Origin of the sequence: Streptomyces sp. NPDC052773 (genome assembly GCF_044547145.1) — a bacterium.
GTDB lineage: Bacteria > Actinomycetota > Actinomycetes > Streptomycetales > Streptomycetaceae > Streptomyces.
In genome coordinates, this window is sequence record NZ_JBITZX010000009.1 from 230687 (window position 1) to 287362 (window position 56676).

The 56676-nt window shown below is 72.8% G+C and carries 48 protein-coding genes and 1 pseudogene (1 of these 49 running past the window's edge); 14 read left to right on the plus strand and 35 right to left on the minus strand.

Going from position 1 to position 56676, the window contains the following annotated elements; genetic code table 11:
- A protein-coding gene (locus ACIG0D_RS21635) for an urease subunit alpha (RefSeq protein ID WP_399803140.1) crosses the window boundary here: on the minus strand, positions 1-1202 show its 5' portion. Its footprint begins 511 nt before the window's first position; 1202 of the gene's 1713 nt are visible here — the first part of the coding sequence; the start codon lies at positions 1200-1202; the stop codon falls past the left edge of the window.
- Positions 1199-1894 carry an urease subunit gamma gene (gene ureA, locus ACIG0D_RS21640; protein ID WP_399803143.1) on the minus strand — a complete coding sequence of 232 codons (696 nt, stop codon included), beginning with the start codon at positions 1892-1894 and terminating at the stop codon, positions 1199-1201. The genes ACIG0D_RS21635 and ureA overlap by 4 nt, the downstream gene beginning before the upstream one ends.
- Positions 1895-2041: 147 nt before the next feature.
- Between ureA and ACIG0D_RS21645 the strand changes: the two genes are divergently transcribed.
- Entirely contained in the window at positions 2042-3499 is a 1458-nt protein-coding gene (locus ACIG0D_RS21645) for a cytosine permease (protein WP_399803146.1), read from the plus strand.
- Here ACIG0D_RS21645 and ACIG0D_RS21650 read toward each other — a convergent pair.
- Together ACIG0D_RS21650 and ACIG0D_RS21655 are read right to left on the minus strand one after the other, a co-directional pair.
- A complete protein-coding gene (locus ACIG0D_RS21650; RefSeq protein ID WP_399803149.1) occupies positions 3496-4584 on the minus strand; it encodes a branched-chain amino acid aminotransferase in 1089 nt (362 codons plus the stop codon). The genes ACIG0D_RS21645 and ACIG0D_RS21650 overlap by 4 nt on opposite strands.
- A gap of 263 nt (positions 4585-4847) precedes the next feature.
- Positions 4848-5891, minus strand: coding sequence for a 3-isopropylmalate dehydrogenase (locus ACIG0D_RS21655; RefSeq protein WP_399803151.1), 1044 nt, complete (start codon positions 5889-5891; stop codon positions 4848-4850).
- Between the two features lie 132 nt (positions 5892-6023).
- Here ACIG0D_RS21655 and ACIG0D_RS21660 point away from each other — a divergent pair, with 132 nt between their 5' ends.
- Entirely contained in the window at positions 6024-7568 is a 1545-nt protein-coding gene (locus tag ACIG0D_RS21660) for a purple acid phosphatase family protein (RefSeq protein ID WP_399803153.1), read from the plus strand.
- A 19-nt stretch (positions 7569-7587) separates the two neighbouring features.
- Here the strand turns inward: ACIG0D_RS21660 and ACIG0D_RS21665 are convergent, their stop codons facing one another.
- Together ACIG0D_RS21665 and ACIG0D_RS21670 are read right to left on the minus strand one after the other, a co-directional pair.
- Positions 7588-7719, minus strand: coding sequence for a hypothetical protein (locus ACIG0D_RS21665; protein WP_399803156.1), 132 nt, complete (start codon positions 7717-7719; stop codon positions 7588-7590).
- 220 nt (positions 7720-7939) lie between these two features.
- The gene (locus tag ACIG0D_RS21670; RefSeq protein WP_399803159.1) at positions 7940-8476 is read right to left on the minus strand and encodes a GNAT family N-acetyltransferase; all 537 of its coding nucleotides are present in this window, start codon (positions 8474-8476) and stop codon (positions 7940-7942) included.
- A gap of 86 nt (positions 8477-8562) precedes the next feature.
- Between ACIG0D_RS21670 and ACIG0D_RS21675 the strand changes: the two genes are divergently transcribed.
- Positions 8563-9126, plus strand: coding sequence for a GNAT family N-acetyltransferase (locus ACIG0D_RS21675; protein ID WP_399803162.1), 564 nt, complete (start codon positions 8563-8565; stop codon positions 9124-9126).
- A 30-nt stretch (positions 9127-9156) separates the two neighbouring features.
- On the opposite strand, the gene pruA is transcribed toward ACIG0D_RS21675, so the two are convergent.
- Both pruA and ACIG0D_RS21685 read right to left on the minus strand, forming a co-directional pair.
- Positions 9157-10788 (minus strand): L-glutamate gamma-semialdehyde dehydrogenase, encoded by a 1632-nt coding sequence (gene pruA, locus ACIG0D_RS21680; protein ID WP_399803166.1) that lies wholly within the window; start codon positions 10786-10788, stop codon positions 9157-9159.
- A 38-nt stretch (positions 10789-10826) separates the two neighbouring features.
- Positions 10827-11753, minus strand: coding sequence for a proline dehydrogenase family protein (locus ACIG0D_RS21685; protein ID WP_399803168.1), 927 nt, complete (start codon positions 11751-11753; stop codon positions 10827-10829).
- A 142-nt stretch (positions 11754-11895) separates the two neighbouring features.
- On the opposite strand from ACIG0D_RS21685, the gene ACIG0D_RS21690 reads away from it, so the two are divergent.
- The gene (locus tag ACIG0D_RS21690) at positions 11896-13098 is read left to right on the plus strand and encodes a PucR family transcriptional regulator (RefSeq protein ID WP_399803171.1); all 1203 of its coding nucleotides are present in this window, start codon (positions 11896-11898) and stop codon (positions 13096-13098) included.
- Between the two features lie 249 nt (positions 13099-13347).
- Here the strand turns inward: ACIG0D_RS21690 and ACIG0D_RS21695 are convergent, their stop codons facing one another.
- The gene (locus tag ACIG0D_RS21695; protein ID WP_399803174.1) at positions 13348-14550 is read right to left on the minus strand and encodes an ABC transporter substrate-binding protein; all 1203 of its coding nucleotides are present in this window, start codon (positions 14548-14550) and stop codon (positions 13348-13350) included.
- 173 nt (positions 14551-14723) lie between these two features.
- On the opposite strand from ACIG0D_RS21695, the gene ACIG0D_RS21700 reads away from it, so the two are divergent.
- The 5 genes and pseudogenes from ACIG0D_RS21700 to ACIG0D_RS21720 form a co-directional block, all read left to right on the plus strand.
- Positions 14724-16211 (plus strand): ABC transporter substrate-binding protein, encoded by a 1488-nt coding sequence (locus tag ACIG0D_RS21700; RefSeq protein WP_399803176.1) that lies wholly within the window; start codon positions 14724-14726, stop codon positions 16209-16211.
- Between the two features lie 17 nt (positions 16212-16228).
- A complete protein-coding gene (locus ACIG0D_RS21705) occupies positions 16229-17962 on the plus strand; it encodes an ABC transporter permease subunit (RefSeq protein ID WP_399803178.1) in 1734 nt (577 codons plus the stop codon).
- Positions 17946-18917 (plus strand): ABC transporter ATP-binding protein, encoded by a 972-nt coding sequence (locus ACIG0D_RS21710; protein WP_399803181.1) that lies wholly within the window; start codon positions 17946-17948, stop codon positions 18915-18917. Before ACIG0D_RS21705 ends, ACIG0D_RS21710 begins: the two co-directional genes overlap by 17 nt.
- Positions 18914-19591 carry an ATP-binding cassette domain-containing protein gene (locus ACIG0D_RS21715; protein WP_399803184.1) on the plus strand — a complete coding sequence of 226 codons (678 nt, stop codon included), beginning with the start codon at positions 18914-18916 and terminating at the stop codon, positions 19589-19591. Before ACIG0D_RS21710 ends, ACIG0D_RS21715 begins: the two co-directional genes overlap by 4 nt.
- A 132-nt stretch (positions 19592-19723) precedes the next feature.
- Positions 19724-20092: pseudogene (locus tag ACIG0D_RS21720) on the plus strand (MFS transporter); the annotation flags it as partial.
- Positions 20093-20179: 87 nt separating this feature from the next.
- Here the strand turns inward: ACIG0D_RS21720 and serA are convergent.
- From serA to ACIG0D_RS21750, 6 genes are all read right to left on the minus strand, one after another.
- Positions 20180-21769 carry a phosphoglycerate dehydrogenase gene (gene serA / locus ACIG0D_RS21725; protein ID WP_399803187.1) on the minus strand — a complete coding sequence of 530 codons (1590 nt, stop codon included), beginning with the start codon at positions 21767-21769 and terminating at the stop codon, positions 20180-20182.
- 267 nt (positions 21770-22036) lie between these two features.
- Complete coding sequence (ilvC, locus tag ACIG0D_RS21730) at positions 22037-23035, minus strand: ketol-acid reductoisomerase (RefSeq protein WP_073941084.1); 999 nt, start codon at positions 23033-23035, stop codon at positions 22037-22039.
- Positions 23036-23155: 120 nt separating this feature from the next.
- Positions 23156-23680 carry an acetolactate synthase small subunit gene (gene ilvN / locus ACIG0D_RS21735; protein WP_166002432.1) on the minus strand — a complete coding sequence of 175 codons (525 nt, stop codon included), beginning with the start codon at positions 23678-23680 and terminating at the stop codon, positions 23156-23158.
- 21 nt (positions 23681-23701) lie between these two features.
- A complete protein-coding gene (locus ACIG0D_RS21740; protein WP_399803192.1) occupies positions 23702-25555 on the minus strand; it encodes an acetolactate synthase large subunit in 1854 nt (617 codons plus the stop codon).
- 244 nt (positions 25556-25799) lie between these two features.
- Positions 25800-28988: a putative bifunctional diguanylate cyclase/phosphodiesterase gene (locus ACIG0D_RS21745; protein ID WP_399803195.1), complete on the minus strand. Its 3189-nt coding sequence runs from the start codon at positions 28986-28988 to the stop codon at positions 25800-25802.
- Between the two features lie 197 nt (positions 28989-29185).
- Positions 29186-30160, minus strand: a complete 975-nt coding sequence (locus tag ACIG0D_RS21750; protein ID WP_365762233.1) for a 2-hydroxyacid dehydrogenase — start codon at positions 30158-30160, stop codon at positions 29186-29188.
- Between the two features lie 76 nt (positions 30161-30236).
- On the opposite strand from ACIG0D_RS21750, the gene ACIG0D_RS21755 reads away from it, so the two are divergent.
- Positions 30237-31235, plus strand: coding sequence for an aldo/keto reductase (locus tag ACIG0D_RS21755; RefSeq protein WP_399803198.1), 999 nt, complete (start codon positions 30237-30239; stop codon positions 31233-31235).
- A gap of 174 nt (positions 31236-31409) precedes the next feature.
- A complete protein-coding gene (locus tag ACIG0D_RS21760) occupies positions 31410-32627 on the plus strand; it encodes a PQQ-dependent sugar dehydrogenase (RefSeq protein WP_399803200.1) in 1218 nt (405 codons plus the stop codon).
- A 22-nt stretch (positions 32628-32649) separates the two neighbouring features.
- Here ACIG0D_RS21760 and ACIG0D_RS21765 read toward each other — a convergent pair whose 3' ends face one another.
- The 16 genes from ACIG0D_RS21765 to ACIG0D_RS21840 all read right to left on the minus strand — a co-directional run bounded on the left by ACIG0D_RS21765 (position 32650) and on the right by ACIG0D_RS21840 (position 51489).
- The gene (locus tag ACIG0D_RS21765; RefSeq protein ID WP_399803203.1) at positions 32650-32844 is read right to left on the minus strand and encodes a DUF6191 domain-containing protein; all 195 of its coding nucleotides are present in this window, start codon (positions 32842-32844) and stop codon (positions 32650-32652) included.
- A 37-nt stretch (positions 32845-32881) separates the two neighbouring features.
- On the minus strand, positions 32882-36019 hold the full coding sequence (locus ACIG0D_RS21770; protein ID WP_399803369.1) for an AAA family ATPase: 3138 nt from the start codon (positions 36017-36019) through the stop codon (positions 32882-32884).
- A gap of 410 nt (positions 36020-36429) precedes the next feature.
- Positions 36430-36648 (minus strand): hypothetical protein, encoded by a 219-nt coding sequence (locus ACIG0D_RS21775; RefSeq protein WP_399803206.1) that lies wholly within the window; start codon positions 36646-36648, stop codon positions 36430-36432.
- 125 nt (positions 36649-36773) lie between these two features.
- Positions 36774-37277 carry a hypothetical protein gene (locus tag ACIG0D_RS21780; RefSeq protein WP_399803209.1) on the minus strand — a complete coding sequence of 168 codons (504 nt, stop codon included), beginning with the start codon at positions 37275-37277 and terminating at the stop codon, positions 36774-36776.
- 35 nt (positions 37278-37312) lie between these two features.
- Positions 37313-37873, minus strand: a complete 561-nt coding sequence (locus ACIG0D_RS21785) for a GNAT family N-acetyltransferase (RefSeq protein WP_399803211.1) — start codon at positions 37871-37873, stop codon at positions 37313-37315.
- Between the two features lie 26 nt (positions 37874-37899).
- Complete coding sequence (locus ACIG0D_RS21790) at positions 37900-40110, minus strand: MMPL family transporter (RefSeq protein ID WP_399803214.1); 2211 nt, start codon at positions 40108-40110, stop codon at positions 37900-37902.
- Between the two features lie 172 nt (positions 40111-40282).
- Complete coding sequence (locus ACIG0D_RS21795; RefSeq protein ID WP_399803217.1) at positions 40283-40579, minus strand: hypothetical protein; 297 nt, start codon at positions 40577-40579, stop codon at positions 40283-40285.
- A gap of 89 nt (positions 40580-40668) precedes the next feature.
- Positions 40669-42183: an Asp-tRNA(Asn)/Glu-tRNA(Gln) amidotransferase subunit GatB gene (gene gatB / locus ACIG0D_RS21800; protein ID WP_399803220.1), complete on the minus strand. Its 1515-nt coding sequence runs from the start codon at positions 42181-42183 to the stop codon at positions 40669-40671.
- 15 nt (positions 42184-42198) lie between these two features.
- Positions 42199-42438, minus strand: a complete 240-nt coding sequence (locus ACIG0D_RS21805; protein WP_166002421.1) for a hypothetical protein — start codon at positions 42436-42438, stop codon at positions 42199-42201.
- Entirely contained in the window at positions 42435-43928 is a 1494-nt protein-coding gene (gatA, locus tag ACIG0D_RS21810; RefSeq protein WP_399803224.1) for an Asp-tRNA(Asn)/Glu-tRNA(Gln) amidotransferase subunit GatA, read from the minus strand. Before gatA ends, ACIG0D_RS21805 begins: the two co-directional genes overlap by 4 nt.
- Positions 43929-43934: 6 nt before the next feature.
- Entirely contained in the window at positions 43935-44231 is a 297-nt protein-coding gene (gene gatC, locus ACIG0D_RS21815; RefSeq protein ID WP_004925108.1) for an Asp-tRNA(Asn)/Glu-tRNA(Gln) amidotransferase subunit GatC, read from the minus strand.
- Between the two features lie 243 nt (positions 44232-44474).
- The gene (locus tag ACIG0D_RS21820; RefSeq protein ID WP_399803227.1) at positions 44475-46727 is read right to left on the minus strand and encodes a putative bifunctional diguanylate cyclase/phosphodiesterase; all 2253 of its coding nucleotides are present in this window, start codon (positions 46725-46727) and stop codon (positions 44475-44477) included.
- Positions 46728-46985: 258 nt separating this feature from the next.
- Entirely contained in the window at positions 46986-49178 is a 2193-nt protein-coding gene (gene ligA / locus ACIG0D_RS21825) for an NAD-dependent DNA ligase LigA (RefSeq protein WP_399803230.1), read from the minus strand.
- A gap of 15 nt (positions 49179-49193) precedes the next feature.
- The gene (locus tag ACIG0D_RS21830; RefSeq protein ID WP_399803233.1) at positions 49194-50201 is read right to left on the minus strand and encodes a methionine synthase; all 1008 of its coding nucleotides are present in this window, start codon (positions 50199-50201) and stop codon (positions 49194-49196) included.
- Between the two features lie 31 nt (positions 50202-50232).
- Positions 50233-50931: an SDR family oxidoreductase gene (locus ACIG0D_RS21835; RefSeq protein WP_399803236.1), complete on the minus strand. Its 699-nt coding sequence runs from the start codon at positions 50929-50931 to the stop codon at positions 50233-50235.
- 18 nt (positions 50932-50949) lie between these two features.
- A complete protein-coding gene (locus ACIG0D_RS21840; protein WP_399803239.1) occupies positions 50950-51489 on the minus strand; it encodes a TIGR00730 family Rossman fold protein in 540 nt (179 codons plus the stop codon).
- 51 nt (positions 51490-51540) lie between these two features.
- On the opposite strand from ACIG0D_RS21840, the gene ACIG0D_RS21845 reads away from it, so the two are divergent.
- The gene (locus ACIG0D_RS21845; RefSeq protein WP_365760976.1) at positions 51541-51864 is read left to right on the plus strand and encodes a DUF427 domain-containing protein; all 324 of its coding nucleotides are present in this window, start codon (positions 51541-51543) and stop codon (positions 51862-51864) included.
- 38 nt (positions 51865-51902) lie between these two features.
- Entirely contained in the window at positions 51903-52688 is a 786-nt protein-coding gene (locus ACIG0D_RS21850; RefSeq protein WP_399803371.1) for an alpha/beta fold hydrolase, read from the plus strand.
- A gap of 64 nt (positions 52689-52752) precedes the next feature.
- Here ACIG0D_RS21850 and mnmA read toward each other — a convergent pair whose 3' ends face one another.
- Positions 52753-53889 (minus strand): tRNA 2-thiouridine(34) synthase MnmA, encoded by a 1137-nt coding sequence (mnmA, locus tag ACIG0D_RS21855; protein ID WP_399803243.1) that lies wholly within the window; start codon positions 53887-53889, stop codon positions 52753-52755.
- A gap of 60 nt (positions 53890-53949) precedes the next feature.
- Here mnmA and ACIG0D_RS21860 point away from each other — a divergent pair, with 60 nt between their 5' ends.
- Positions 53950-54627, plus strand: a complete 678-nt coding sequence (locus ACIG0D_RS21860; RefSeq protein WP_399803246.1) for an N-acetylmuramoyl-L-alanine amidase — start codon at positions 53950-53952, stop codon at positions 54625-54627.
- A 266-nt stretch (positions 54628-54893) separates the two neighbouring features.
- On the opposite strand, the gene ACIG0D_RS21865 is transcribed toward ACIG0D_RS21860, so the two are convergent.
- From ACIG0D_RS21865 to ACIG0D_RS21875, 3 genes are all read right to left on the minus strand, one after another.
- On the minus strand, positions 54894-56057 hold the full coding sequence (locus tag ACIG0D_RS21865; RefSeq protein ID WP_399803249.1) for a cysteine desulfurase family protein: 1164 nt from the start codon (positions 56055-56057) through the stop codon (positions 54894-54896).
- A 61-nt stretch (positions 56058-56118) separates the two neighbouring features.
- Entirely contained in the window at positions 56119-56385 is a 267-nt protein-coding gene (locus tag ACIG0D_RS21870) for a DUF4190 domain-containing protein (protein WP_399803252.1), read from the minus strand.
- Positions 56386-56467: 82 nt separating this feature from the next.
- Entirely contained in the window at positions 56468-56635 is a 168-nt protein-coding gene (locus tag ACIG0D_RS21875; RefSeq protein WP_365760966.1) for a hypothetical protein, read from the minus strand.
- Positions 56636-56676: the final 41 nt, after the last annotated feature.

Here is a 56676-nt window from a genome sequence, read left to right on the forward strand (position 1 = left end):
TCGTGGTCGGTGTCCGGGCCGCCGAGTTCGGCCTTCATCTTCCCGGCCATGGCGAAGGTGCGGCGGACGGTCTCGCCCGCGCGGCCCATGCCCTGCGCGTCGGACGAGGTGATGCCGATCGCGCCCAGGTCGTGCAGCACGTCCTCGGCGCCCATGGTCCCGGCGCGGATGCGGTCGCGGGCCATGGCGGCGTCGCCGGGCAGGTCGGGCTTGAGGTCGTGGACGGAGACGATCATGCCGTAGTGCTCGGCGACCGCGTCCCGGCCGAAGGGCAGGGTGGGGTTGGTGGAGGAGCCGATGACGTTCGGCACGCCCGCCATCTTCAGCACGTTGGGCACGTGTCCGCCGCCGCAGCCCTCGATGTGGAAGGCGTGGATCGTACGGCCCTCCAGGACGCGCAGGGTGTCCTCGACCGACAGGCACTCGTTCAGGCCGTCGCTGTGCAGGGCGACCTGGACGTCGTGCTCCTCGGCGACGCGCAGCGCGGTGTCCAGGGCGCGGGTGTGGGCGCCCATGTCCTCGTGCACCTTGAAGCCGGAGGCACCGCCCTCGGCGAGGGCCTCGATCAGCGGGGCCTCGTGGGAGGACGAACCGCGGCCGAGGAAGCCGATGTTGACGGGCCAGGCGTCGAACGCGTTGAACGCGTGCTTGAGGGCCCAGGGCGAGTTGACGCCGACGCCCCACACCGGCCCGAACTCCTGGCCGATGATGGTGGTGACGCCGGAGGCGAGGGAGGCCTCCATGATGCGCGGCGACAGCAGGTGGACATGGGTGTCGACGGCGCCGGCGGTGGCGATCAGGCCCTCGCCGGAGACGATCGAGGTGCCGGTGCCGACCACGACGTCGACGCCGTCGAGGGTGTGGGGGTTCCCGGCCCGGCCGATCGAGCGGATCCGGCCCTCGCGGATGCCGATGGACACCTTGCGGATGCCCTGCACGGCGTCGATCACGACGACGTTGCTGATGACGACGTCGCAGGTCTCGCGGACGGCGGCGGCCTTCAGGTGCAGTCCGTCGCGGGCGGTCTTGCCGAATCCGGCGAGGAACTCGTCGCCGTAGCGCTGCGAGTCCGACTCGACCTTGATCGTCAGGCCGGAGTCGCCGAGGCGGACGCGGTCGCCGGCGCGGGGGCCGTGGGTGGCGGCGTACTCGTACGGGGTGAGGCGGCGGGCCTCGGCGGGGTGCCCTCCGGGGCGGCTCATCGGTTTCCCTCCTCGCTGGGAACTCCCAGGTATCCGCAGGCGGCGGCCCTGCGGAGGGCCTCTTCCTTCGCGCCCGGCGCGTCCAGCGGCCCGTCGACCAGTCCGGCGAAGCCGATCGCGATCCGCTCGCCGCCGATCGGCACCAGCCCGACCTCCTCGCTCTCGCCCGGCCCGAAGCGCACGGACGATCCGGCGGGGACGGCGAGCCGCATGCCGTAGGCCGCGGCGCGGTCGAAGTCGAGCCGCGGGTTGGCCTCGAAGAAGTGGAAGTGCGAGGTGACGGAGACCGGCACGCTCGCGGTGTTGGTGACCCGCAGCCGCACCACGGGCTCCGGGTCGGAGTGGGCCGGCCCCGGCAGCAGCGCGCCCGGCGCCCGCTCGCCCAGTCCCCCGCCGAGCGGATCGGAGACGACGGCGAGCCGGGATCCGTCGTCGAAGACGGCCTCCACCATGACCTCCGTGACCACGTCGGCGACGCCGGGCAGCACGTCGTCGGGGCCGAGCACGGACCGGGCCGCCTCGACGGCCTCGGCGAGCCGCTTCCCGTCGCGGGCGGCCTCGCAGACGGTGTCCGCGATGAGCGCCGTGGCCTCCGGCACGTTGAGCCTCAGACCGCGGGCCCGGCGGGCCCGGGCCAGCTCGGCGGCTCCGAAGAGCAGCAGCCGGTCACGTTCCGTGGGGGTCAGTCTCATGACGCGGGCACCTCCTTGCCTACCCCAGGATTAGAGCATCACTCTAAACACAAGATTCTCGCAATCGAAGCATTGACGGGCCACCTTGAGCCACGTCACATTGAGCGCCGTTCCAAACTGTCAGGCGGCGCCGAAGGAGACCAGCCCATGCCGATGGAACAGCACGGAGTCGACACCATCCCCGAGGAGGAACGCACCAGCACGCCCCGTGACCTGGTGTCGATCCTGCTCGGCTCCAACCTCTGCCTCGGAGTGATCGTCTTCGGCTGGCTGCCGCCGTCCTTCGGACTGGACTGGTGGGCGTCGGTCAGCTCGATCGTGGTGGGCACCCTGGTCGGCATCGCCTTCACCGCCCCGCTGGCGCTGATCTCGCTGCGCACCGCCACCAACCTGTCCACCTCCTCCGGCGCCCAGTTCGGGGTGCGCGGGCGGCTCGTCGGTTCGGTCGTCGGCCTGCTGCTCGCCCTCGGCTACACCGCGCTGACGGTGTGGATCGGCGGCGACGTCACGGTGCGGGTGCTGGGCCGGCTGTTCGGCCTGCCCGCGGGCGACCTGGCGTACGTCCTGGTCTACGGCCTGCTGGCGGCGGCGACCGTCGCGGGTGCCGTCTACGGCTACCGGGTGCTGCTGGCGATGTCCCGCCTGCTCGCGATCGGCATGACGGTCCTGCTCGTGCTCGGCGTGATCGCCTACGCCCCGGACTTCACCACGGCCGCGCTCCCGGAGACCGGCGGCTATCTGCTGGGCGGGTTCTGGCAGACCTGGGTGCTGGCGGCGGTGGCCGCGGGCCTGTCAGGGCCGGTCGCCTTCATCACCCTGCTCGGCGACTACACCCGCTACATCTCCCCCGCCCGCCACACCTCGCGCAAGGTGCTGCACGCGACCTGGGTGGGCCTGCTCCTCGGCCTGCTGGTGCCGCAGCTCTTCGGCACCTTCACCTCGTACGCCGCCCGCGCCGCCCTCGACTACGCGGGCCCGCTCGCCGAGGCCACCCCCGCCTGGTACCTGCTGCCGCTGCTGCTCGCCGCCTCGGCCGGATCGGTGGGAAACGCGGGCCTGATGCTCTACTCGATGGGCCTCGACCTGGACGCGATCCTGCCGCGGCTGTCCCGGGCCCGCGCCACCTGCACGGTCGCCGTCCTCGCCACGGCCTGCGTCTTCGCCGGGCACTTCGCCATCGAGGCGCAGACCGCGATGACGTCCTTCGTGCTGCTGCTCACCGCGATCGGCACGCCGTGGGCCGTCATCACCCTCATCGGCTTCGCCCGCTGCCGCGGGGTCTACGACGCGGACGCGCTCCAGGTGTTCAACCGCCGGGCGCGGGGCGGCGCGTACTGGTTCACGGCCGGCTGGAACATCCCGGCGACCGTCTCCTGGGCGCTGGGCGCGGTAGTCGGCGTGCTGGCGGTGGCCCTGCCGTCGTACGAAGGGCCGCTGCTGGCCTTCACCGGCGGGATCGACGTCAGCTTCCTGCTGTCGGGTGCGGTGGGCGGTACGGCGTACCTGGCGCTGACCGGCCGTACGGGTCGTACGGGTCGGGAGAAGGAAACGGCCGCCGCGGAACCGGAGTCCGCGACGGCCACCACCACAGCCGCTGAGGCCTAGCCCAGCTTGTGCATCCAGCCGTGCTTGTCGTCCGCCGTGCCGCGCTGGATGTCCAGGAGGGCCTGGCGAAGTCGCAGCGTGACCTCGCCGGGCTCTCCCCCGCTCTGCTGCCACTCCCCGCCGGCGCGCTTGACCGTGCCGACCGGGGTGATGACCGCGGCCGTGCCGCAGGCGAAGACCTCGGTGAGGGTGCCGTTCTCGGAGTCGCGCTGCCACTGGTCGACGGAGACCCGGCCCTCCTCGGCCTGGTAGCCGAGGTCGCGGGCGACGGTGAGGAGGCTGTCGCGGGTGACGCCCTCCAGGATGGAGCCGGTGAGGGTCGGGGTGACGATCTTGTCGCCGTACACGAAGTACAGGTTCATGCCGCCCAGCTCCTCGATCCACTTGTGCTCGACGGCGTCGAGGTAGCAGACCTGGTCGCAGCCCTTGGCGGCGGCCTCGGCCTGGGCGAGCAGGGAGGCCGCGTAGTTGCCGCCGGTCTTGGCGTCGCCCATGCCGCCGGGGACAGCGCGCACGCGGTCCTCGGAGACCCAGATGGAGACGGGCTTCACGCCGCCGGGGAAGTAGGCGCCGGCCGGGGAGGCGATGACGAGGAACAGGTACTCGTTGGCGGGCTTCACGCCGAGCCCGACCTCGGTGGCGATCATGAACGGGCGCAGGTAGAGGGACTCCTCGCCGCCGTGCGCCGGCACCCACGCCTTGTCCTGCTGGACCAGCGCGTCACAGGCCTCGATGAAGGTCTCGACCGGCAGCTCCGGCATGGCGAGGCGGCGCGCGGAGCGCTGGAAGCGCAGCGCGTTCTGGTCCGGGCGGAAGGTGGCGACCGAGCCGTCGGGCTGGCGGTAGGCCTTCAGGCCCTCGAAGATCTCCTGCGCGTAGTGCAGGACGGTGGTGGCCGGGTCGAGGGGGATCGGCGCGTACGGCACGAGCTGCCCGTCGTGCCACCCGCGGCCTTCCGTCCACTTGATCGTCACCATGTGGTCGGTGAAGTGGCGGCCGAATCCCGGGTTGGCGAGGATCGCCTCCCGCTCCGCGTCGGAGAGGGGGTGGGCCGAGGGCTTCAGCTCGATCGTGGGCGTCGTCATGAGTGGTTGTCCTTCACCGGTTGTAGTGACGGGCCGCTGATCCGCCGATCGCCCGCACCGGTCGTTTCCGGCCAGTGGTAGGACGTCCGAGCTTTCCCTCATCCCGCGGCTCCGTGCTCGATTATCTCGCGCGGGGCTCGGCGGAAAGAAACGGGGTGGCGGCGGCCCAGGGGTCGATGGTGGCACCCGGCGGGGGACACGGGGAAGCCGCCGGGCGCCCTGAGGGGGACCCGACGGCTTCTGTCGTGGAGCAGCGCGGCGGGTCAGCCGGCTACGCGTACGGCGAGCGTGTCGCCGATCTCGGAGGTGGAGCGGGCGGGCTTGCCGGCGCGCTCGGTGAGGTCGGCGGCGACCGCGGCGTCGATGCGGTCGGCCTCGGCCTCGTAGCCGAGGTGGCGCAGCAGGAGCGCGACGGACAGGACGGTGGCGGTGGGGTCGGCCTTGCCCTGGCCGGCGATGTCCGGGGCCGAGCCGTGCACGGGCTCGAACATGGACGGGAACTCGCCGCTCGGGTTGATGTTGCCGCTCGCGGCGACGCCGATGCCGCCGGAGACGGCCGCGGCGAGGTCGGTGATGATGTCGCCGAAGAGGTTGTCGGTGACGATCACGTCGAACCGCTCGGGCTGGGTGACCAGGTAGATGGTCGCCGCGTCCACGTGCATGTACTCGGTGGTGACGTCGGGGTACTCCTCGGCCACCTTGTTGAAGATGTTCGTCCACAGGTGGCCCGCGAAGGTCAGCACGTTGTTCTTGTGGATCAGCGCGAGCTTCTTGCGCGGGCGGGCCTGGGCACGCGCGAAGGCGTCGCGGACCACACGCTCGACACCGAAGGCCGTGTTGACGGAGACCTCGGTGGCGACCTCGTGCTCGGTGCCCTTGCGGATGGTGCCGCCGTTGCCCGTGTACGGGCCCTCGGTGCCCTCGCGGACCACGACGAAGTCGATGTTCGGCGCGCCCTTCAGCGGCGTGTCCACGCCCGGCAGCAGCTTGGACGGCCGCAGGTTGACGTGGTGGTCGAAGGCGAAGCGGAGCTTGAGCAGGAAGCCGCGCTCCAGGACGCCGGAGGGGACGCTCGGGTCGCCGATCGCGCCCAGCAGGATGGCGTCGTGCTGCTTCAGGGCGTCGAGGTCGGCGTCGGTGAGGGTCTCACCGGTGGCGTGGTAGCGCTTGGCGCCGAAGTCGTACTCCTTGGTCTCCAGCTTCACATCCTGCGGAAGGACGGCGGAGAGGACCTTCAGGCCTTCGGCCACGACTTCCTGGCCGATGCCGTCACCGGGGATCACTGCGAGATCGATGCTGCGAGACATGTCGGGCACCCTACTCCTCGTCCCATGGGATGACACGCGCTGTCCGCGATACGGACATGCCGTCCCCGTTGCCATCCCCCGTTCACCCGTATGACGCGCGCGTGTTGGCGCACGGGGGGAAGGTTGTCCGGCATGGAGATCCCCGACTTCGGCGTCCCGGCCCGGCTCGCCGCCCGGATGACCATGGCCGAGCAGCACGAGTACCTGCGCGCGACCCTCACCCGGCGCCGCACCCTGGTGACGGCCGGGGCGGTCGCGGGCGGCCTGCTGACCGGCTGCTCCGGACGGGACCGGCCGGCGGCCGGCGCCGACTCGCGGCCGTCCGGTTCCGCCGTCGTCCCCTTCGGCCGCCATCTCGCCTTCGGCCCCGACCCGCGCACCGGGATGCGGATCTCCTGGCAGGTGCCCGCCGCGGTGCGCCGGCCGTATGTGCGGATCGGGACCCGCCCCGACGATCTGGGCGGCCGGATCGAGGCGGAGGTGCGGGCGCTGCGCACACCGGAGCTGCCGGGGGTGCGCGCGGCGGTCGAGCAGTTCTACGTGCACGCCTCCCTGGACGGCCTGCTGCCCGGCACGACGTACCACTACGGCGTCGGCCACGACGGCCACGACCCCGCCGCGCCGGAGCACCGCGCCGCGCTCGGCACCTTCCGCACCGCGCCGGCGAAGGCGGACCGGTTCGTGTTCACCGCCTTCGGCGACCAGGGCGTCGGCGAGGCCGCCGCCGCCAACAACGCGCTGCTGCTGCGCCAGAACCCGGCCTTCCATCTGCACGCCGGGGACATCTGCTACGCGAACCCGACCGGCAAGGGCTCGCGGTCGGACGTCTACGACGCGCCCCACTGGGACCGCTATCTGAAGCAGACCGAGCCGGTGGCGCGGTCGGTGCCGTGGATGGTGACGACCGGCAACCACGACATGGAGGCCTGGTACTCCCCCGACGGCTACGGCGGCCAGTGGGCCCGCTGGTCCCTGCCGGACAGCGGCTTCGACCCGCGCCGGTCGCCGGGCGTGTACGCGTTCACCTACGGCAACGTCGGCGTCGTCGCGCTGGACGCCAACGACGTGTCGTACGAGATCCCCGCCAACCTCGGCTACAGCGAGGGGCGGCAGACGGCCTGGCTGGACAAGAAGCTGCGCGAGCTGCGCGCCGACCGGGGGGTGGACTTCATCGTGGTCTTCTTCCACCACTGCGCCTACTCGACCTCCTCGCACGCCTCCGACGGCGGGGTGCGCGCCGAGTGGGTGCCGCTGTTCGCCGAGCACCAGGTGGACCTGGTGATCAACGGGCACAACCACGTCTACGAGCGCACCGACGCGATCCGCGGCGGCGAGGTGGGCAGGCCGGTGCCGATCGGCGGCTCCACCGACCCGGCGCGCGACGGCACGGTGTACGTCACCGCGGGCGGCGGCGGCAAGGACCTGTACGGCTTTCCGGCGGGGGTGCCGGAGAGCTACGAGGGGAAGGTCGCCGACCGGGAGGCCGTGCCGACGTTCCAGTGGACGAAGTCGCGGAAGGCGAAGCCGGAGACCGTGGAGTGGTCGCGGGTGCGCTACCGGGGCTTCTCGTTCCTCTCGGTGGAGGCGGAGGGCGGGGCGGCCCCCCGGCTCACGGTGTCGGCGCTCGCCGGGAACGGGGAGCGGATCGACCACTTCGAGGTGCGCAGGGGCGGCTGACCGCCGGGCCGGGCGGCTCTCAGTGGCCGGTCGAGCCGCCGTTGTCCCGGCGGTCGAGGGCGCGCTGGAGGGCCGCGGCGGCGTTCTTGCGGTCGGACTCGCTGATGCGGGAGACGCGGCGGACTCGGCGGCGGACGGTCGTCTCGGCCATGGGGAATCGACTCCTTCGACAGGCGGGAGTTCGGCAACGGGGTTCACGAGACGCCGGATGGGCGCGGAGCTGCGGTGCCGCAGGGGTTGCCTGCACGGGCCCGGCTCACGAGCGCCAGTCGCTGGGTCGAGCGAGACGTTCGGCTCCTACAAAAGTAGGCGAGGACGGAGCGTCTGTCTCCACAATTACTCGGACTTCCTACTATCTGAGACGGCCCAGGTCAGAGCACATCTCCGTCCCGCCAGTCGAAGACCAGCTCGGCCTGCGGGTCCGAGGCCGCGGCGGGCACGGGCCACACATAGGTGCTGCCCTCCTCGTCGGGCAGCCGGACGATCCCGTCGGGCCCGAGCGCGCTGATCCGCCCGCTCCACGCCCACCAGCCGCGGGCGGTGTAGAGCCGGGCACCGTCGTCGCTCGCCGAGAGGGCGCCGAGGTCGTAGGCGCGGGTGACGATCCCTTCCAGGGCGGCCATCACCCGCCCGCCGAGCCCCTGCCGCCGTACGTCCCGCCGTACGGCGACGCCCTCCACGTACCCGACGCGCAGCCACCGCCCCTCGAACCGCACCCGCCGCATCACGACCGCCCCCTGCGCGGCGAGCCCCCGCTCGTCGTGCACCAGGGCGTGCATACCGCCCAGGGTGTGGTCCCAGTCCTCGTCCGCGAAGTCCCCGTCGAAGGCGTCGTGCAACAGGGAGCGGACGGCGGTGAGTTCGGCGGGGGTGAGGTCGGCGGTGTGGGCGGTGCGCGTGGTGGTCATGGCGTCAGTATCGCGAGGCGCGTCAGGCGGTTTCCGCCGGTTTATTTCGGTCGCCGGGCGCGATCCATGCCGCCTACCGTGCCCCGATGACGCAACTGCGCACCGAACGCCTGCTGCTGCGATCCTGGCGGGACTCCGACCTCGCCCCGTGGGCCGCGCTCAACACCGACCCGGAGGTGCGCCGGTATCTGCCCGGCGTCCCCGGCCGGGAACGGACCGACGCCGCCGTCGCCCGCTTCCAGGCCGACCTGGACGCGCGCGGCTGGGGGTTCTGGGCGGTCGAGGTACGCGGCACGGGCGAGTTCGTCGGCTTCACCGGCCTCGACCCGGTCGAGGAGGGCCAGCCGTTCACCGGGGTCGAGGCGGGCTGGCGGCTCGCCCGCTCGGCCTGGGGCCACGGCTACGCCACGGAGGCCGCCCGCGCGGCCCTCGCCTTCGGCTTCGCCGAGCTGGGCCTGCCGGAGATCCTCGCCGTCACCGCGCACGACAACCTGCGCTCGCGGGCCGTGATGCGCCGCCTGGGCATGACGTACGACCCGGCGGACGACTTCGACGACCCGGCCGTGCCCGAGGGGCCGCTGCGCCGCTGCGTCCTGTACCGCCTGCGCGCTCCCGGCGGCGGGGACGCCGAACGGGCCGGGTCCGTGTGAGGACCCGGCCCGTTCACCCGCTGCGGGGTGTCAGCCCATGTGCGGGTAGGTGTAGTCGGTCGGCGGGACCAGGGTCTCCTTGATGGCGCGGGTCAGGGTCCAGCGCTGGAGGTTCTGGGGGGCGCCGGCCTTGTCGTTGGTGCCGGAGGCACGGCCGCCGCCGAAGGGCTGCTGGCCGACGACGGCGCCGGTCGACTTGTCGTTGATGTAGAAGTTGCCGGCCGCGTAGCGCAGCTTCTCCATGGTGTACGCCGCCGCGGCACGGTCGCCCGCGATGACCGAGCCGGTGAGGGCGTAGTCGGAGACGGACTCCATCTGGGTCAGCATCTCGTCGTACTTGTCGTCCTCGTAGACGTACACGGCGAGGATCGGGCCGAAGTACTCGGTGGTGAAGACCTCGTTCTCCGGGTCGGTGCACTCGATGACGGTCGGGCGGACGAAATAGCCCACCGAGTCGTCGTAGGTGCCGCCCGCGACGATCGTGCAGGTGGGGTCGTTCTTGGCGCGTTCGATGGCGGCCTTGTTCTTGGCGAAGGCGCGCTCGTCGATGACGGCGCCGATGAAGTTCGACAGGTCGGTGACGTCACCCATGGTGAGGTAGTCGACCTCGGCGGCGAACTCCTCCTTGAAGCCGTCGTTCCAGATGGACGCCGGGATGTAGGCGCGGGAGGTCGCCGAGCACTTCTGGCCCTGGTACTCGAAGGCACCACGGGTCAGGGCGGTCTTCAGGATGGCGCGGTCGGCGCTCGGGTGGGCGACGACGAAGTCCTTGCCGCCGGTCTCGCCGACCAGGCGCGGGTAGGCGCGGTACTTCTCGATGTTCTGGCCCACCGTCTTCCACAGGTACTGGAAGGTCTTGGTCGAGCCGGTGAAGTGGATGCCGGCGAGGTCGCGGTGGTTCAGGGCGACCTCGGAGACCTCCAGGCCGTCGCCGGTGACGAGGTTGATCACGCCCTTGGGCAGACCGGCCTCCTCCAGCAGCTGCATCAGCAGCACGGCGGCGTGGGTCTGCGTCGGGGACGGCTTCCACACGACGACGTTGCCCATGAGGGCCGGGGCGGTCGGCAGGTTGCCCGCGATGGCCGTGAAGTTGAACGGCGTGATCGCGTAGACGAAGCCCTCCAGCGGGCGGTGGTCCAGCCGGTTCCACACGCCCGGGGAGTTCGCCGGGGGCTGCTCGGCCAGGATCTGGCGGGCGTAGTGGACGTTGAAGCGCCAGAAGTCGACCAGCTCGCAGGGGGTGTCGATCTCGGCCTGCTGGGCGGTCTTGGACTGGCCCAGCATGGTGGAGGCGGCCATGGTCTCGCGCCACGGGCCGGCCAGCAGCTCGGCGGCGCGCAGGATGATCGCCGCGCGGTCGTCGAAGGACATCGCGCGCCAGGCCGGGGCCGCGGCGAGGGCCGCGTCGATGGCGTCCTGGGCGTCCTGCTTGGTGGCGTTGCGGTAGGTGCCGAGGACGGCCTTGTGGTTGTGCGGCTGCACGACCTGGAAGGCCTCGCCGCCGCCCATGCGCTTGACGCCGTTGATCGTGCAGGGCAGGTCGATCGGGTTCTCGGCCAGCTCCTTGAGCTTGACCTCCAGCCGGGCGCGCTCGGGCGAGCCGGGGGCGTAGCCGTGCACCGGCTCGTTGACGGGGGTGGGGACCTGGGTCACAGCGTCCATGAGATCCGTAACTCCTTGTACGTGAGCGGGTGGTGGGCTCAGCCCTTGCTGACCATCGACCGGAGGAAGAACCGCAGGTTCGCGGGCTTCTCCGCGAGGCGGCGCATGAAGTAGCCGTACCAGTCGGTGCCGTAGGCGGTGTAGACGCGCATCCGGTGCCCCTCGGCGGCCAGCCGCAGGTGCTCCTCGCCGCGGATGCCGTAGAGCATCTGGAACTCGTACTCGTCGAGCTTGCGCCCGGCCTGGTGGGCCAGCTCCTGGGCGATGGCGATCAGGCGCGGGTCGTGGGACCCGATCATCGGGTAGCCCTCGCCCTCCATCAGCGTCCTGAGGATGCGGACGTACGCCTTGTCGATCTCGTGCTTGTCCTGGTAGGCGACGGACGCGGGCTCCTTGTAGGCGCCCTTCACGAGCCGCACCCGGCTGCCGTTCGCGGCGAGGCGGCGGGCGTCGGCCTCGGTGCGGAAGAGGTAGGCCTGGATGACACAGCCGGTCTGCGGGAAGTCCTTCCGCAGCTCCTCGTGGATGGCGAACATCGAGTCGAGGGTGGTGTGGTCCTCGGCGTCGAGCGTGACGGTCGTGCCGATGGCGGCGGCGGCCTCGACGACCGGGCGGACGTTGGCGAGGGCCAGCTCGTGGCCGTTCTCCAGCGCCTGCCCGAACATCGACAGCTTGACGGACATCTCGACCCGCTCGCCCAGCTCCAGCGGCTTGATCCGCTCGATCAGCTCCAGGTAGGCGTCGCGGGCCGCGGCGGCCTGCTCGGGGGTGGTGATGTCCTCGCCGACGACGTCCATCGTCAGCTCCAGGCCCTTGGCCGTGAGGTCCTCGATGATCGGGACGATGTCGTCGACCGTCTCCCCGGGGATGAAGCGGTCTACGACCTGCTTGGTCACCGGGGCCGCCGAGATCAGGCGTCGCATCCGGTCGCTGCGCGACGCGGCGAGAATCACGGGACCCAGCACGGGGCACCTCCACATACAACCAACCATCGGCCATTACCCGACGATTCGGGTACGGCACGGAGAACCACCGTGAAACCTAAGGATCCCTCCGATCGTCGGCCATCGACAGCTGTCACGCATCCCTGCCGAAGATCTCAGACAGATGTATGAAGGCGTCGCGGTTATGCGGCAGAATGCCCGGGTGACGTCGGATTACAAGGGTGACTACCAGGAGCTGGTCGACGAGATCTCGGAGCTTCTGGGCGCCCCGGCGACGCTGGAGAACCGCGACTTCGAGCTGATCGCCTTCGGGGCCTACGACAGCGAGGGCGAGCTGGACGCCTCCGCGCTGGACCCGGTGCGCACCCGCTCGATCCTCACCCGGCGCTCCACGGCGGCGGTCCGCGCCTGGTTCGAGGGCTTCGGCATCACCAGGGCGACCGGCCCGGTCCGCATCCCCGCGAGCCCGGAGGCCGGGGTGTACCGGGGGCGCATCTGCCTGCCGGTACGCCATCGGGGTGTCGTCCTCGGCTACGTCTGGCTGCTGGAGGACGAGCCCGGTCCGACCGAGCGGCAGCTGGCCGCCGCCATGGAGGTGACCGGGCGGATCGGGGCGCTGCTCGCCGACGAGGCGCAGCACGGCGCCGACCTGACCCGGGAGCTGCGGGCGGTGCTGACCGCCGAGCGGGGCTGGCAGCGGGACATGGCAGTGGCCGCGCTGCGCACCGCGCTGGGCCCGCGCGGCGAGGGCCCGCACGCGGTGGTGTGCGTCGCGCCCTGGCCGTCGCCGGACCCGGACGACGCGCCGTCGGCGCGGGCCGTGCCGCACACGACCGCGCTGTGCACGGTGCCCTGGGGCACCACCGGGCAGAGCCTCGCGGCGCTGGTCCGGCTGCGCTCGACGGACGTCACCGCGCCCGCGCTGACCACGGCGTCCCGGCTGCTGCGGGAGGGCGCCCGCGCGGCCGGGGTGAGCGAGCCGCGCGCCGGGCTGGCCGAGCTGGGCACCTCCTGGCAGGAGGCCTCGGCCGCCGCCCGCGCCGCCCTGGCCGAACCCCGGCTCGGCCCGGTCGCCGAGTGGGCGCGCGTCGGCCCGTACCGCCTGCTCACCGCGCTGCCCCCGGAGGCCGTCCACGACCCGGTGGTCGCCCCCCTCCTCTCCCCCACCCACCAGGAACTGGCCCGCACCGCCGAGACCTACCTCGACTGCGCGGGCCAGGCCGGCCGCACCGCCGCCGAACTGGGCATCCACCGCCAGACCCTCTACTACCGGCTGTCCCGGGTGGAGCAGCTGACGGGACTGGACCTGGACGACGGGGAGGACCGTCTGCTGCTGCACATGGCGTTGAAGGCGGCGCGGTTGTAGGGGCCCCGGGGGGTGGGTGTGGTCGGGCGGTCCGGGTGACCGCCGTGATCGGGCGGCCGGGCAGATCGCCATGGTCCGGCGCCGCCCGGATCACCGCGGCCCGGCAGCCGAACAGATCGCCGTCACCAGGCCGCCGGGCGTACCGCCGTACGCCAGGCACCCCGGCGGGCCGGCGTTACGAGCGCCGCACGCATCGCCGCCGTCCGGCGACCGGCGACCGGTGACCGGCGACCAGGGGATCGCCGGTGTTCAGGCGGTCGGCACCAGATCCGCCGTGACCGGCACGTCCGGCGTGCGCGTGTTGGTCACGACCGCGAGGTGCGGCCCCTGTGGGCCGGAGTGCCACTGGCCGCCTGCCAGGGGGAGCAGGGCGATGTTCGGGGTGGGGCCCGTGGTCCAGTCGAGGGGGCCGACGATGGTGGTGAGGCGGGTTCGGGACAGGGTGTCGGCGACGGCGGAGCGGTCGGTGGGGTCGGGGGCTGTGGAGAGGGCGTGGTGGGCGGTCTCGACGAGGGCGTGGGCCAGGCCGAGGGGCTGGAGCCAGGGGCGGCCGGTCGACTCCTGGTAGGCGTCGGCCAGTTCGGCGCAGGTCGTGCCGTCGAGGCTGGAGCGGTGCGGGTGGCCGGGTGACCAGTAGACGAGTGTGGCGACGCGCGCGCCGGCCAGTTCGTCGTGGACGCGCCGGTCGGCGGCGGTGGCGGTGTGCGGGTAGGTCAGCCAGCGCGAGCAGGTGATCAGCCGGGGCCGGACGCCCGCCTCGCGGGCCTGCCGGTGGTAGAGGGCGAGGTCGGCCGCGGTGGCGGCGCTGGTGACGATGGCGGCGCCGGCCTCGCGCAGCCGGGTGACCCACGCGGCCAGGTCCTCGGCCGGCTCCCGGTACGGGCCGGGGTCGATCAGCCGGTGCCCGCGGGCGCGGGCGGCGGGGACGAAGCCGAACTCGCGGTCGCGCAGCAGCCGTCCCTGGAGGTCGTCGTTCCACAGGCAGCCGACGGTCCGCTCCGTCCCCTCGGCGCCGGGCAGCCGCTCCCACAGGTCGGCGAAGACGCCCGCGATGTCGTCCAGACCCCAGGCGAAGTGGTACGTCCACCGGAAGGCGCGCCGCGGATCGCCGCCGCGCGCGCATCCGTACGCCTGCCAGGGGAAGGTCGTCGACACGCAGGGCACGCCCAGCTCCTCGCAGGCGTCGGTGACGGCGGGCAGGACCTGGGTGCCGGCCATGGTGAGCACGATGTTCGCCCGTTCCCGCTCGGCGAGTTCACGCACGGCGCCGCGGGCCGTCGCCGCCTCGGAGCGGCTGTCGCGGACGGCGATCCGCACCGCGTGGTCGCGGCCCCGCGCGCGCAGCCGGTTCAGCCGCGGCGCCAGCCGCTCCAGCACGAACGACAGCGGCTCGCCCAGCGGCGCCAGCCGCCCGGTGCGCGGCACCACCACGCCGATGCACAGTCCCGTCATGTCGGTCCGCCTCTCGGGATCGTCGACTCGCTCGCCGTGGGAACGATCGACCGGCCGCGCGGGGCACGAGAGGCACCGGGCGGGCCACTGAGGGCGATTATTGGAAATGATTGTCATCGTGCTACGGTCGTCGCGCGTTCAACCTTTGACCACCCCTTTGCTCGGAGTGACCTGTGCGCGTCCCCGCCCGCCTGCTCCCCCTCACCGCGGCCACAGCGGCCTGCGCCCTGCTCACCGGCTGCTTCGCCTCGGCCGGCGGCTCCGGCGCGGACGCCGGGGGCAAGCGCATCCGCGTCGCGATGATGCAGCCCCCGCGCTCGGGCCTGTCCCCGCTCTCCGACGACGCGTTCAAGCTGTCCCGCTGGTCGACCGCCGAGACCCTGGTGACACTCGACGAGGACGGCGACGCCGAGCCCGCGCTCGCCACCGGGTGGAAGCAGCACGGCCGCAGCTGGACCTTCACGATCCGCGACGGCGTCACCTTCCACGACGGCACCGAGCTGACCGCCGAGGCCGTCGTCAACTCCCTCACCCGGGCCGCCGAAGCCGCCCCCAAGCCCCGCATCCTCGACGGCGTCGACCTGACCGCGAAGGCCGACGGGGACAAGGTCGTCGTCACCACCGCCACCGAGGACCCCCTGGTCCCGCAGCGGCTCAGCTCCCCGCAGCTGTCGATCCTCGCGGCCAAGGCGTACCGCGGGAAGACCGTGAACCCGGTCGGCGCGGGCACCGGCCCCTTCGAGCTGACCGAGGTCAACGGCACCTCCTCCGCCTCCCTCGACCGCTACGACGACTACTGGGGCGGCAAGGCCAAGGCCCCCGGCATCGACGTGAAGTTCGTACCCGACGGCACCGCCCGCGCCGCCGCCCTGCGCAGCGGCGAGGCCGACATCGTCGAGGCCGTGCCGGTCTCCCAGGCCGCGCTGCTCGACCCGGACCTGGTCACCGAGGTCCCGATGCCCCGCACCAACACCCTCTACCTGAACACCGAGAAGGGCGTCTTCAAGGAACCCGCGATGCGCGCCGCCGCCCGCGAGGCCATCGACGCCGAGTCGATCGTGAAGGGCGTCTACGAGGGCCGCGCCGACATCGCCGAGGGCCTGCTCGGCCCCGCCCTGCCGTGGGCGGCCGGCCTGCGCGAGCCCGTACGGCACACGGAGGCCGGTGACCCGGAGGGCAAGCGGGTCACCATCGGCACCTTCACCGACCGCGCCGAACTGCCCGAGGTCGCCGCCGCACTGCAACAGCAGCTCCGGAAGGCCGGGTTCGAGGTGAAGCTGGACGTACGCGAGTACGCCAACATCGAATCCGACGCGCTCGCGGGTGAGTTCGACGCGTTCATCCTCTCCCGCGCCACCGTCCTCGACTCCGGCGACCCGGCCGCCTACCTCTACAGCGACTTCGCCTCCGACGGCTCCTTCAACATCGCCCAGCTCGCCGACCCCGCCGTCGACAAGGCCCTCGACGAGGCCGCCCAGACCGCGACCGGCGAGGCCCGCCGCAAGGCCGTCATCGCCGCCGAGGCCGCCGTGCTGCGCACCGACGCGGCCGTGCCCATGCTCCACGAGCGGGTCATCCAGGGCGACGCCGCGGGAGTGGTGGACGCCGCCCACGACCCGCGCGAGCGGGAGCTGGTCACCGCCGACACCTACGTCAAGTGAGGCGTATCGCAAGGCGGTTGGCAGGCCCCGCCGGAGCGACCCGCCTGATCTGCCTGACCGCCGTCACCGCCGCCGTCGGCCTGCTGCCCTGGCTCTCCGGCCGCGACCCGGCGCTGACCGTGCTGCGGGCCCGCTCCGCCGAGCAGGAACCGACGCGCGAGGCCCTGGACGCCGTACGCCGCGACCTCGGGCTGGACGCCGGGCCGCTCGCGCTGCTCGGAGAGTGGGCGGGCGGGCTGCCGCGCGGTGATCTCGGCACCTCCTGGGTGTCGGACACCGAGGTGCTGCCCTCCGTGACCGCCGGGCTCCAGGTGTCGCTGGGCCTGATGGCCGCCGCCCTCGGCGTCGCCGTCCTGCTGGCCGCCGCGCTGGTCGCGCCCGTGCTGGCGCGCGGCCGGGGCTCGACGGGCGGCCTCGCCGCCATGCTGGCCGCCGTACCCGAGTTCCTGCTGGCCACCGTGGCGCTGCTGGTGTGCGGGGTGTGGCTCGGCTGGCTGCCGACCTCGGGCTGGCAGGGGCCGCAGTACATGATCCTTCCCGCGCTCGCCCTCGGCGTCCCCGCGGGCGGACTGCTCGGCCGCCTCGTCGCGGACGCCCTGCCCGCCGTACTCGACGAACGCTGGGTGGAGCTGTGGCGCGGCGCGGGAGTCAGCCGTACGCGGATCTCGGCGGCGGCCCTGCGGCGCGTACTCCCGCCGCTCGTCCCGCAGTTCGGGATGGCGGCCGTCGGACTGACCGGCGGCGCGGTCGCGGTGGAGACGGTGTTCGCGGTGCCGGGCATCGGCCGTACGGCGCTGGGCGCGGCCAAGTCGCAGGACCTGCCGCTGCTCCAGGGAGCCGTGCTGGCGCTGCTGCTGCTCGGCCTGCTCACCGGCGCGCTCGCCGCCCTGGTCCGGCGCCGGCTGCTCGGGCCCGCGCTGCGCGACGCCGGACTCGCCCTGCCCCCGGCCCGCCCGGTCCGCGTCCACCCCGCCGTGCCGCTCACCCTGTTCGCGGTGCTCGCCGTGACCATCGGCTGGGGCCTGCTGCGCGACCCGTACGCCGTGAACACGGCCGCCCGCCTCGCCGCGCCCTCCTGGGCGCACCCGCTGGGCACCGACGGCCTCGGCCGGGACGTGCTCGCCCGGCTCGGGCACGGCGCCGCCTCGACGGTCGGCACCGCGGCGGTCGTATGTCTGCTGAGCCTGACGGCCGGGCTGGCACTCGGCTTCCTGCCCCGCGTGGCCGCGGGCGCGGCGGACATCGCCAACGCGCTGCCCCCGGTGATCGTCGGCATCCTGGTCGCCGCGGCGGCCGGACCCGGCACCGGCGGCGCGGCCCTCGCGGTGGCGCTGATCTCCTGGCCCCCGCTGGCCGCGCACGCGGCGGCGCTGACGCAGGAGGTCCGGGCGTCCGCGTTCCTCACGGCCCAGCGGGCGATCGGCGCGACCCCCTGGTGGATCCTCACCCGGCACGTCCTGCCGTCGGTGGCCGCCCCCGTCGCCCGGCACGCCCTGCTGCGGCTGCCCGGCATCGCCCTCGCCCTGGCCTCGCTCGGCTTCCTCGGCCTGGGCGCCCAGCCGCCCGCCCCCGAGTGGGGCCTGCTCCTCGACGAGTCCCGCGCCTACGTGGAGCGCGCCCCCTGGGCCGCGCTCGCCCCGGCGGTCGCGCTGGCGCTGCTGGCGGCGCTGGCCGTGTCGGGCGCGGCGTACGCGCGGGGACGACGGACCGCACCCGTGAAGGAGGCACCCGCCGGTGTCCGTATCCGATGAAGTCCTACTCTCGGTCCGCGGTCTGCGGATCGCCTTCGCCGGGGTGGAGGTCGTGCGCGGCCTCTCCTTCGACGTGCGCGCGGGGGAGGTGCTCGCCGTGGTCGGCGAGTCCGGCGCCGGGAAGTCGCTGACCGCGCGGGCGCTGCTCGGCATGCTGCCCCGCGAGGCGACCACGACCGGCACGGTCACCCCCGATCTCTCGTCCCGGCTCGGCCGCCGAATCGCGCTCGTCCCGCAGGACGCCCTCTCCGCGCTCTCCCCCGTGCACCCGGTCGGCGACCAACTGGCCGCCGCCGTCCGGTCGGTGCGCCGGGTCTCCCGCGCCGAGGCCCGGACCCGCGCGGTGGCCGCGCTGGAGCGGGTGGGCATCCCGGACGCCGCCCGCCGGGCCCGCGCCTACCCGCACGAGTTCTCCGGCGGCATGCGGCAGCGGGCGGTCATCGCCATGGCCACCGTCAACGAGCCGGACGTCGTCGTCGCCGACGAGCCCACCACCGCCCTCGACCCCGAACGCCGGGAGCAGGTGCTGCGCGTGCTCGCCGAGCAGCGGGAGGCGGCCGGCGCGGCCCTGGTCCTCGTCACCCACGACCTGGACGTCGTACGCCGGCACGCCGACCGCGTCCTGGTCATGTACGCGGGCCGGGCCGCCGAGTACGGCCCCGTCGCCGAGGTGCTGACCCGCCCCCGCGCCCCCTACACGGGCGGCCTGCTCGCCTCGCTCCCCCAGGACGGTCCCCGGCGGCGGCGCCTCCCCGCGCTGCCGGGGACCCCGCCCGCACCGGGCGCGCTGCCCGCGGGCTGCGCCTTCGCCCCGCGCTGCCCACTCGCGACGGACCTCTGCCGCACGTCCGAACCGGATCCGCGCCCCCTGGACGGACGCCTGGTCGCCTGCCACCGCGCGGACGATGTCCCGCACCCCGCCGCCGAGTTGTTCGAGGAGAGGGAGACGGTATGAGCGAGCCGTTGCTGGACGTCCGGGACCTGGTCGTCCGCTATGGCGCGACGACGGCCGTGGACGGCGTCTCCTTCACTCTCGAGGCGGGCGAGACCCTGGCCCTGAACGGCCCTTCCGGCTGCGGCAAGTCGTCCACGGCGACGGCGGTGCTCCAGCTGCGCCGCCCCGACGCGGGCGAGGTCCGCTTCGAGGGCCGCGAGCTGACGAGGCTGACGGACCGCGAACTGCGCCCCCTGCGCCCGCGTATGCAGCCGGTCTTCCAGGACCCCTACGGGTCGCTGAGCCCCCGCCACCGCGTCCGCGACGCGGTCGCCGAACCCCTGAAGGTGCAGGGCCGCTGGACCACCGCCGACGGCCCCGCCCGCGTCGCCGAACTCCTCGACCGCGTCGGCCTCGACCCGTCCTACGGCGACCGCCGCCCGCACGAACTCTCCGGCGGCCAGTGCCAGCGCGCCGGCATCGCCCGCGCGCTCGCCTCCGACCCCCGCCTGCTGGTCCTCGACGAACCGGTGTCCGCACTGGACCCGTCCGTCCGGGCGGGGATCCTGAACCTCCTCGCCGACCTCCAGGACGACCTCGGCCTCGGCTACCTGTTCATCTGCCACGACCAGGCGGTCGTACGGCACTTCGCGGACCGGGTGCTGGAGATGCGGGCGGGGAGGGTGGTGTCCTGAGGGGGGCGGGTCGGCTGCTTCGCCGGCCGCCGACGGCGAGCCCCTACTTCCGCCCGGCCGCCTCGATCACCCGCCGCAACCCCTCCGTTGATGACGGCGGGCATCGCCCTCGGCTCGGTGCTGAGCGGGGTGCTGCTGGAGACCGGCACCGAGTTCGGCGGCGCCCTCGGCATGGCGTTCCTCGGTGCCATCGGTACGGCCGTGTGCCGGCGCGGCATCCCGTCCTCCGCGCCGGACGCGGCCCACGAGGCGCTGGGCGGTGCGCTCGCCGCCGCCGGGCAGCTGCCGGGGCGCGCGGGAGACGCCCTGGCGACGGCGGCCCGGGAGGCCTTCACCGACGGTATGCGGGCGGCGGCGATCGCGGGCGCGGTGCTGCTGGCGGGGGCGGCGGCGGTCGCAGCGGCGACTCTGCGACGGATCCCGCACTCGGGGACGGCTGGTGCGGGGTGCGGACAGCGAAACGCCGGACGGGCCGACCGAGTCAGCCCGTCCGGCGGGTGAGAGCGGGGCCCGTTCAGGGCCGAGGCGGAGGCCCGGGGGCGGCAGCCCCCGGGAGGCGGTCACCTCAGACGAAAGTGACCGAGCGCCTCAGACGAGGTTGACCGAGCGCGCCGACGTCGCGCCGATCTCCGCCGCCAGGTCCGCGAGCACGCCCGAGGTCACCGTGTCGTCGACGGTGAGCACCGCGAGCGCCTCGCCGCCGACCGCCGCACGCGCGACCTGCATGCCGGCGATGTTGATGCCCGCCTCGCCGAGGATGCGGCCCACGGTGCCGACGACACCCGGACGGTCCTCGTACTTCAGCACGACCATGTGGTCGGCGAGCGCGAGGTCCACGTCGTAGTCGCCGACCGCGACGATCTTCTGCAGGTGCTTGGGGCCGGCCAGCGTGCCGGAGACCGACACCTCCTCGCCGTCCGCGAGGGTGCCGCGCACGGTGACCACGTTGCGGTGGTCGGGCGACTCGGAGCTGGTGGTCAGCCGTACCTCGACGCCGCGCTCCTGGGCGAACAGCGGGGCGTTGACGTACGACACCGTCTCGTCGACGACGTCCTCGAAGACACCCTTGAGCGCGGACAGCTCCAGCACCTTCACGTCGTGCTGGGTGATCTCGCCGTACACCTCGACGTCGAGGCGGACCGCGACCTCGCCCGCGAGGGCGGTGAAGATGCGGCCGAGGCGCTCGGCGAGCGGCAGACCCGGCTTGACGTCCTCGGCGATGACACCGCCCTGGACGTTCACCGCGTCCGGGACCAGCTCACCCGCGAGGGCCAGCCGCACCGACTTCGCGACGGCGATACCGGCCTTCTCCTGCGCCTCGTCCGTCGACGCGCCGAGGTGCGGGGTGGCGACGACCTGGTCGAACTCGAACAGCGGGGAGTCCGTGCAGGGCTCCTTCGCGTACACGTCGAGACCGGCACCGGCGACCCGGCCCTCCTTGAGGGCGGAGTACAGCGCCTCCTCGTCGACGATCCCGCCGCGCGCGGCGTTGACGATCCGCACGCTCGGCTTGACCTTGCGCAGCGCCTCGTCGCCGATCAGACCGACCGTCTCCGGGGTCTTGGGCAGGTGGACGGTGATGAAGTCGGAGACCTCGAGCAGCTCGTCCAGCGAGAGCACCTTGACGCCCATCTGCGCGGCGCGCGCGGGCTGGACGTACGGGTCGTAGGCGACGACCTTCATGCCGAAGGCGGACATCCGCTGGGCGACCAGAGCGCCGATGCGGCCGAGGCCGACGACGCCGAGGGTCTTCTCGGCCAGCTCGACACCCGTGTACTTGCTGCGCTTCCACTCGCCGTTCTTCAGCGCGGCATTGGCCTGCGGGATGTTGCGGGCGGTGGCGAGGATCAGACCACAGGCCAGCTCGGCGGCGGTCACGATGTTGGAGGTCGGGGCGTTGACGACCATCACGCCGGCCTTGGTGGCGGCGGAGACGTCCACGTTGTCCAGGCCGACGCCGGCTCGTGCGACGACCTTCAGCTTGTTGGCGGCGGCGATGGCCTCGGCGTCCACCTTGGTGGCGGAGCGGATCAGGATCGCGTCCACGTCGGCGATGGCCGGGAGCAGCTCCGCCCGGTCGGCGCCGTTGCAGTGCCGGATCTCGAAGTCGGGGCCGAGCGCGTCGACGGTGGCGGGCGACAGCTCTTCAGCGATGAGTACGACGGGTTTCGAGCTCACGTGAGTCCTCACATGTCCAATGCGGACGGCCGTCCCGACGGCCGCAGGCGGTGAAGAAGTGCTAGCCGCGTGGAAGACGCACGACGCTGTGGGCCTGACGCGTTTGTTGAACCGAAGTCTAGTGGCGCGGCGGAGGTCGTCTTGCGCCTCTGCGGAAGGATCACCCGTCCGGGGCTGGACGGGATGGACAACGCCTTCTGCTTCGACGTTACCCCGGGTTCGCCGAAGGGGCTGTCGTCCTGTGACGACAGCCCCTCGGCGTGAGGCTTACGCCTCCTCGTTCACCCAGCTCATGAGCTTGCGCAGCTCCTTGCCGGTGGTCTCCAGCAGGTGCTCGGCGTCCTGCTGCTTGTACTCGTTGTACTTCTTCAGACCGCCGTGGTACTCGTCCATCCAGGTCTGGGCGAAGGTGCCGTCCTGGATCTCGGCGAGGACCTTCTTCATCTCGGCCTTGGTGGCGTCGGTGATGATGCGCGGGCCGGTGACGTAGTCGCCCCACTCGGCGGTCTCGGAGATGGACCAGCGCATCTTCTCCAGGCCGCCCTCGTACATGAGGTCCACGATCAGCTTCAGCTCGTGCAGGCACTCGAAGTAGGCGATCTCCGGCTGGTAGCCCGCCTCGGTCAGCGTCTCGAAGCCGGCCTTCACCAGGGCGGCGGTGCCACCGCAGAGGACGGCCTGCTCACCGAACAGGTCGGTCTCGGTCTCCTCGGTGAAGGTGGTCTTGATGACGCCGGCGCGGGTGCCGCCGATGCCCTTGGCGTACGACAGGGCCAGCGCGAAGGCGTTGCCGGTGGCGTCCTGCTCGACGGCCGCGATGCACGGAACGCCGCGGCCCTCCTCGTACTGACGGCGCACCAGGTGGCCCGGGCCCTTCGGGGCGACCATGCAGACGTCCACGCCGGCCGGGGGCTTGATGAAGCCGAAGCGGATGTTGAAGCCGTGGCCGAAGAACAGCGCGTCGCCGTCCTTCAGGTTCGGGGCGATGTGCTCCTCGTAGACCTGGGCCTGGATGGGGTCCGGGACGAGGATCATGATGACGTCGGCCTCGGCGGCGGCCTCGGACGGCGTCACCACGCGCAGGCCCTGCTCCTCGGCCTTCGCCTTGGACTTGGAGCCCTCGTGCAGACCGACGCGGACGTCGACACCCGAGTCACGCAGCGACAGGGCGTGGGCGTGGCCCTGGCTGCCGTAACCGATGACCGCGACCTTGCGGCCCTGGATGATGGACAGGTCGGCGTCGGCGTCGTAGAACAGCTCGGCCACTTTGGGTTCTCTCCTTGAGTGCAGGTGTTGCGTCCCACCGTATGACGGCGGGGGGAAGGGAAGTCTGGGGGTCTCGGTATACGGGCGGCCCGGCTGACCGAAAGCCGCCCGTATGACGGATCAGGCGCTGCGGTCGAGGGCGCGCAGCGAGCGGTCCGTGATCGAGCGGGCGCCGCGTCCGATCGCAATGGTGCCGGACTGGACCAACTCCTTGATGCCGTACGGCTCCAGCATCTTGAGCATGGCGGACAGCTTGTCGCTGGATCCGGTGGCCTCGATGGTGACGGCCTCCGGGGAGACGTCGACGGTCTTGGCGCGGAACAGCTGGACGATCTCGACGATCTGGGAGCGGGTCTCGTTGTCGGCGCGCACCTTCACCAGAACGAGTTCGCGCTGAACGGCCTGCGACGGCTCCAGCTCGACGATCTTCAGCACGTTGACCAGCTTGTTGAGCTGCTTGGTCACCTGCTCCAGCGGAAGGTCCTCGACGTTCACCACGATGGTGATGCGGGAGATGTCGGGGTGCTCGGTGACGCCGACCGCGAGCGAGTCGATGTTGAAGCCGCGCCGGGAGAACAGGGCGGCGATCCGGGCGAGGATGCCGGGCGTGTTCTCCACCAGCACGGAGAGCGTGTGCTTGGACATGATCTCTTCGGTCTCTCTCGCTCAGTCGTCTTCGTTGTCGCCGAAGTCGGGGCGGACGTCCCGGGCGGCCATGATCTCGTCGTTGGAGGTGCCGGCGGCCACCATCGGCCACACCATCGCGTCCTCGTGGACGATGAAGTCGATGACGACCGGACGGTCGTTGATCGAGTTCGCCTCCTCGATGACCTTGTCGAGGTCGGCGGGGTCCTCGCAGCGGATCGCGTAGCAGCCCATGGCCTCCGACAGCTTCACGAAGTCGGGGATCCGGGTGCCCTGGCCGGGGGCCTTGCCGTCGTGCTCCGGGCCGGAGTGCAGGACGGTGTTGGAGTACCGCTGGTTGTAGAAGAGGGTCTGCCACTGGCGGACCATGCCGAGGGCGCCGTTGTTGATGATGGCGACCTTGATCGGGATGCCGTTCAGGGCGCAGGTGGTGAGCTCCTGGTTGGTCATCTGGAAGCAGCCGTCGCCGTCGATCGCCCAGACGGTCTTGTCGGGCGCGCCGGCCTTGGCGCCCATGGCGGCCGGGACGGCGTAGCCCATGGTTCCGGCGCCGCCGGAGTTCAGCCAGGTCGCGGGCTTCTCGTAGGTGATGAAGTGGGCGGCCCACATCTGGTGCTGGCCGACGCCCGCCGCGAAGATCGTGCCCTCGGGGGCGAGCTGTCCGATGCGCTCGATGACCTGCTGCGGGGAGAGCGAGCCGTCGTCGGGCTGGTCGTAGCCGAGCGGGTAGGTCTCGCGCCAGCGGTTCAGGTCGTTCCACCAGGCGGTGTAGTCGCCCTGGTGGCCCTCGCTGTGCTCCTTCTGGACGGCCTGGATCAGGTCGGCGATGACCTCGCGGGCGTCACCGACGATCGGCACGTCGGCGGCGCGGTTCTTGCCGATCTCGGCCGGGTCGATGTCCGCGTGGACGATCTTGGCGTACGGGGCGAAGCTGTCCAGCTTGCCGGTGACGCGGTCGTCGAAGCGGGCGCCGAGGGCGACGATCAGGTCGGCCTTCTGCAGCGCGGTGACGGCGGTGACCGCACCGTGCATGCCCGGCATTCCCACGTGCAGCGGGTGGCTGTCGGGGAACGCGCCGAGCGCCATCAGGGTGGTGGTGACGGGCGCTCCGGTGAGTTCGGCGAGGACCTTCAGCTCGGCGGTGGCCTTGGCCTTCAGGACGCCGCCGCCGACGTAGAGGACGGGCCGCTTGGCGGCGGTGATCAGCTTGGCGGCCTCGCGGATCTGCTTGGCGTGCGGCTTGGTCACCGGGCGGTAGCCGGGCAGGTCCATGACGGGCGGCCAGGAGAAGGTGGTCTGGGCCTGGAGGGCGTCCTTGGCGATGTCGACCAGGACCGGGCCGGGGCGGCCGGTGGAGGCGATGTGGAACGCCTGCGCGATCACCCGCGGGATGTCCTCGGCCTTGGTGACGAGGAAGTTGTGCTTGGTGATCGGCATGGTGATGCCGACGATGTCCGCCTCCTGGAAGGCGTCCGTGCCGATCGCCTTGGAGGCGACCTGGCCGGTGATCGCGACCAGCGGCACCGAGTCCATGTGGGCGTCCGCGATCGGCGTGACCAGGTTGGTGGCGCCGGGGCCGGAGGTGGCCATGCAGACGCCGACCCGGCCGGTGGCCTGTGCGTAGCCGGTGGCGGCGTGGCCGGCGCCCTGCTCGTGGCGGACCAGGACGTGCCGCACCCTGGTGGAGTCCATCAGCGGGTCGTAGGCGGGGAGGATCGCCCCGCCGGGAATGCCGAATACCGTGTCGGCGCCGACCTCCTCGAGAGAGCGGATGAGGGACTGCGCACCCGTGACGTGCTCGACGGGCGTCGGCTGCTGTCCTCCGGAACGGGGCCGCGGCTGCGGATGATGGGCCCCGGTGGCCTGCTCGGTCATCGGCATTCTCTTCTCGATGCTGAGGGTTTTTGCGAGTTTTGTGCGGTGTCGTACCGCGGTTCGGCAGGTGCCTGTGCAACAAAAAACCCCTCGTGCCGGAAGGCAAGCGAGGGGAGCGCGCCGGTGAGGTCGCTGGGGATTCCGGAATCGTCCTCCGGTGGGTCCCAGCTCAGCCGACGCGCTGTCCAAGTACGAGAATTCGGGTGCGCATGGCACTGACCCTCCCCCCGGCACGCACCCACTGTCAAGTGGGTGGGACGGGAGTCTCATTATGTGAGCGAAGGGCCGTCCCGCCTCCGAAGACGGCGGTCACACCACCCGTGTACACCCCCGCGGCACCGCGCGCCAGAGCCGGCTCGGCCGGGCCGTGCGGCACCGGGTAGTGGCCGGATCCGAGCGCCCGGCGCAGCCGGTACTCGTCCAGCGGACCGGAGAACGCCACGCCCTGCCCGTGGGTGCAGCCCATCGAGCGCAGGGCGGCGACCTGCTCCGGCACGTCCACGCCCTCGGCCACGGACTGCAGCCCGAGGTCGGCGGCGATCCGCAGCAGCCCACTGGTGATCTTGTGCAGCCGCGCGGACTCGACGACGCCCTCGACCAGGCCGCGGTCGAGCTTCAGCACGTCCAGCGGGAGTCTGCGCAGCGCCGTGATGGCCGGGCAGCCGGTGCCGAACCCGTCCAGCGCGATGCGTACGCCGAGCCGCCTGAGGCCGTTGAGGCGGCGCTCCAGCTCGTCCAGCGGGACGCGCGGGTCGATGTCCGACAGCTCGATGATCAGCGAGCCGGACGGCAGCCCGTGCCGGGTCAGCAGGGCCTCGACCGAGCCGACGGGCATCGAGCGGTCCAGCAGCCGGCGCGCGGTCATCCGGACGGCCACGGGCACCACGAGCCCGCTCGCGGCGCGTTCGGCTGCCTGCTCGACGGCCTCCTGGATCATCCAGCGGCCCAGCTCGGCGGCCTTGTCGCTGTCCTCGGCCACCCGCAGGAACTCGGCGGGCGTGAACAGCACCCCCTGCGAGGACCGCCAGCGCGCCTGCGCGGTGACCGACGAGATCCGGCCGTCCGCGAGCCGCACCACGGGCTGGTGCAGCAGGGTGAACTCCCCGTCGTGCAGGGCGGCGCGCAGCCGGGTGGCCAGCTCCGCCTTGCGGACGACGTCCTGCTGCATCTGCGGCTTGTACAGCACCACACGGCCCTTGCCGGCCGACTTCGCCCGGTACATCGCGAGGTCGGCGTTGCGCAGCAGCTCACCCGCGCCGAGGCCGGGCTCGGCGAAGGCGACGCCGATGGAGGCGGCGACCCGGACATCGTTGCCGTCGATGACGTACGGCTGCGACAGCTTCACCCTGAGGCGGTCGGCGAGCTCCAGGATGTTGCGTTCGCGGGCGGCCCGGTCCCGGGTGGTTCCGTCGCCGACGATCAGGGCCGCGAACTCGTCGCCGCCCAGCCGGGCCGCGGTGTCGCCCTGGCGGACCGCTTCCTGGAGTCTGCGGGCGGCCTGCACGAGGAGTTCGTCCCCGGCCTGGTGCCCGATGGTGTCGTTGACGGCCTTGAAGCCGTCCAGGTCGATGAAGAGCACCGCCGTGCCCCGCAGGGCGGCGCCCCGGTCGGAGGCGCGGCGGCCCGAGAGGGCCTGCTGGACGCGCTTGGTGAACAGCGCCCGGTTGGGCAGGTCGGTGAGCGGGTCGTGCTCGGCGTTGTGCTGGAGCTGCGCCTGGAGGCGCACGCGCTCGGTGACGTCCCGGCTGTTGAAGATCAGCCCGCCGTGGTGGCGGTTGACGGTCGACTCGACGTTCAGCCAGCCGCCGTCGCCGGACCGGAAACGGCACTCGATGCGGGTGGTGGGTTCCTCCAGTGGGCTGGCGGCGAGGAAGCGGCGCACCTCGTGCACCACGCAGCCCAGGTCCTCCGGGTGGATGAGATCGGCCAGTTCGGAGCCCACCAGTTCCTCGGCGGGGCGTCCGTAGACCCCGGCGGCGGCCGGCGAGACGTACCGGAGGATGCCGTTGGGCGCGGCGATCATGATGACGTCGCTGGAGCCCTGCACCAGGGAGCGGAAGTGGTTCTCCTTCTGCGCCAGTTCCTGGGTGAGGGTGATGTTGTCGAGCAGCATGATCCCCTGGCGCATCACCAGCGCGAGCACCACGGTGCCGCCGGTGAGCAGCACCACGCGGTCGACGCTGCGGCCGTTGAGCACGTTGTAGAGGATGCCCAGCGTGCACACCGCGGCGGCCAGGTACGGCGTGAGGGCGGCCAGCGAGCCGGTGAGCGGGCGGGTGGCCGGGTAGCGGCTGTGCTCGCCCGGCGGCACCGGTCCGTGCGGCGGGTGGCCGGCGGGACGCTGGCCGGGCACGTGCTCGTGCACCACACGGGTGTGCTGTTCCTCGGCGGGCCGGGGCGCCACCCAGGGCGCGTACGCCAGCAGCAGCGAGCCGGCGAACCAGCCCGCGTCCAGCAGCTGGCCGGAGCGGTAGCTGTGGTGCAGCAGCGGCGAGGTGAACAGGGCGTCGCACATCACGGTCAGGGCGAGCGCGCCGATCGCGGTGTTCACCGCCGGGCGGTGCGCGCCCGAGCGCCGGAAGTGCAGTGCCAGCACCATGCTGATCAGGGCGATGTCGAGCAGCGGGTAGGCCAGCGACAGCGCGGCGTGCGCGACGCCCTGGTCGCCGCCCTTGGCGGCCTGGGCCAGCGCCAGGCTCCACGACAGGGTGAGCAGCGAGCCGCCGATCAGCCAGGCGTCCAGGCCCAGGCAGACCCAGCCCGCCTTGGTCACCGGCCGCTTGGCGAGGACCAGCAGGCCCACGATGGCGGGCGGCGCGAAGCACAGGAAGAACAGGTCGGCGTAGGAGGGGCTGGGCACGGGGCGCCCCAGCACGACCTCGTACCAGCCCCAGACCAGGTTGCCCAGCGCCGCCATCGCGGAGGACAGGGCGAACAGCAGCCAGGCGGGCCGGAACCGGGCGTGGCGGCTGCGGGCGTACAGGAGGCAGGACACGGCGGCGGCTGCCGCCGCCGCGCTCAGTCCGAAGTCGCCCATGATGAGGGCCAGTTGCTCCGAGCCCCAGCCGAACGCGGAACCGACGGCGTAGGCCGCGCACACCAGGGCCAGCAGCAGCTGGGGGACCGCGGTCGGCCCGCGGTGCGCAGCGGGTGGGCGGGGACGCAGCGCCCCGGTGGCGCGCTGGGTCCGCAGCCGGGCGTCGAGGGTGGGCGAGGGCGCGTTCACCGGTCCCTCCCGGTCCGCGGCGCCGCGCCCGCGCCCCGCGGGTCCCGCTGTGCCGGGTGCGCGTGCCGCCTGCGGCTGCCGTACCGGCGGTGGTGAGGACTGTGGTTGCCGTGGTGGCCGCCATGACCGGCGTGGTGGCCGCGCCTGCGCGTGGCCGTGCGCCAGGGTCGCCGCCGGCGGCCCCGCCGAGTCGGATCGTTGGTCCATAGGCCGTGCATCGCCCGTCGCCCCCCTCGCAGTCTGAAATGTCCATCCCCGGCGCCGAACGGTGCACGGCGCAGCCCCTGTCGGGACGATACACCAGTCTCGTCACTCAGGGACATAGCTTCTCTACGCTCCGTGACCACCAGCGGGAAGCGAGTACCCACCGCGTCCGAGGGGTTGCGGAGGGTGCCCGAATCGGATTACACGCCCGCGGCGCCCGGAGCGCCAGACCTGTCGGCGCCCGTCGTAAGGATCACGTTGCGCAAGGGCTCCCGGTTCACGAAACGGCTCAACTGGTCCACCAGGAGCCGCTTGGCGCGCGGCAGGAACGCGGAGGTGGGTCCGCCGACATGGGGGCTGATCAGTACCCCCGGCGCGCGCCACAGGGGATGGGCCGGGGGCAGCGGCTCGGGATCGGTGACGTCGAGGGCCGCCGTGAGCCGGCGGCTCTCCAGCTCGCCGAGCAGCGCCTTGGTGTCGACGACGGGTCCGCGGGCCACGTTGACGAGCAGCGCGCCGTCCTTCATCCGCGCCAGGAACTGGGCGTCCACGAGCCCGCGGGTCTCCTCGGTGAGCGGGGTGGAGATCACGACGACGTCCGCCTCGGGCAGCAGCGCGGGCAGGTCGGTGAGCGGGTGCACGGGACCGCGCGCCGTGGTGCGCCTGGAGCGCGCGACGCGCGCCACCCGCGCGAGCTCGAAGGGTTCGAGCCGGTCCTCGATCGCTGATCCGATCGAACCGTAACCCACGATGAGGACGGTCTTGTCGGCCAGCGCGGGACGGAACCCGCCGAGCCACTCGCCCCGGTCCTGGGCCCGTACGTAGTCGGGGACGCCCCGCAGCGAGGCCAGGATCAGCGTGAGGGTCAGCTCCGCCGTGCTCGCCTCGTGCACGCCGCGCGCGTTGCACAGCCGCACGCCCGCGCGGACCCGGTCCAGCGCCGGCACCACGTGGTCGACACCCGCCGACAGCGTCTGGACCACCTCCAGGGACGTCATCTCCGGCAGGGGACGCTGCCCCAGCGGGGCGGGCTTCATGTAGGGGACGACGTAGAAGGCGCAGTCGGCCGGGTCCGAGGGAAAGGTTTCCGCACCGTCCCAGAAGCGGTACGTCGGCCCCTCCGGAAGCCCCTCGATCTCCTCCGGCGGGATGGGCAGCCACACGTCAGCAGTCATGGTCCGGAGGCTATGTCAGGGGCGCTCGGGCGCAGAGGTTAGGTTGGGGTGCCTGGAGAGGGAGGGTCACGACCACGTGGAGCGCAGGACGATCGGCGCGGCGGCACTCGCGGTGGGGGCCGTCGGACTCGGGTGCATGCCGATGAGCTGGGGCTACAGCACGTCCAGGCAGCGCGGTGACGAGTCGCTGAGGGCGGTGCACCGGGCCCTGGATCTGGGCTCGACACTGCTGGACACCGCCGACATGTACGGCCCCTTCACCAACGAGCTGCTGCTGGGCCGGGTGCTGAAGGAGCGGCGGGCCGACGCCTTCGTCTCGACCAAGGTCGGGCTGCTGGTGGGCGAGCAGCACATCGTGGCCAACGGGCGCCCCGGCTATGTGAAGCGCGCCTGCGACGCGTCCCTGCGGCGGCTGCAGACCGACGTCATCGACCTCTACCAGCTGCACCGCGCGGACCCCGAGGTCCCGGTCGAGGAGACGTGGGGCGCGATGGCCGAGCTGGTCCAGGCCGGGAAGGTGCGGGCGCTGGGGCTGTGCGCGGTGGGCGCGCGCGGCGGGCGCCGCGGCGGAAGCCGCCTCTACGACGGGACGATCCGCCAACTCCAGCGGGTGCAGCAGGTGTTCCCGGTGAGCGCGGTGCAGGCGGAGCTGTCGGTGTGGTCCCCGGAGGCCCTGGACACCCTGCTGCCCTGGTGCGAGGCGCGCGGGATCGGCTTCCTGGCGGCGATGCCGCTCGGCAACGGCTTCCTCACCGGCACGCTGACCCCCGGCGAGGGCTTCGAACCCGACGACATGCGTGCCCGCCATCCCCGCTTCACCGCCGAGATGATGGCCGCGAACCAGCCCATAGTGGTGGGCCTGCGCCGTATCGCCGCCCGCCACGGCGACCACGTCACCCCCGCCCAGGTCGCCCTCGCCTGGACCCTCGCCCAGGGCCGCCACGTCATCCCCGTCCCGGGCAGCAAGCAGGAACGCTGGGTCACCCAGAACGCGGCCGCCGCAGACCTGCGCCTGACCCCGGAGGACCTGGCGGAGGTGGCGGGGCTGCCGGGGGCGCAGGGCTCCTGGGAGTAGCCGAGGGCCTTCGGCCCGAGCCGTGGACCTTTCCGGGGTGAGCCCGGAATGCCCGGGTGCACCTCGGCACGAGTCCTGGACGCATGCCGCGTGAGCCCGGGACGCCCGGGTGCGGGGGCGTCGGGTGTGGTTCGAGGTCGTGGGATCCGGGAACCTGGGGCGCGCGGGCGGCGTATGACAGGGGGAAGCTGGGGTGGAGGCCGCCGCGTCGAAGGGACCGGGATCGTGCAACGTCGAGCTGTGTCGGCCGTGCTGGCCGCGGCCGCACTCGTGATGACGGCCGCGTGCTCCTCCGAGGACCGAGGAGGATCGCCGGGCGGCACCGAGAACGCCACGCCGAGTCGTCCGGCGGCGCAGGCCCCGTCCTCGGGCGGCGCGGCCGAGGAGGCACCGCCGGCGACCGGCAGCGTCAAGGTCGTCCGCACGGTCGCCGAGGGCCTGGACAGCCCGTGGGGCCTCGCCCCGCTGCCGGACGGCGACCTGCTCGTCTCCTCGCGCGACGAGGGCACGATCGTGCGCGTCGACGGCCGGACCGGGAAGACGACCGAGCTGGGCGAGGTGCCCGGTGTCTCCGCGGCCGGGGAGGGCGGCCTGCTCGGCATCGCCCTGTCCCCGGACTACGCCTCGGACCACATGGTTTACGCGTACTTCACCTCCGCCTCGGACAACCGCATCGTCCGCATGCTGCACGACGAGGACAAGCCCGCCGGGGAACAGCTCGGCGCTCCCGACACGGTCTTCAAGGGCATCCCCAAGGGCTTCGTCCACAACGGCGGCCGGATCGCCTTCGGCCCGGACAGGATGCTGTACGCCGGTACGGGCGAGAGCGGCGAGGAGGGCCTCTCCCAGGACAAGGAGTCCCTGGGCGGCAAGATCCTCCGCCTCACCCCGGAGGGCGAACTGGCCCCGGGCAACCCGTTCCCCGGCTCCCCCGTGTACTCGTACGGCCACCGCAACGTGCAGGGTCTCGCCTGGGACGGCAAACAGCGCCTGTTCGCCGCGGAGTTCGGCCAGGACACCTGGGACGAGCTGAACGCGATCAAGCCGGGCGGGAACTACGGCTGGCCCGAGGCCGAGGGCAGGTCGGACGACTCCGGCTTCGAGAACCCGGTGGCCCAGTGGTCCACCGACGAGGCCTCCCCCAGCGGCATCGCCTACGCCGAGGGCTCGATCTGGATGGCGGGCCTGCGCGGCGAGCGCCTGTGGCGTGTCCCGCTGAAGGGCACGGCGGCCGCGGCCGACCCGCAGTCCTTCCTGGAGGGCGACCACGGCCGGCTGCGCACGGTCGTCCCGGCGGGCGGCGACCGGCTCTGGCTGGTCACCAGCGAGACGGACGGCCGAGGCTCCCCCGGCGACGGCGACGACCGGATCCTGGAACTCCAGGTGAGCTGAACCCGGCACCGGGGCGCGGGGCTCAGCCCTCCTCGGGCTCCTCGTCCGCCGCCTCCGCCCCGGGTCGCCGTACGACGACCTTCCCGGAGGTGAGGTCTATCGGCCCGCGCCCGGGGTCCGCGTCACCGACGTCCTCGCGGGTCAGCTCCAGCCGGTTCTGTTCGTCGCGGGTGTGCTTGCGGCCCGGGGCGAACAATTCCTCGAAGGGGTTGAACACGGAACCTCCCTGGGCCGGCGTCCCTCCAGCGTAAACCTCACCCGGCGGGACCGGCCGGGCCGGACGGCCCAGAGGACGGCCCGGCGGGCGGCCCGGCGGACGGCCCGGTGAGGCCGGACAGGCCCGCCGGGAGCGGCTGGGGCGACCGGGGCGGCTCTGCGGAGAACAGCCCCAGCCGGTGGGCGACCGCCGCCGCCTCGCCCCGGCCGGAGACGCCGAGCTTCGCCAGGATGTTCGACACGTGGACACTGGCCGTCTTCGGGGAGATGAACAGCTCCTCGGCTATCCGGCGGTTGGTGCGCCCGGCGGAGACCAGGCGCAGCACGTCCCGTTCCCGGCTGGTCAGGCCCAGTGCCTCGGCCGGGTCGGCCGGGGCGGGGGCCTGCCCGGGGGCGTGGGTCGGAAAGAGGCGGGCGCGCTGGGCGAGCTGGGTGACGGCGTCGGCGAGCGGGCGGGCGCCGAGCCGGCCGGCGACGGCGTGGGCGAGGCGCAGCAGCTCGGCGGCACGGTCGCGGTCGTCCTCGCCGCCGGAGGCGAGCAGGGCCTCGGCGAGGCGGTGGCGGACGCGGGCGAGGTCGTAGGGACGGTCCAGCCGTTCAAAGGCGGTGACCACGTCGGACCAGGTGTCGGCGTCGGCGGTGTCCTCGGCGCGGGCCAGCTCGGCGCGGACCCACTGGTCGTGGGCGAGCCAGATGGGCGCGTTGGTGGTGAGGCGCTTGGCGGCGTCGCGGATGCGGTCGATCGCCTCCGCGCGGCCCGGGTGGGCGGCGGGCAGGGCGCGGGCGTCGGCCTCGGCGGTGGCGGCGGCGAGCAGCAGGGGCCAGCCGTAGCGGTGGGTGCCGGGCGGGAAGCCGGCCTCCGCGGTGGCGCGGAGTTCGGCGCGCAGGTCGAGGATGCGGCCCTCAGCGGCGGCGATGCCGACGCTGATGTCGGCGAGCGGGAGGGACTGCTGGGGCATGGGGTCGTGGCTGCCGAAGTAGCCGTAGGCGGCGGCGAGTCGGCGCGCGGCCTCGGCCACGTCGCCCCGGCCCAGGGCGACCCGGGCGAGGCACATGGTGCCGGTGCCCTGCGGTTTGGCGTTCTGGCCGCGCCGCTGGGCGTTCTCGGCGGCCCGGGCGGCCTCGTCCCAGCGGCCCAGGGAGTACAGCGAGTCGGAGAGGTTGGCCCAGACCCAGGCCTCGGTGTTGAGCAGGCCGTAGGCGCGGCTGTGCGCGACGCCCTCTTCGAGCAGCGGGACGGCTTCGCGGGAGCGGCCCACGGACTCCAGCTCGGAGGGCAGGTTGACGTAGGCGCGGCCCGCGACGTACGACATGCCCTCGGCGAGGGTGCGGTCCTTGACCTCGTACATCACCGCGAGCCCGGCCTCGGTGTCGCCGGAGTCGACCATGAGGCCGCCGAGGGTGAGGCGGGCGTTCAGCTCGGTCTCGCGGGCGCCGACCATCCGGGCGTACTCCACCGCGCGTTCGGCCGCGGGGAAGGCCTGCGGGCCCGGGGCGCGCAGCATGAGCCAGCCGGCGACGGCGGCCAGGACGTCGGCGTGCACCTGGGACGGCGGCTGACCGCGGACGAGGTCCTGGGCGGTGGCGAGTTCCTTCCAGCCGTCGCCGCGGGCCTGGCTCTGCACGAGCTGGGCGCGCTGGACCCAGAACCAGGCGGCGCGCAGCGGGTCGGGCTCTTCCTCCAGCAGGGCCAGGGCCCGCTTGGTGATCTTCAGGGCGCGTTCGCGTTCGCCGCAGAGCCGGCCGGCGACGGCGGCCTCGGCCATCAGGTCGAGGTAGCGCAGCGGGGCGGTCTCCGGGTCGCCGCCGCAGGGGGGATAAACCTCGGTGTGGTCGGCGGGGCGCAGGGTGGCGCGGGTCTCCTCGGGGGCGGCGTCCCACAGCTCCATCGCGCGTTCCAGGAGCCGGAGTTGTTCGGCGTAGGCGTGGCGGCGGCGGGCGGCGGAGGCGGCGTCGAGGACGGCGGGGAGGGCCTTGGCGGCGTCGTGGGCGTGGTACCAGTAGCTGGCCAGCCGGGTGACGCGCTGGTCGGCGGGGACGAGCGCCGGGTCGGCCTCCAGGGCCTCGGCGTAGCGGCGGTTGAGGCGGGTGCGCTCGCCGGGCAGCAGGTCGTCGCCGACGGCCTCGCGGACCAGGGAGTGGCGGAAGCGGTAGCCGTCGCCGGCCGGGGTGGGGAGCAGGAGGTGGGCGTTGACGGCGGCCCGCAGCGCCTCGTCGAGGTCGTCCTCGGCGAGCCCCGCGACGGCGGCGAGCAGCGGGTGTTCGACGGTGGAGCCGCCCTCGGCGACGATCCGGGCGACCCGCTGGGCGCTCTCGGGCAGCGCCTCGACCCGCACGAGGAGGAGGTCGCGCAGGGAGTCGGTGAGGCCCGTGTGGCAGCCCTCGTGGGCGGCGACGGCCAGTTCCTCGACGAAGAAGGCGTTGCCGTCGGAGCGTTCGAAGATGTCGTCGACGTGGGCGGGGTCGGGTTCGGCGGCGAGGATGCCGGCGATCTGGCGACCGACCTCGGCGCGGGTGAAGCGGGCGAGTTCGAGGCGGCGGACGGTGCGCAGCCGGTCGAGTTCGGCGAGCAGGGGGCGCATCGGGTGGCGGCGGTGGATGTCGTCGGAGCGGTAGGTGGCGAGGACGACGAGGCGGCCGGTGCGGAGGGTGCGCAGGAGGTAGGAGAGGAGGTGGCGGGTGGAGGTGTCGGCCCAGTGCAGGTCCTCGAGGGCGAGGACGACGGTGCGGTCGGCGGAGACGCGTTCCAGGAGACGGGCGGTGAGTTCGAAGAGGCGGGCCACACCCTCCTCGTCGTCGTGCCGGCCGGCGCCGACCTCGCCCAGTTCCGGCAGCAGCCGGGCCAGTTCCTCCTCCTGGCCCGCGACCGCGGCGGCCACGGCGTCCGGCAGGGCGCGGCGCAGGGTGCGCAGGGCGGTGGAGAACGGCGCGAAGGGCAGTCCGTCGGCGCCGATCTCGACGCAGCCGCCGAGCGCGACGACGGCGCCCGCGCGGGCGGCGACGGCGGCGAACTCCTCGACGAGCCGGGTCTTGCCGACACCCGCCTCCCCGCCGAGGAGCAGCGCCTGCGGCTCACCCGCGGCGGCACGCGCGAGCGCGTCGCTCAGCGCCCTCAACTCCTCGGCACGACCGACGAACACCGGACTGACGGAACTGGTCTCCACGGCGCAGAGCATCGCACGGGGGTCTGACACCGCGGCACCGGTTTTCCCGTGGTTGGCGGAAAGGACAGGGAGGACAGGGAGGGTGGGGAGGACGGCCGACAGCCGACGCGGGTTCGGCCCGGCGCCCGCGGGCGGGGCGCCGGGCCGGGTGGACGAGTCGGTGGTGGGGTGGGTGGACGCAGCGGCAGGCCCCGCGGACGCGTCAGCCGCCGACCGGCCGGACGCCCTGGTACCGGACCGGACGGACACGCCGGCGCCGAGCGGGGCGGACGCTTCAGCCGCGGGCCGGGCTGACGCCTCGGTGCCGAGCCGGGCGGACGCGACGGCGGGCCCCGCGGACGCGTCAGCCGCCGGCCGGGCGGACGCCTCGGCGCCGAGCAGGGCGCCAGAGCGACGAGCCGGCCCCGGATGGGCCGCCCCGGTCACGCGGTGCGTGGGAAGCGGGAGCGGCGGGGGCGGGGGCTATGGGACTCGGTCTCGGCGGTGCGTAGGGCGGCTTCCCGGCGGGCCGCGCGGTTGCGCCGGGCGACCTCGCGGGCCAGGCGCTCCTGCTCGGCCTGACGGATGAGCTCGGCGGAGCGGAACTGCGGCAGGTCGTGCGCGTACATGGTCTCTCCCAGGAGATCGAAGGGTTCGGTCATCGCTCGCTGCGATGCCTCAACCTTCGTCTCCCAGGGGGGTCCGGCACATCGGGAGAGTGCCGCATCTCGGGGGCCGGGTGGTGCCTTAGACGGGCGTACGGGGCCCGGGTCGCGCCGTAAGGCCCCTAAGCCGACGGCAGCCCCAGCAGTACGTCGGTGTACTTCAGGACGGCCAGCAGCAGGCCGACGACGCCGAGGGAGATGCCCGCCCACGCGACCGACTTGATCCAGGGGGCCTGCGGCCCGCCGGGGACGCCGAACGCGGGCCGGACGAGAACCACTGCGCCGACGATCAGCGCGGCCAGCGCGAAGAGGCCCGCCCACAGGGCGGTGGCCCGCCAGGCGTCGCCGTAGCCCGCCTCGACCATGGCCGCCACGCTGGAGGACGACGACGTCTCCAACTGGCCGATCAACGACTCCCGCGCGGAGGCCAGCGTGCCGACCCAGCCGCCGGTCAGCGAGACGACACCGAGGGCGGCGGACACGACGGCCCCGGCGCCCTGCCCGACCCCGGAGGGGCCCTCGGCGACTCGCTCTTCCTCAGGGGCCGCCTCGGCCTCCCTCACCTCGTCGTTCGTCGCGTCCTGCGCGGTCGTCGGCTCGGTCTCGTCCACAGTCTCGGTAGCCATGCCCCGCACCGTACGGACGGAGTCTGAGAGCCGCCTTAACGATCGTCGCGGGCGGCCCGCCACTCGGGGGCGAGGACCGACCAGATCTCCATGTCGTGCCGTACGCCGTGGTGGAGGTAGCTCTGGCGCTGGACGCCGTCCCGGGTCATCCCGAGGCGCCGGGCGACGTTCAGGCTCGCCTGGTTGCCCGCGGCGGCGATCCACTCCACGCGGTGGATGCCGCGTTCCTCGACGGCCCAGTCGATCAGCACCCGCATCGCGCGGGTGACCAGCCCGCGCCCGGTGCCGGCGGGTTCCAGCCAGCAGCCGACCTCGCAGGTGCCCCGGTCGGCGTCGAAGTTCAGGACGAGGACGCCGCCGACGAGCGTGCCGTCCAGCCAGATGCCGTGCAGGGAGCGGTTGTCGGCGGCGCGCCCGTCGGCGTACCGCTGGAGCAGTTCGCGCGCGCCGGCCACGTCGGTGGCCTGCTCGCCGAAGGGGACGAAGCGGTTGATGAACTCCCTGCCGCGGTCCAGGTGGTTCAGGAACTCCTCGGCGTGCCAGGGCTCCAGGGGGCGCAGTTCGGCTCCGTCGTCACCGAGGGATATCGCGTACATCGGGCTGGCGCTCCTTGTGCGGTACGTCAAACGACGTCCGTGAGCCTTTCACGTCCGGCGTCGACATCCGCGAGCTTTTCCCGCTCGGGGCGGCACTCGGGCGGTTCGATGCTGATGCGCGGCAGGCGCCGGTCCAGCCAGCGCGGCAGCCACCAGTTGGCGCCGCCGAGCAGATGCATCAGCGCGGGCACCAGGAGCGTACGCAGCACGAAGGCGTCCAGGGCGACGGCGGCGGCGAGGGCGATCCCGAACATCGCGATCACCCGGTCACCGCTGAGCACGAACGCGAGGAAGACCGAGATCATGATCACGGCGGCCGAGTTGATCACCCGGCTGGTCTCGGCGAGCCCGATCCGCACGGCGCGCCGGTTGTCGCCGGTCTCCAGCCACTCCTCGTACATCCGGCTGACCAGGAAGACCTGGTAGTCCATGGAGAGTCCGAAGAGCACCGACACCATGATCACCGGCAGGAACGGCTCGATGGGGCCCGCGCGGCCGAGGCCGAGCAGTTCGCTGCCCCACCCCCACTGGAATATCGCCACGACCACGCCGAAGGCGCCGGCGACGGCGGCGACGTTCATCGCGGCGGCCTTCAGGGGGATGCCGATCGAGCGGAAGGCGAGCAGGAGCAGCAGGCAGCCCAGGCCGATGACGACGCCGACGAACAGCGGCAGCTTGCCGACGATCAGGTCGGCGAAGTCGTCGTAGCCGGCCGTGACGCCGCCGACGTGCAGGTCGAGGGAGGTGCCGGTCTCCGCGCGGGGCAGCACCTCGGTGCGCAGGCGGTCCACCAGCTCGCTGGTCCGCTCGGACTGCGGGGAGGATTCGGGTACGACGGTGAGGTACGCGGTGTCGCCGCCGGCGTCGAAGGTCACGGGGGTCGCGGAGGCGACGCCCTCGGTGGCGCGCAGGGTGGCGTCGAGGTTGTCGAGGGCGAGCCGGTCCTCGGCGCCGTGGACCTCGGTGACGAGGGTGAGGGGGCCGTTCACGCCGGGGCCGAAGCCGTCGGCGAGGAGGTCGTAGGCCTGCCGGGTGGTGGCCGTCTCCGGGTCGTTGCCCTGGTCGGAGGTGCCCAGGTGGAGGGAGAGGGTGGGCAGGGCGAGCAGGGTCATCACGGCGAGCGCGAGCGCGCCGAGCTTCCTGGGGTGCCGTTCGACGAACGCGGACCAGCGGGCGGCGAACCCGGTGGGCAGCTCGGGCTCGGGGCCGTGCTCGGCGAGCCTGCGGCGTTCGCGGCGGCTGAGGGCGCGGGTGCCGGTCAGGGACAGCAGGGCGGGCAGCAGGGTGACGGAGGCCGCGACGGTGAGGACGACGGTCAGCGAGGCGGCGATGGCGACGCCGTTGAGGAAGCCGAGCCGCAGGATCAGCATGCCCAGCAGGGCGATGCACACGGTGGCGCCCGCGAAGACGACCGCGCGGCCCGTGGTCGCGACGGCGCCGGTGATCGCCTCGGTGACGCTCAGCCCGCGTTTCAGGCCTCGCCGGTGGCGGGTGACGATGAACAGCGCGTAGTCGATGCCGACGCCCAGGCCGATCAGCACGCCCAGCATGGGCGCGAAGTCGGCGACCGTCATGACGTGGCCGAGCAGCACGATCCCGGCGTAGGCGGTGCCCACGCTGACCAGCGCGGTGGCGATGGGCAGCAGGGAGGCGGCGAGCGAGCCGAAGGCGAGGAACAGCACGACGGCGGCGACGACCACGCCGACCACCTCGGCGAGGTGCCCGCCGGAGGACTCGGTGAGCGCGACCGCGCTGCCGCCCAGCTCCACCCGGAGCCCGTCGCCCTCGGCCGCCTTCGCCGTGTCGACGACGGCCCGCGCCTCGGCGGTGTCGATGTCGTCGGCCTGGTCCTCGAAGGTGACGGTGGCGTACGCGGTACGGCCGTCCTCGCTGATCCGGCCGGCGCCGTGGCCGTCGTAGGGGCCGGTGACGGAGGCCACGCCCGGCAGGTCGGCGATCTTCGCGAGCGTCCGGGTCATGGTCTGCTCGACGTCCGCCGCGCGGACGGTGCCCTCGTCGGTGTGCCAGACGATCGTGTCGCTGTCACCGCCGAGATCCGGGAACCCTTCCGCCAGCAGCTCTCCGGCGCGGCCGGACTCGGTGCCGGGGACCTTGTAGTCGTTCGAGTACGCCGTGCCCGCGACGAACGCCCCCGCGCTCACCCCGGCCAGGGCGAGGACCCAGAGCAGAACAGCGACGAGGCGGTGCCGGACACACCAGCGTGCAAGGGCTGCCACGAACGTGCTCCCAGGTGGTGACGTGTGGATCTTTGGTCGGGAACAAGTCGTTCATGAGATGAACGGCCCGCAAAGAACGTATGAGCTATGCGGAGCCACTCTTACAGGCAGAAATGATCGTTTGGCCGATTCGTGTGCTTATTCACACGTCGGTGAACTCGCGTAGCGTCCATCAGTCGAACTGGTCGCCCACCGCCATCACCATCACGCCGGCGATCAGCAGCCACAGCGCGCGGCGGGTGCGGCCCCGGGAGCCCAGGACGGCGGCGAGGGCGCACACGGCGGCGCCCAGGGCGTAGGCGGCCGGGACGAGGGCCGGGGCGGGGTCGGTCAGGCGCAGTCCGGACGCGGCGAGCCCCGCGAGGGTCAGCAGGGCCCCGGCTCCGGTGGCGGTCCAGCGGGCCCGCCGCGCCTCGGTCATCTCCTCGGCTATCTCGGAAGGCGTGTCGGAATCAGGGCGTCCACTCATGGCGCGGGAGCGTAGCGCGTGCGTCTTCGCGTACGCCGAGGGGGATGCGCCGTGGCCGACGCATCCCCCTCGGGTGGTGAGAAACGGGCTCAGCCCTCGCTGACGCCCAGCTTCTGAAGGATCAGCTCCTTGACGCGCGCCGCGTCGGCCTGGCCGCGGGTGGCCTTCATGACCGCGCCGACCAGGGCGCCGGCCGCGGCCACCTTGCCGCCGCGGATCTTGTCCGCGATGGCCGGGTTGCCCGCGATCGCCTCGTCGACGGCGGCGGTCAGCGCGCCCTCGTCGGAGACGACCTTCAGGCCGCGCTTGTCGACGACCTCGTCCGGGGCGCCCTCGCCCGCGAGGACGCCCTCGATGACCTGACGGGCCAGCTTGTCGTTCAGGTCGCCCTTCGCGACCAGCTCGGCGACCCGGGCGACCTGCGCCGGGGTGATCGCCAGCTCGTCGAGTGCCTTGCCGGACTCGTTGGCGCTGCGCGCCAGCTCGCCCATCCACCACTTGCGGGCGGAGGCGGCGTCGGCACCGGCGTCGATCGTGGCGACGATCAGGTCCAGCGCGCCGGCGTTGAGGATCGCCTGCATGTCGGTGCCGGAGATCCCCCACTCCTCGCGGAGCCGGTTGCGGCGGACCAGCGGCAGCTCCGGCAGACCGGCGCGCAGCTCCTCGACCCACTCGCGGGTCGGGGCGACCGGCACCAGGTCGGGCTCCGGGAAGTACCGGTAGTCCTCGGCCTCCTCCTTCACGCGGCCCGAGGTGGTGGAGCCGGTGTCCTCGTGGAAGTGGCGGGTCTCCTGCACGATCGTGCCGCCGGAGGACAGCACGGCCGCGTGGCGCTGGATCTCGTAGCGGGCCGCGCGCTCCACGGACCGCAGCGAGTTCACGTTCTTGGTCTCGGAGCGCGTGCCGAACTTCTCGCCGCCCTTCGGCATCAGCGACAGGTTCACGTCACAGCGCATCTGGCCCATCTCCATGCGGGCCTCGGAGACACCGAGGGCGCGGATGACCTCGCGCAGCTCACGGACGTACGCCTTGGCGACCTCCGGAGCGCGCTCGCCCGCGCCGACGATCGGCTTGGTGACGATCTCGATGAGCGGGATGCCCGCGCGGTTGTAGTCGAGCAGGGAGTGGGACGCGCCGTGGATGCGGCCGGTGGCGCCGCCGACGTGGGTCGACTTGCCGGTGTCCTCCTCCATGTGGGCGCGCTCGATCTCCACGCGGAAGGTCTCGCCGTCCTCCAGCTGCACGTCGAGGTAGCCGTTGAAGGCGATCGGCTCGTCGTACTGGGAGGTCTGGAAGTTCTTCGGCATGTCCGGATAGAAGTAGTTCTTCCGGGCGAAGCGGCACCATTCGGCGATCTCGCAGTTCAGCGCGAGGCCGATCTTGATGGCGGACTCGACGCCGGTCGCGTTGACGACCGGGAGCGCGCCGGGCAGGCCGAGGCAGACCGGGCAGGTCTGGGTGTTCGGGTCGGCGCCGAGCGCGGTCGAACAGCCGCAGAACATCTTGGTCTTGGTGCCGAGTTCGACATGGACCTCGAGGCCCATGACGGGGTCGTACGACGCCAGCGCGTCCTCGTACGACACCAGGTCGGTCGTGGTGGTCACGGTGAAACTTCCCTCTCAGCCCAGCAGGACGTCGTCGTCGCCCAGCCGCTTCAGCTCGCGGTAGAGGATGGCGAGGCCGGTGACGATGGCGGCGGCCGACACGGCGGCGTCGACCAGGCGGAGCGTGTCGCTCTCGGCGCGGGCGAGCTTCGCCTGCTTGGCGACGCTGAGCGCGCCGAACGCGGTGGTGGCCATGGACAGGTACAGGCCGTTCTTGGACTTCTTGAAGCCCTTGGCCTTCGACAGCTTGCTCACAGCGACGGAGCCTCCTCGAGAAGCGGGTGGCCCCACTTTTCCACGAAGGCGGCCTCGACGGCGGCGCCGACCTTGTAGAGCCGGTCGTCCTTCATCGCCGGGGCGATGATCTGCAGGCCCACCGGGAGGTTGTCCTCCGGGGCGAGGCCGCAGGGCAGCGACATGGCCGCGTTGCCCGCCAGGTTGGTCGGGATGGTGCACAGGTCCGCGAGGTACATCGCCATCGGGTCGTCGGCGCGCTCGCCGATCGGGAAGGCGGTGGTCGGGGTCGTCGGGGAGACGATCACGTCGACCTGCTCGAACGCCTTCTCGAAGTCCTGCTTGATGAGCGTACGGACCTTCTGGGCGGAGCCGTAGTACGCGTCGTAGTAGCCGGAGCTGAGCGCGTACGTGCCGAGCATGATGCGGCGCTTGACCTCGGGGCCGAAGCCCGCCTCGCGGGTGAGGGAGGTGACCTCCTCGGCGGAGTGCGTGCCGTCGTCGCCGGTCCGCAGGCCGTAGCGCAGGCCGTCGAAGCGGGCGAGGTTGGAGGAGCACTCGGAGGGGGCGATCAGGTAGTACGCCGACAGGGCGAGGTCGAAGGACGGGCAGTCCAGCTCGACGATCTCGGCGCCCAGCTCCTTCAGCAGCGCGACGGACTCGTCGAACCGCTGGATGACGCCGGCCTGGTAGCCCTCGCCGCGGAACTGCTTGACCACACCGACGCGCATGCCGGCGACCGAGCCGTTGCGGGCGGCCTCGACGACCGGCGGGACCGGCGCGTCGATGGAGGTGGAGTCGAGCGGGTCGTGCCCGGCGATCACCTCGTGCAGCAGCGCCGCGTCCAGGACCGTACGGGCGCACGGACCGCCCTGGTCGAGGGAGGACGAGAAGGCGACCATGCCGTAGCGGGACACCGCGCCGTACGTCGGCTTCACGCCGACCGTGCCGGTGACGGCGGCCGGCTGGCGGATGGAGCCGCCGGTGTCGGTGCCGATGGCGAGCGGCGCCTCGAAGGAGGCGAGCGCGGCGGAGGAACCGCCGCCGGAGCCGCCGGGGATCCTGGTGAGGTCCCAGGGGTTGCCGGTCGGGCCGTAGGCGCTGTTCTCGGTGGAGGACCCCATGGCGAACTCGTCCATGTTGGTCTTGCCGAGGATGACGACGTCGGCGGCCTTCAGCTTCTGCGTGACCGTCGCGTCGTACGGCGGGATCCAGCCCTCGAGGATCTTCGAACCGACGGTCGTCGGGACGCCGACGGTGGTGAAGATGTCCTTGAGCGCGAGGGGGACGCCGGCCAGCGGGCCGAGCTTCTCGCCGCGCTCGCGCTTGGCGTCGACGGCGCGGGCCTGGGCGAGGGCGCCCTCACGGTCGACGTGCAGGAAGGCGTGCACCTTCTCGTCGACGGCCTCGATCCGGGCCAGGTGCGCCTCGGTGACCTCGACGGCGGTCAGCTCGCCGGAAGCGATCTTCGCGGCGATCTCGGCCGCGGTGAGCTTGATGATGTCCGTCATGGCGGATTACTCCTCCCCCAGGATCTGCGGCACCTTGAAACGCTGCTGCTCCTGGGCCGGGGCGCCGGAGAGCGCCTGCTCGGGGGTGAGCGACGGGCGGACCTCGTCCGGGCGCATGACGTTCGTCAGCGGGAGCGGGTGCGAGGTCGGCGGTACGTCTTGGTCGGCGACCTCGCTGACGCGGGCGACCGCGCCGATGATGTCGTCCAGCTGTCCCGCGAAGTGGTCGAGCTCTTCGGGCTTCAGCTCCAGACGCGCCAGCCGGGCGAGGTGGGCGACCTCCTCGCGCGTGATGCCAGGCATGCAGCGATCCTCTGGGGTGAGTGTGAGTGTTTTGGCCCAATCCTATGGGGCGCCGCCCCGTGTCCGTGAAACGGTTTCCCCAGGGTGCCGGGCGAGGGACGGCACGGGCCCCACCTCAGGGGCGCGAGGACCGCGTGCGCGCGCATGAGCCGACGGCACCCGTCCCCACTCAGGGGCGCGGGGAACTGCGCGACCGGCCACACCCGACCCGCACCCGTCCGACGACCGGACCCGGCACTCCCCCTACTCGTCCGCCGCCGCGGGCAACGCCGCAGGCAACGCTGCCGCCGGCCGCTGCCACCCCCGCGACCCCCGGGCCCGCAGCCACGCCGTGGTCTCCTCCGGCGGCATCGCCGCGGCGACCAGCCACCCCTGCACCGCGTCGCACCCGAGATCCCGCAGACGCTCCCACGTCTCGTCGTCCTCCACGCCCTCGGCGACGACCAGCAGTCCCAGGGAGTGGGCCAGATCGACCGTGCACCGCACGATCTCCGCGTCCTCGGTGTCGACGGCGAGCCGGGCGACGAACGACCGGTCGATCTTCAGCTCGCTGACCGGGAGGCGGCGCAGATGGACGAGGGAGGAGTAGCCGGTGCCGAAGTCGTCGAGGGACATCTTCACGCCGTGGCCGGTGAGCCCGGCGAGCGTGTCGGCGGCGCGCTGCGGGTCCTCCAGGAGGACGTGTTCGGTGATCTCGAGCTGGAGCGCCCCGGCCGGGACGCCGTGGCGGGCCAGGCGGGCGGCGACGGAGCCGGCGAAGCCGGGGGTGTGGACGTCGCGCGGGGAGACGTTGACGGCGACCGGGACGAACAGGCCCTGGGAGCGCCACTCGGCGACCTGGCCGAGCGCGGTCTCCAGCACGTACTCGGTGAGGTGGGGCATCAGCCCGGAGGATTCGGCGATCGCAATGAACTCGTCCGGCGGCACCTTGCCGCGCTCGGGATGCACCCAGCGGACCAGCGCCTCAAGGCCGGCCACCTGGCCGTCGAAGCGGACCTTCGGCTGGTAGTGCAGCTGGACCTCGTGGGCGTCCAGCGCCCGGCGCAGATCGGCGAGGAGGCCGAGCCGGTCGGGGGTGTTCGAGTCGCGCTTGGATTCGTAGACCTCGACGCCGGTGCGGTCCCGTTTCGCCTGGTACATGGCGACGTCCGCGCGGCGCAGCATGCCTTCCGCGTCGAGCGCGTGGTCGGGGAAGACGGCGACGCCGGCGCTGGCCTCCAGGACGAGGGTGAGTCCGTCGAGGTCGAGCGGGGAGCTGAGCGCGGCGACCAGGCCGCGGGCGATCCGGGTGGCCGAGGTGGTGGAGTCGGCCACCGGCAGTAAGACGGCGAACTCGTCCCCGCCCAGCCGGGCGACCTCCGCGCCGCGCGGCAGGGCCAGCCGCAGCCGGTCGGCGGTCTGGAGCAGCAGCCGGTCACCGGCCAGATGACCGAGGGTGTCGTTGACCGATCGGAAGCGGTCGAGGTCGATCAGCATCAGGGCGGCCCGGGCGCCGATGCGTTCGGCGTCGTCGAGGGCGGTCCAGATGCGTTCCAGCAGCCACTGCCGGTTGGGCAGTCCGGTGAGCGGGTCGCGCAGCTGCTCCTCGGCGCGGGCCCGGGCTATCCACAGGGTGGAGTCGAGCGCGATGAGCGGGATGGAGAACAGCGGCAGCAGGATCGGCTTGGCGACGGCGACGACGCAGACCAGCGGGGCGATGCCGAGCAGCGCGATCGCGACGAGGCTCTGCCGGACCAGGGCGGTGCGGGCGACGGTGGGCAGGCCGCCGGCGCGGGGCGCGTGCAGGTACCACAGCAGGATGCGGGTCGTCAGGAGGTACGCGGCGGCGACCACCACCACCTCGGGGGCGGTGTAGAGGTCCCAGGTGTCCGGGTTCCAGGGGGCCTCGACGGACGGCACCCGGCCGAAGGCGGCGAGGACCAGGGCGCCGGCGCCGATGCCGAGGATGTCCACCGCGCCGTGCAGGACGCCCTGCCGCCAGCGGTGGCGCCGGGCTATGCCGACCAGCACGACGACGGTGAGGCTGACCATGCCGGCCGGCAGCCAGCCGTAGAGCAGCAGCACGGCGAGGGTGAGGGCGGCGCCGGAGCCGGTGCCGCCCCACCAGCGGGCGCGGCCCAGCATGACCAGGTGGCCGACGACGATGCCGGTCAGGACGGCCAGCGACCAGCCGGCCGTGCCGGACGGGAAGAGCGCGTCATGGCCGGTGAAGGCCCGCAGGAAGCCGACGCCGAGCGCGAACCCGGCGGCGGCGACGACGGCCGCGGGCAGCGCGGGCCAGGACAGGTGCCGTTCGCCGTCGGTCCCCGGGTCGCCTCCCGGCAGGCCGGTGCCGCGCCCGGTCAGGGGCGCGGTGTCGGTGCCGTCCGCGGTCGCGGACGTTCCGGGAGCACGCTCCTGCGTGCCCGCGCCCCGGGCCGGCCGGCGGCCTGCTCGCCAGACGCCGGCCAACCGGCGCAGCCATGAATCCGGGGCGGCGCTCTCGGTCGGTTCCATTCCCGTCCCTCTCACAGCCGGCGGTGCCCACGCCACGCGGCCCGATGCCCGACAACCTTCAGCGGCGCCGCGTTGGAAAATCCTTCCCCGTGCCCGTCACGAGCAGGGAATGCCCCAACCGCAGCTGGGCACGGCAGGCGCACATCTCAACAGTAGGCCGCAGAAGGCTTCCACGGGCAGCGGTCGTCGACGGTTGCCCGAATGCGCCCCGGCCGCCCGTATGCATCTGATATGCGCCGATCGGGTGGCCTTCAACCGCTACTCCTCGACCGGAAGTGCGACCTCCGACGCCGCCTCAGGCCCCTGTTCGAGCAGGACGTTGAAGCCGTCCTCGTTCAGGACCGGCACCTTGAGCTGCATCGCCTTGTCATATTTCGAGCCGGGGTTGTCACCCACAACGACGAATGAGGTCTTCTTCGACACCGATCCGGTCACCTTGGCGCCCCTGCTCTGCAGGGCGTCCTTGGCGCCGTCGCGGGTGAAGTGCTGGAGGGTGCCGGTGACGACCACCGTCAGGCCCTCCAGGGGGCGCGGCCCCTCGTCCTCGCCGGTGCGCTCGTCCTCCATGCGGACGCCGGCCGCCCGCCACTTGCGGATGATCTCCTGGTGCCACTCCTCGGCGAACCACTCCTTGAGGGAGGCGGCGATGATCGACCCGACCCCCTCGGTGGCCGCCAGCTCCTCCTCGGTCGCCTGTTCGATGCGTTCGATGGAGCGGAACTCCCGGGCCAGCGCCTCGGCGGCGACCGGGCCGACATGACGGATGGACAGACCCGTGAGGATCCGCGCCAGCGGGCGCTGCTTGGCGGCGGCGATGTTCTCCAGCATCGCGAGGGCGTTCTTCTTGGGTTCGCCCTGCTGGTTGGCGAAGACCGTGACGACCTTCTCCTCGCCCGTCTTCGGGTCCCGCTTGGGCAGGCCGCTGTCCTGGTCGAGGACGTACGCCTTGATGGGCAGCAGGTCCTCGACGGTGAGGTCGAACAGATCGCCCTCGTCCTTCAGCGGCGGATCCTCCGGCTCCAGCGGCTTGGTGAGCGCGGCGGCGGCGACGTAGCCGAAGTGCTCGATGTCCAGCGCCTTGCGGCCCGCGAGATAGAACAGACGTTCACGAAGCTGGGCGGGGCACGTACGTGAGTTCGGGCAGCGCAGGTCGACGTCGCCCTCCTTCATCGGCCGCAGCGGCGTCCCGCACTCCGGGCACTCGGCCGGCATCACGAACTCGCGCTCGCTGCCGTCCCGCAGGTCGACGACCGGACCCAGGATCTCCGGGATGACGTCACCGGCCTTGCGCAGCACGACGGTGTCCCCGATGAGCACGCCCTTGGCCTTGACCACGTCCTGGTTGTGCAGGGTGGCGAACTCCACCTCCGAGCCCGCGACCGTCACCGGCTCCACCTGCGCGTACGGCGTGACGCGGCCCGTGCGGCCCACGCCCACGCGGATGTTGACGAGCTTGGTGTTGACCTCCTCCGGCGCGTACTTGTACGCGATCGCCCAGCGGGGCGCGCGGGAGGTGGAACCCAGCCGGCCCTGGAGCGGGATCTCGTCGAGCTTGACGACCACGCCGTCGATCTCGTGCTCCACGGAGTGGCGGTTCTCGCCGTAGTACGCGATGAACTCCCGTACGCCGTCGAGGTCGTCGACCACCTTGTTGTGCCGGGAGGTGGGCAGGCCCCAGGTGCGCAGCAGGTCGTACGCCTCGGACAGGCGGGTCAGGCCGGTGAAGCCCTCCAGGGCGCCGATGCCGTGCACCACCATGTGCAGCGGGCGGGTGGCGGTGACGCGGGGGTCCTTCTGGCGCAGTGAACCGGCGGCGGCGTTGCGGGGGTTGGCGAAGGGCTTGTCGCCGGCGGCGATCAGACGGGCGTTCAGCCCCTCGAACTTCTCCATCGGGAAGTAGACCTCGCCGCGGATCTCCACCAGGTCCGGGACGCGGTCGCCCTTCAGCCGGTCGGGGATCTCCGCGATCGTCCGCACGTTCGGCGTGATGTCCTCGCCGGTGCGGCCGTCGCCGCGGGTGGCGGCGCGGGTCAGACGGCCGTGCTCGTAGGTGAGGTTGACGGCCAGGCCGTCGACCTTCAGCTCGCACAGGAAGTGGTGCGGGGCGCTGCCGACGTCCTTGTGCACGCGCTCGGCCCAGGCGGCCAGCTCCAGGTCGTCGAAGGCGTTGTCCAGCGACAGCATGCGCTGGCGGTGCTCGACGGAGGTGAACTCCGTCTCGTACGCCCCCGCGACCTTCTGGGTCGGCGAGTCCGGCGTGCGCAGCTCCGGATACTCCTCCTCCAGGGCCTCCAGGGAGCGCAGGAGCCGGTCGAACTCCGCGTCGCTGATGACGGGAGCGTCCTTCACGTAGTACCGGAAGCGGTGCTCCTCGATCTGCTCAGCGAGCTGCGCGTGCTTGTCCCGTGCCTCGGTGGGCACCGTGCTCTCCGCCTGCTTGTCGCCGGCCACCGTGTTGTCCTCCCGTTACTCAGGGTTGTCCGCGAGGGATCTCGCCGCCCGGACGCAGTGGGCGAGGGCCCGGCGCGCGTACTCGGGGGAAGCGCCCGCGAGTCCGCACGTCGGCGTGACCGTGACCGCCTCCGCGAGAAGCGCTGGTGACAGCCCCAGTCTGCGCCACAGCGTCCTGACACCCATGACGCTACCGGCAGGGTCTGACAATCGGCCGTCCGTGCTCGGGACGACACCGGCGAAGAGCCGCGTGCCGCCCTCCACCGCCTCGCCGATCGCCTCGTCGTCACGCTCGGTGAGCAGCGAGAAGTCGAACGAGACGGCCGTCGCGCCGGCCCGGCGCAGCAGGGCGAACGGCACGTCGGGGGCGCAGGAGTGGACGACGACCGGGCCGCCCCGCTGCACACCGGTCACGTCGCGCAGGGTGGCCTCGACGAGCTGGCGGTCGACGGCGCGGTGGGTGCGGTAGCCGCTGGCGGTCTTCACCTGGCCGCGCAGGACGGCGGTGAGGGACGGCTCGTCGAGCTGGAGCACGAGCCGGGCGCCGGGGGCGCGGCGGCGCACCTCGTCCAGGTGCAGGCGCAGGCCCTCGGCGAGCGAGGCGGCGAGGTCGCGGCAGGCGCCGAGGTCGGAGAGGGCGGCCTCGCCGTTCTTCAGCTCCAGCGCGGCGGCGAGCGTCCAGGGGCCGACGGCCTGCACCTTCAGCGGGCCCTCGTACCCCTGGGTGAACTCCTCCAGGGCGTCCAGGTCCTGAACGAGCCAGGAGCGGGCGCGCCGGGTGTCCCGCCCCGGCCGGTCGCCGATCCGCCAGCCGCTGGGCTCCACGCGCGCGTACAGCTCGACGAGCATCCCGGCGGTGCGGCCGATCATGTCCGCGCCGGGGCCGCGGGCGGGCAGTTCGGCCAGGAAGGGGAAGTCCTCGAAGGACCCGGTGACGGTTTTTGCGGCCTCCCGGGCGTCGCCGCCGGGCAGGGACCCGACGCCGGTGGCGGCACCGAAGCTGAACTGGCTGTTTTCGCTCACCGCAGCAGCCTACGGAACCGCCCCGGCGAGGTCAGCGTCCCGGTCGCACCGTGAGGTCGTTGACCTCCGCGTCCCGTGGCAGGTCCAGGCACATCAGGATGGTCGTGGCGACCGACTCGGGGTCGATCCAGCGCGCCGGGTCGTAGTCCTTGCCCTCCTGCTGGTGCACCTTGGCCTGCATGGGGCTGGCCGTGCGGCCCGGGTAGACGGAGGTGACCCGGACGCCGTTGGCGTGCTCCTCGTGCCGCAGGGAGTCGGCGAGGGCCTTCAGGCCGTGCTTGGAGGCGGCGTACGCGGACCACTCGGCGTGGGCGTTCAGGCCGGCGCCGGAGTTGACGAAGACGACGTGGCCGCGCGCGGCCCGCAGCTGGGGCAGGAAGTGGCGGGTCAGCTCGGCGGGGGCGATCAGGTTGACGTTGAGCTGGTGGTGCCAGGACTTCGGGGTGAGGTCGCCGACCCGGCCGAGGTCGACGACGCCCGCGATGTGCAGCAGCGAGTCCACCCGGTCCGGGAGCGACTGGTGGGAGAAGGCCCAGCTCAGCCTGTCGGGGTCGGAGAGGTCGCCGACGAGGGTGCGGGCGCCGGGGAACTCGGCGGCCAGCTCCTTGGCGCGGGCGGCGTCCCGCGCGTGCAGGACCAGTTCGTCCCCGCGCTCGTGCAGCCGGCGGGCGACGGCCGCGCCGATGCCGGAGCCCGCCCCGGTGATCACATGTGTAGCCATGCCCGCCATGCTCGCATCACCGCGCGGTCAGGCCACGCCCTGGCTCTCCTCCAGGTACGCCAGCGCCCCCACCGGCTCCTCGGCGAAGAACACCAGGTCGGTCAGCGGGCGGGGCAGGAAGCCCTCGTCCTCCATGCGCCGGAACTGCTCCTTGAGGCCGTCGTAGAAGCCCGCGGTGTTCAGCAGCACGACCGGCTTCTCGGTCTTGCCGTGCTTCTTCAGCTCCAGGATCTCGGTGGCCTCGTCCAGGGTTCCGGTGCCGCCCACCATGATCACCACCGCGTCCGACTTCTCCAGCAGCAGCCGCTTGCGTTCGGCGAGGTCCCGCGCGATCACCATCTCGTCGGCGCCCTGGCGCGCCTTCGCGGCCAGGAAGTCGACGGAGACCCCGACGAGCCGGCCGCCCGCCTCCTGCACGCCGTCCGCGACGACCTTCATCAGGCCGACGTCGGAGCCGCCCCAGACCAGCGTGTGCCCACCCTTGCCCAGGAGCTTCGCGAACTCCCGCGCGGGGCACGTGTAGCGGTCGTCGAGGTCGGCGGCGGAGAGGAAGACGCAGATGTTCATGGCGTCCACCGTACGCGGGAACATCCGCCGCCCCGCGCGCGCTGTCCCGGTATGGCCCATGGACACACGATCACCATCGAGCAGGGCACGCGGCGGGTCCGCGTGGTGCACGGCGGGCAGGTGCTGGCCGAGAGCGACCGGCCCCTGGTGCTGCGCGAGACCGGCTGTCCGGTGCGGTACTACCTCCCCGCCGAGGACGTCCGGCTCGATCTGCTGACCCCGTCCGACACCCACACCCACTGCCCCTTCAAGGGCACCGCGTCCTACTGGTCGCTGCCGGACGCGCCGGACCTCGTCTGGTCCTACCCGGACCCCAAGCCGGACGTCGCCGCGATCAAGGGTCATCTCTGTTTCTACGACGTCGAAGTGTTGTGACCCGATGAGTCCGTCGTGCCGTGGCAGTCTCCATGGGCATGGACAAGGAGACCATCTCGCGCGACGGCACGCCGATCGCGTACCAGCGCACCGGTGAGGGCCCCGCGGTCGTCCTGATCAGCGGGGCCATGTCGACGGGCGCCACGGTGGCGCCGCTGGCCGCCGTCCTCGCGGACCGCTTCGACGTCGTGGTGTACGACCGCCGGGGGCGCGGCGCGAGCGGCGACACGGTGCCGTACACGGTGGCCCGCGAGGTCGAGGACCTGGCCGCGCTGATCGAGGCGGTGGGCGGCGAGGCCTCGCTGTACGGCATGTCGTCGGGCGGCGCGCTGGCCCTGGAGGCAGCGGCGAGCGGGCTGCCCGTGCCCCGGGTCGCGCTGTACGAGCCGCCGTACGCCGACTTCGCGGACGGCGGTGTGAAGGACCGCGCCCGGTACACCGAGCAGCTGACCCGCGCGCTGGCGGAGGGGCGGCGCGGGGACGCCGTGGAGCTGTTCCTGCGCCTCACCGGCATGGAGCCGGAGATGATCGCGGGCGCGCGCCAGTCCCCCATGTGGGCCGAGCTGGAGGCGATCGCCCCCAGCCTCGCCTACGACGACGCCGTGATGGGCGACGGCCTGGTCCCCCGGGAACGCCTCGCCGCCCTCTCCGTCCCCGTCCTCGCGGTGGCCGGCGCGGAGAGCCCCGCCTGGGCACGCGAGGCGGCCCGCGCGGTCGCGGAGGCGGCGCCCCAGGGCACGTATCGCGTGCTGGAGGGCCAGACCCACATGGTGGACCCGCAGGTGCTGGGGCCGGTGCTGGCGGAGTTCTTCACGGCCGGATGACCGGGGGCGCCGCGTGGTGGGCGCCCGGCATCCCGAGGACACCGGGCGGGCCGCGCGTGCGGGCTCAGGCCGCTCCGGCCGCCGTCGTCGCCCGGACCGTCGACGCGATCGTCGCCGAGCCCACCACGCGGGTCCCGTCGTACAGGACGATCGCCTGGCCGGGGGCGACGCCGCGGACCGGCTCGGTGAACTCGACGCGCAGTTCGCCGTCGACGAGTTCCGCGGTGACCGGCGTCTCGCCGCCGTGGGCGCGCAGCTGGGCGGTGTAGGTGCCGGGGCCGGCGGGGGCGGTGCCGCACCAGCGGGGCTTGATCGCGGTGAGGGCGGAGACGTCCAGGGACTCCGCGGGGCCGACCGTGACGGTGTTGTTCACCGGGGAGATGTCGAGGACGTAGCGCGGCTTGCCGTCGGGGGCGGGCGTGCCGATCCGCAGGCCCTTGCGCTGGCCGATGGTGAAGCCGTAGGCGCCCTCGTGGGTGCCGAGCTTGTTGCCGGCCTCGTCGACGATGTCGCCCTCCGCCTTGCCCAGCCTCCTCGCCAGGAAGCCCTGGGTGTCGCCGTCGGCGATGAAGCAGATGTCGTGGGAGTCGGGCTTCTTGGCGACCGCCAGGCCGCGCCGCTCGGCCTCCGCGCGGATCTCCTCCTTGGTGGTGACCGTGTCGCCGAGCGGGAACATCGCGTGCGCGAGCTGCTTGTCGTCGAGGACGCCGAGGACGTACGACTGGTCCTTGGCCATGTCGGAGGCGCGGTGCAGCTCGCGGGTGCCGTCCTCGCGGACGATCACCTTGGCGTAGTGGCCGGTGCAGACCGCGTCGAAGCCGAGGGCGAGCGCCTTGTCGAGCAGCGCGGCGAACTTGATCTTCTCGTTGCAGCGCAGGCACGGGTTGGGGGTGCGGCCCGCCTCGTACTCGGCGACGAAGTCCTCGACGACGTCCTCGCGGAAGCGGTCGGCGAGGTCCCAGACGTAGAACGGGATGCCGATGACGTCGGCCGCGCGGCGGGCGTCGCGGGAGTCCTCGATGGTGCAACAGCCCCGCGCGCCCGTGCGGAACGACTGCGGGTTCGCGGAGAGCGCCAGGTGGACGCCGGTCACGTCGTGGCCTGCCTCGGCCGCGCGGGCGGCGGCGACGGCGGAGTCGACACCGCCGGACATGGCGGCGAGGACGCGGAGCGGGCGGGAGCGCTGCGGGGTGTCAGTCATAACCCCTCCAGGGTACGGGGGCGCGGGAACCGAGGCCCGCGAGTATCCGTTCTGGCTCACATGGAGCGGACGAGGGACGGTTCACGCCGGCGGATAGGGCGGCGCTCGCTGATCGTGGGCGGCGCGGCGGCCGTGCTCGGCACCGGCGGGGTGCTGGCGCGCGACGAGCTGTCACGGCTGTGGTGGCAGGTGCCGGGGGTGCGCAAGCCCCGCGAGGAGGGCGCGGTCGACTACCGGGGCGCGCGGTGGGTGGCGGCCTCCTCGGCCAACTTCCGCTGGGCGGACCGCCCCGACGACTACGCGATAGACATGGTGGTGGTCCATGTCACCCAGGGCAGCTTCGACAGCGCGGTGAAGGTCTTCCAGGACCCGGGGCACGGCGCCGCGTCCCACTACATCGTGGGCCAGGACGGCCGCATCGCCCAGATGATCCGCGAGCTGGACGTGGCGTACCACGCGGGCAACCGGGAGTACAACGAGCGCAGCATCGGCATCGAGCACGCGGGCTTCGTCGACCGCCCGCAGGACCTCACGGACGCGATGTACGCCGCGTCGGCGCGGCTGACGGCGGGCATCTGCCGGCGGTACGGCATCCCCGTGGACCGGGAGCACATCATCGGGCACGTGGAGGTACCGGGCACGGACCACACGGACCCGGGGCCGCACTGGGACTGGGAGCGGTATCTGGGACTCGTGCGGCGGGCGAGGTCGGCGGCGGCGTCACCGGAACCGGCCTAGCCGAAAAAAAGTGGCTTTTGACCGGTTACATCCTGCGGCGAGCGTCTTATCCTATGAGTAGGCCTACGGGACGAGTGAGGGAGTTCGACCGGAGCCGCCGACTTTGGCGAGACGCTGACGCCTCCGCCATTGCCGACGTCGACGGTCGGGCTGAGAGGCCGGAAGGTCGAGAGACCGGAAGGCGACCCCCAGCCACCTGATCCGGGCAATACCGGCGAAGGGAACCCGTCTCGTAGGTCCTTTTTCGCGCCCTGAAGCGCTCGCGCCTACGTCAGCCCCGCCGCGCGCGCCCGCTCCACCGCCGGACCGATCGCCTTGGCGACCGCCTCGACGTCGGCCGTCGTGGAGGTGTGGCCGAGGGAGAAGCGCAGGGTGCCGCGGGCCAGGTCCGGGTCGGTGCCGGTGGCGAGCAGGACGTGGCTGGGCTGGGCGACGCCCGCGGTGCAGGCGGAGCCGGTGGAGCACTCGATGCCCTGCGCGTCCAGGAGCAGCAGCAGGGAGTCGCCCTCGCAGCCGGGGAAGGTGAAGTGGGCGTTGGCCGGGAGCCGGTCCACGGGGTCGCCGCCGAGGATCGAGTCCGGGACGGCCGTACGGACCGCCGTGACCAGGTCGTCGCGCAGGGCACCGATCTCCCGGGCGAAGCGCTCGCGGTGCTCGGCGGCGTGCCGGCCGGCGACCGCGAACGAGGCGATGGCGGGCACGTCCAGGGTGCCGGAGCGCACATGCCGCTCCTGGCCGCCGCCGTGCAGCACGGGCACGGGGCTGTACTCACGGCCCAGCAGCAGCGCTCCGATGCCGTACGGGCCGCCGATCTTGTGGCCGGAGACGGTCATCGCGGCAAGCCCCGAGGCGCCGAAGTCGACCGGTAGCTGGCCGACCGCCTGGACCGCGTCGGCGTGCAGCGGGACGCCGAACTCGGCGGCGGCGTCGGCGAGTTCGCGAACCGGCATGACGGTGCCGATCTCGTTGTTCGCCCACATGACGGTGGCGAGGGCCACGTCGTCGGGGTCGCGGGCGATGGCCTCACGCAGGGCGTCGGGGTGGACCCGGCCGTAGGCGTCGACGGGCAGGTACTCGACCACGGCGCCCTCGTGCTCGCCGAGCCAGTGGACCGCGTCGAGGACCGCGTGGTGTTCGACGGGGCTGGCGAGGACGCGGCGGCGGCGGTCGTCGGCGGCGCGCCGGGACCAGTACAGGCCCTTGACGGCGAGGTTGTCCGCCTCGGTGCCGCCGGAGGTGAAGACGACCTCGCTGGGGCGGGCGCCCAGGGCCTCGGCGAGGGTTTCGCGGGCTTCCTCGACGGTGCGGCGGGCCCGCCGGCCGGATGCGTGCAGGGAGGAGGCGTTGCCCGTGACGCCCAGTTGGGCGGTCAGTGCCTCTGCCGCCTCCGGGAGCATCGGGGTGGTCGCGGCGTGGTCGAGGTATGCCATGGTGAGGCCGATTCTACGGCGCGCTCCCTCACGGCCCGCGGCGCCCGGTCGGCCACCGGGCTCAGAAGCTCCAGGAGACCGTGTTGTCGGCCTGCATGAACGCGACGAGCACCAGCAGGTCGGCGACTCCCAGGCCGAGGCCGAGGAGGGCACGGCCGCGGCGCCGCGTCCCCCGCCACAGGGCGATGCTCGCCAGGGTGATGGCGACGGGCCCCAGGAAGACGTTGAAGACGAGCAGTCCGAGCAGTCCGAGGACGAAGGACGCGACGGCCATGCCGTCGGTGTCGCGGATGCCGGTGCGACGGGTGGCCGGTGCGGTCAGATGCATGGTCGGTCAGCTCCCGACGGTCGGTTGATCGGGTCGGCAGGACTCGGGGGACTGAGCGGGACTCGGCAGGACCGAGCGGCGCTCAGTGCGACGGTGTGCGGCGCCTGCGGGCGTGCCGCTCGCGCGCGGCGAAGACGCCGAGCCAGACGGCGATGACCGCGCCCATCGCGACGGAGAAGGTGAGTGGCGCGTGGGCGACGGTGCCCAGGACCACGCCCAGCAGGAGCAGGGCGGCGACCAGGAAGAGCATGAGGGTTCCCCCCTCTCTCGGTGAACCATTGCGATAACAGA

Excerpts from the sequence above, each read along its gene's own strand:
- ureA (WP_399803143.1), bottom strand. The coding sequence starts at position 1,894 with ATGAGACTGACCCCCACGGAACGTGACCGGCTGCTGCTCTTCGGAGCC.
- ACIG0D_RS21645 (WP_399803146.1), top strand. The coding sequence starts at position 2,042 with ATGCCGATGGAACAGCACGGAGTCGACACCATCCCCGAGGAGGAACGC.
- ACIG0D_RS21650 (WP_399803149.1), bottom strand. The coding sequence starts at position 4,584 with ATGACGACGCCCACGATCGAGCTGAAGCCCTCGGCCCACCCCCTCTCC.
- ACIG0D_RS21655 (WP_399803151.1), bottom strand. The coding sequence starts at position 5,891 with ATGTCTCGCAGCATCGATCTCGCAGTGATCCCCGGTGACGGCATCGGC.
- ACIG0D_RS21660 (WP_399803153.1), top strand. The coding sequence starts at position 6,024 with ATGGAGATCCCCGACTTCGGCGTCCCGGCCCGGCTCGCCGCCCGGATG.
- ACIG0D_RS21665 (WP_399803156.1), bottom strand. The coding sequence starts at position 7,719 with ATGGCCGAGACGACCGTCCGCCGCCGAGTCCGCCGCGTCTCCCGCATC.
- ACIG0D_RS21670 (WP_399803159.1), bottom strand. The coding sequence starts at position 8,476 with ATGACCACCACGCGCACCGCCCACACCGCCGACCTCACCCCCGCCGAA.
- ACIG0D_RS21675 (WP_399803162.1), top strand. The coding sequence starts at position 8,563 with ATGACGCAACTGCGCACCGAACGCCTGCTGCTGCGATCCTGGCGGGAC.
- pruA (WP_399803166.1), bottom strand. The coding sequence starts at position 10,788 with ATGGACGCTGTGACCCAGGTCCCCACCCCCGTCAACGAGCCGGTGCAC.
- ACIG0D_RS21690 (WP_399803171.1), top strand. The coding sequence starts at position 11,896 with ATGTATGAAGGCGTCGCGGTTATGCGGCAGAATGCCCGGGTGACGTCG.
- ACIG0D_RS21695 (WP_399803174.1), bottom strand. The coding sequence starts at position 14,550 with ATGACGGGACTGTGCATCGGCGTGGTGGTGCCGCGCACCGGGCGGCTG.
- ACIG0D_RS21715 (WP_399803184.1), top strand. The coding sequence starts at position 18,914 with ATGAGCGAGCCGTTGCTGGACGTCCGGGACCTGGTCGTCCGCTATGGC.
- ilvN (WP_166002432.1), bottom strand. The coding sequence starts at position 23,680 with ATGTCCAAGCACACGCTCTCCGTGCTGGTGGAGAACACGCCCGGCATC.
- ACIG0D_RS21740 (WP_399803192.1), bottom strand. The coding sequence starts at position 25,555 with ATGACCGAGCAGGCCACCGGGGCCCATCATCCGCAGCCGCGGCCCCGT.
- ACIG0D_RS21745 (WP_399803195.1), bottom strand. The coding sequence starts at position 28,988 with ATGGACCAACGATCCGACTCGGCGGGGCCGCCGGCGGCGACCCTGGCG.
- ACIG0D_RS21750 (WP_365762233.1), bottom strand. The coding sequence starts at position 30,160 with ATGACTGCTGACGTGTGGCTGCCCATCCCGCCGGAGGAGATCGAGGGG.
- ACIG0D_RS21760 (WP_399803200.1), top strand. The coding sequence starts at position 31,410 with ATGACAGGGGGAAGCTGGGGTGGAGGCCGCCGCGTCGAAGGGACCGGG.
- ACIG0D_RS21770 (WP_399803369.1), bottom strand. The coding sequence starts at position 36,019 with ATGCTCTGCGCCGTGGAGACCAGTTCCGTCAGTCCGGTGTTCGTCGGT.
- ACIG0D_RS21775 (WP_399803206.1), bottom strand. The coding sequence starts at position 36,648 with ATGACCGAACCCTTCGATCTCCTGGGAGAGACCATGTACGCGCACGAC.
- ACIG0D_RS21780 (WP_399803209.1), bottom strand. The coding sequence starts at position 37,277 with ATGGCTACCGAGACTGTGGACGAGACCGAGCCGACGACCGCGCAGGAC.
- ACIG0D_RS21785 (WP_399803211.1), bottom strand. The coding sequence starts at position 37,873 with ATGTACGCGATATCCCTCGGTGACGACGGAGCCGAACTGCGCCCCCTG.
- ACIG0D_RS21795 (WP_399803217.1), bottom strand. The coding sequence starts at position 40,579 with ATGAGTGGACGCCCTGATTCCGACACGCCTTCCGAGATAGCCGAGGAG.
- gatA (WP_399803224.1), bottom strand. The coding sequence starts at position 43,928 with ATGACGGACATCATCAAGCTCACCGCGGCCGAGATCGCCGCGAAGATC.
- gatC (WP_004925108.1), bottom strand. The coding sequence starts at position 44,231 with ATGCCTGGCATCACGCGCGAGGAGGTCGCCCACCTCGCCCGGCTGGCG.
- ACIG0D_RS21820 (WP_399803227.1), bottom strand. The coding sequence starts at position 46,727 with ATGGAACCGACCGAGAGCGCCGCCCCGGATTCATGGCTGCGCCGGTTG.
- ACIG0D_RS21835 (WP_399803236.1), bottom strand. The coding sequence starts at position 50,931 with ATGGCGGGCATGGCTACACATGTGATCACCGGGGCGGGCTCCGGCATC.
- ACIG0D_RS21840 (WP_399803239.1), bottom strand. The coding sequence starts at position 51,489 with ATGAACATCTGCGTCTTCCTCTCCGCCGCCGACCTCGACGACCGCTAC.
- ACIG0D_RS21845 (WP_365760976.1), top strand. The coding sequence starts at position 51,541 with ATGGCCCATGGACACACGATCACCATCGAGCAGGGCACGCGGCGGGTC.
- ACIG0D_RS21850 (WP_399803371.1), top strand. The coding sequence starts at position 51,903 with ATGGACAAGGAGACCATCTCGCGCGACGGCACGCCGATCGCGTACCAG.
- mnmA (WP_399803243.1), bottom strand. The coding sequence starts at position 53,889 with ATGACTGACACCCCGCAGCGCTCCCGCCCGCTCCGCGTCCTCGCCGCC.
- ACIG0D_RS21860 (WP_399803246.1), top strand. The coding sequence starts at position 53,950 with ATGGAGCGGACGAGGGACGGTTCACGCCGGCGGATAGGGCGGCGCTCG.
- ACIG0D_RS21865 (WP_399803249.1), bottom strand. The coding sequence starts at position 56,057 with ATGGCATACCTCGACCACGCCGCGACCACCCCGATGCTCCCGGAGGCG.
- ACIG0D_RS21870 (WP_399803252.1), bottom strand. The coding sequence starts at position 56,385 with ATGCATCTGACCGCACCGGCCACCCGTCGCACCGGCATCCGCGACACC.
- ACIG0D_RS21875 (WP_365760966.1), bottom strand. The coding sequence starts at position 56,635 with ATGCTCTTCCTGGTCGCCGCCCTGCTCCTGCTGGGCGTGGTCCTGGGC.